The 55,617-nt window shown below is 66.9% G+C and carries 54 protein-coding genes, 5 pseudogenes and 1 riboswitch (1 of these 60 only partly in view); of the genes and pseudogenes, 25 read left to right on the forward strand and 34 right to left on the reverse strand.

Annotated elements, in window-relative coordinates; all coding sequences use genetic code 11:
- Positions 1-44: 44 nt before the first annotated feature.
- Positions 45-620, reverse strand: coding sequence for a hypothetical protein (locus tag BWR19_16680; GenBank protein ID APX94441.1), 576 nt, complete (start codon positions 618-620; stop codon positions 45-47).
- A gap of 127 nt (positions 621-747) precedes the next feature.
- On the reverse strand, positions 748-2,580 hold the full coding sequence (locus BWR19_16685) for a PQQ-dependent dehydrogenase, methanol/ethanol family (GenBank protein APX94442.1): 1,833 nt from the start codon (positions 2,578-2,580) through the stop codon (positions 748-750).
- Positions 2,581-2,967: 387 nt separating this feature from the next.
- On the opposite strand from BWR19_16685, the gene BWR19_16690 reads away from it, so the two are divergent.
- From BWR19_16690 to BWR19_16725, 8 genes are all read left to right on the forward strand, one after another.
- A complete protein-coding gene (locus BWR19_16690) occupies positions 2,968-3,039 on the forward strand; it encodes a coenzyme PQQ precursor peptide PqqA (protein ID APX95080.1) in 72 nt (23 codons plus the stop codon).
- 161 nt (positions 3,040-3,200) lie between these two features.
- Complete coding sequence (locus BWR19_16695) at positions 3,201-4,130, forward strand: pyrroloquinoline quinone biosynthesis protein PqqB (GenBank protein ID APX94443.1); 930 nt, start codon at positions 3,201-3,203, stop codon at positions 4,128-4,130.
- 63 nt (positions 4,131-4,193) lie between these two features.
- Positions 4,194-4,973, forward strand: a complete 780-nt coding sequence (locus BWR19_16700) for a pyrroloquinoline quinone biosynthesis protein C (GenBank protein ID APX94444.1) — start codon at positions 4,194-4,196, stop codon at positions 4,971-4,973.
- Complete coding sequence (locus BWR19_16705; protein ID APX94445.1) at positions 4,970-5,257, forward strand: pyrroloquinoline quinone biosynthesis protein PqqD; 288 nt, start codon at positions 4,970-4,972, stop codon at positions 5,255-5,257. Before BWR19_16700 ends, BWR19_16705 begins: the two co-directional genes overlap by 4 nt.
- Positions 5,250-6,401, forward strand: a complete 1,152-nt coding sequence (locus BWR19_16710) for a pyrroloquinoline quinone biosynthesis protein PqqE (protein ID APX94446.1) — start codon at positions 5,250-5,252, stop codon at positions 6,399-6,401. Before BWR19_16705 ends, BWR19_16710 begins: the two co-directional genes overlap by 8 nt.
- Before the next feature lie 16 nt (positions 6,402-6,417).
- Positions 6,418-8,889: a hypothetical protein gene (locus BWR19_16715; GenBank protein APX94447.1), complete on the forward strand. Its 2,472-nt coding sequence runs from the start codon at positions 6,418-6,420 to the stop codon at positions 8,887-8,889.
- Between the two features lie 193 nt (positions 8,890-9,082).
- Positions 9,083-10,192 carry an S-(hydroxymethyl)glutathione dehydrogenase/class III alcohol dehydrogenase gene (locus BWR19_16720; protein ID APX94448.1) on the forward strand — a complete coding sequence of 370 codons (1,110 nt, stop codon included), beginning with the start codon at positions 9,083-9,085 and terminating at the stop codon, positions 10,190-10,192.
- Between the two features lie 236 nt (positions 10,193-10,428).
- Entirely contained in the window at positions 10,429-10,983 is a 555-nt protein-coding gene (locus tag BWR19_16725) for an S-(hydroxymethyl)glutathione synthase (GenBank protein APX95081.1), read from the forward strand.
- A gap of 69 nt (positions 10,984-11,052) precedes the next feature.
- Here the strand turns inward: BWR19_16725 and BWR19_16730 are convergent, their stop codons facing one another.
- The 4 genes from BWR19_16730 to BWR19_16745 all read right to left on the reverse strand — a co-directional run bounded on the left by BWR19_16730 (position 11,053) and on the right by BWR19_16745 (position 15,268).
- Positions 11,053-12,354 carry a peptidase M20 gene (locus BWR19_16730; protein ID APX94449.1) on the reverse strand — a complete coding sequence of 434 codons (1,302 nt, stop codon included), beginning with the start codon at positions 12,352-12,354 and terminating at the stop codon, positions 11,053-11,055.
- A gap of 16 nt (positions 12,355-12,370) precedes the next feature.
- Positions 12,371-13,828, reverse strand: coding sequence for a sodium:solute symporter (locus BWR19_16735; GenBank protein APX94450.1), 1,458 nt, complete (start codon positions 13,826-13,828; stop codon positions 12,371-12,373).
- Entirely contained in the window at positions 13,821-14,033 is a 213-nt protein-coding gene (locus BWR19_16740; protein ID APX94451.1) for a hypothetical protein, read from the reverse strand. The genes BWR19_16735 and BWR19_16740 overlap by 8 nt, the downstream gene beginning before the upstream one ends.
- 227 nt (positions 14,034-14,260) lie before the next feature.
- A complete protein-coding gene (locus BWR19_16745) occupies positions 14,261-15,268 on the reverse strand; it encodes a D-amino acid dehydrogenase (protein APX94452.1) in 1,008 nt (335 codons plus the stop codon).
- A gap of 160 nt (positions 15,269-15,428) precedes the next feature.
- Positions 15,429-15,525, reverse strand: a riboswitch (glycine riboswitch).
- A gap of 88 nt (positions 15,526-15,613) precedes the next feature.
- Here BWR19_16745 and BWR19_16750 point away from each other — a divergent pair.
- Entirely contained in the window at positions 15,614-16,525 is a 912-nt protein-coding gene (locus BWR19_16750) for a LysR family transcriptional regulator (GenBank protein APX94453.1), read from the forward strand.
- A gap of 4 nt (positions 16,526-16,529) precedes the next feature.
- On the opposite strand, the gene BWR19_16755 is transcribed toward BWR19_16750, so the two are convergent.
- Both BWR19_16755 and BWR19_16760 read right to left on the reverse strand, forming a co-directional pair.
- A complete protein-coding gene (locus BWR19_16755) occupies positions 16,530-18,242 on the reverse strand; it encodes a hypothetical protein (GenBank protein ID APX94454.1) in 1,713 nt (570 codons plus the stop codon).
- 175 nt (positions 18,243-18,417) lie between these two features.
- Positions 18,418-19,410 (reverse strand): annotated as a pseudogene (locus tag BWR19_16760) (benzoate transporter).
- Between BWR19_16760 and BWR19_16765 the strand changes: the two are divergent.
- A pseudogene (locus BWR19_16765) lies at positions 19,403-20,025 on the forward strand (LysR family transcriptional regulator). The pseudogenes BWR19_16760 and BWR19_16765 overlap by 8 nt on opposite strands.
- Here the strand turns inward: BWR19_16765 and BWR19_16770 are convergent.
- Complete coding sequence (locus BWR19_16770; GenBank protein APX94455.1) at positions 20,016-20,768, reverse strand: hypothetical protein; 753 nt, start codon at positions 20,766-20,768, stop codon at positions 20,016-20,018. The pseudogene BWR19_16765 and the gene BWR19_16770 sit on opposite strands and share 10 nt — an antisense overlap.
- Positions 20,769-21,113: 345 nt before the next feature.
- Between BWR19_16770 and BWR19_16775 the strand changes: the two genes are divergently transcribed.
- On the forward strand, positions 21,114-21,440 hold the full coding sequence (locus BWR19_16775; protein APX94456.1) for a hypothetical protein: 327 nt from the start codon (positions 21,114-21,116) through the stop codon (positions 21,438-21,440).
- Positions 21,441-21,487: 47 nt separating this feature from the next.
- Positions 21,488-22,273: a 3-hydroxyacyl-CoA dehydrogenase gene (locus tag BWR19_16780; protein APX94457.1), complete on the forward strand. Its 786-nt coding sequence runs from the start codon at positions 21,488-21,490 to the stop codon at positions 22,271-22,273.
- A gap of 53 nt (positions 22,274-22,326) precedes the next feature.
- On the opposite strand, the pseudogene BWR19_16785 reads toward BWR19_16780, so the two are convergent.
- Positions 22,327-22,812 (reverse strand): annotated as a pseudogene (locus BWR19_16785) (NAD-dependent dehydratase).
- Here BWR19_16785 and BWR19_16790 point away from each other — a divergent pair.
- A pseudogene (locus BWR19_16790) lies at positions 22,748-23,421 on the forward strand (hypothetical protein). The pseudogenes BWR19_16785 and BWR19_16790 overlap by 65 nt on opposite strands.
- 33 nt (positions 23,422-23,454) lie before the next feature.
- Here the strand turns inward: BWR19_16790 and BWR19_16795 are convergent.
- The 4 genes and pseudogenes from BWR19_16795 to BWR19_16810 form a co-directional block, all read right to left on the reverse strand.
- Entirely contained in the window at positions 23,455-24,678 is a 1,224-nt protein-coding gene (locus BWR19_16795) for a diaminopropionate ammonia-lyase (GenBank protein ID APX94458.1), read from the reverse strand.
- 257 nt (positions 24,679-24,935) lie between these two features.
- A complete protein-coding gene (locus BWR19_16800; protein ID APX94459.1) occupies positions 24,936-26,792 on the reverse strand; it encodes a PAS domain S-box protein in 1,857 nt (618 codons plus the stop codon).
- Positions 26,793-26,959: 167 nt separating this feature from the next.
- Complete coding sequence (locus BWR19_16805) at positions 26,960-27,373, reverse strand: phasin family protein (protein APX94460.1); 414 nt, start codon at positions 27,371-27,373, stop codon at positions 26,960-26,962.
- 156 nt (positions 27,374-27,529) lie between these two features.
- Positions 27,530-27,679: pseudogene (locus BWR19_16810) on the reverse strand (hypothetical protein).
- Between the two features lie 71 nt (positions 27,680-27,750).
- Between BWR19_16810 and BWR19_16815 the strand changes: the two are divergent.
- On the forward strand, positions 27,751-28,641 hold the full coding sequence (locus BWR19_16815; protein APX94461.1) for an S-adenosylmethionine uptake transporter: 891 nt from the start codon (positions 27,751-27,753) through the stop codon (positions 28,639-28,641).
- 7 nt (positions 28,642-28,648) lie between these two features.
- Here BWR19_16815 and BWR19_16820 read toward each other — a convergent pair whose 3' ends face one another.
- The 12 genes from BWR19_16820 to BWR19_16875 all read right to left on the reverse strand — a co-directional run bounded on the left by BWR19_16820 (position 28,649) and on the right by BWR19_16875 (position 40,161).
- Complete coding sequence (locus BWR19_16820) at positions 28,649-29,332, reverse strand: cytochrome C (GenBank protein APX94462.1); 684 nt, start codon at positions 29,330-29,332, stop codon at positions 28,649-28,651.
- The gene (locus tag BWR19_16825; protein ID APX94463.1) at positions 29,329-29,817 is read right to left on the reverse strand and encodes a cytochrome C; all 489 of its coding nucleotides are present in this window, start codon (positions 29,815-29,817) and stop codon (positions 29,329-29,331) included. Before BWR19_16825 ends, BWR19_16820 begins: the two co-directional genes overlap by 4 nt.
- Before the next feature lie 23 nt (positions 29,818-29,840).
- Positions 29,841-32,345: a nitrate reductase catalytic subunit gene (locus BWR19_16830; GenBank protein APX94464.1), complete on the reverse strand. Its 2,505-nt coding sequence runs from the start codon at positions 32,343-32,345 to the stop codon at positions 29,841-29,843.
- Positions 32,342-32,623 (reverse strand): hypothetical protein, encoded by a 282-nt coding sequence (locus tag BWR19_16835; GenBank protein ID APX94465.1) that lies wholly within the window; start codon positions 32,621-32,623, stop codon positions 32,342-32,344. Before BWR19_16835 ends, BWR19_16830 begins: the two co-directional genes overlap by 4 nt.
- Positions 32,620-33,138: a ferredoxin-type protein NapF gene (locus BWR19_16840; GenBank protein APX94466.1), complete on the reverse strand. Its 519-nt coding sequence runs from the start codon at positions 33,136-33,138 to the stop codon at positions 32,620-32,622. Before BWR19_16840 ends, BWR19_16835 begins: the two co-directional genes overlap by 4 nt.
- Positions 33,139-33,150: 12 nt before the next feature.
- The gene (locus tag BWR19_16845; GenBank protein APX94467.1) at positions 33,151-33,324 is read right to left on the reverse strand and encodes a periplasmic nitrate reductase, NapE protein; all 174 of its coding nucleotides are present in this window, start codon (positions 33,322-33,324) and stop codon (positions 33,151-33,153) included.
- Positions 33,325-33,508: 184 nt separating this feature from the next.
- Positions 33,509-33,949 (reverse strand): type II 3-dehydroquinate dehydratase, encoded by a 441-nt coding sequence (locus tag BWR19_16850; protein ID APX94468.1) that lies wholly within the window; start codon positions 33,947-33,949, stop codon positions 33,509-33,511.
- Positions 33,950-34,001: 52 nt separating this feature from the next.
- On the reverse strand, positions 34,002-36,980 hold the full coding sequence (locus BWR19_16855) for a bifunctional glutamine synthetase adenylyltransferase/deadenyltransferase (GenBank protein APX94469.1): 2,979 nt from the start codon (positions 36,978-36,980) through the stop codon (positions 34,002-34,004).
- 116 nt (positions 36,981-37,096) lie between these two features.
- Positions 37,097-37,468: a diacylglycerol kinase gene (locus BWR19_16860; protein APX94470.1), complete on the reverse strand. Its 372-nt coding sequence runs from the start codon at positions 37,466-37,468 to the stop codon at positions 37,097-37,099.
- Positions 37,469-37,564: 96 nt separating this feature from the next.
- Positions 37,565-39,025 (reverse strand): D-alanyl-D-alanine carboxypeptidase/D-alanyl-D-alanine-endopeptidase, encoded by a 1,461-nt coding sequence (locus tag BWR19_16865; GenBank protein APX94471.1) that lies wholly within the window; start codon positions 39,023-39,025, stop codon positions 37,565-37,567.
- Positions 39,026-39,059: 34 nt separating this feature from the next.
- Positions 39,060-39,389, reverse strand: a complete 330-nt coding sequence (locus BWR19_16870) for a QacE family quaternary ammonium compound efflux SMR transporter (GenBank protein APX94472.1) — start codon at positions 39,387-39,389, stop codon at positions 39,060-39,062.
- A 67-nt stretch (positions 39,390-39,456) separates the two neighbouring features.
- The gene (locus BWR19_16875; GenBank protein ID APX94473.1) at positions 39,457-40,161 is read right to left on the reverse strand and encodes an SAM-dependent methyltransferase; all 705 of its coding nucleotides are present in this window, start codon (positions 40,159-40,161) and stop codon (positions 39,457-39,459) included.
- A gap of 325 nt (positions 40,162-40,486) precedes the next feature.
- Here BWR19_16875 and BWR19_16880 point away from each other — a divergent pair, with 325 nt between their 5' ends.
- From BWR19_16880 to BWR19_16910, 7 genes are all read left to right on the forward strand, one after another.
- Complete coding sequence (locus BWR19_16880; GenBank protein ID APX94474.1) at positions 40,487-42,367, forward strand: beta-ketoacyl synthase; 1,881 nt, start codon at positions 40,487-40,489, stop codon at positions 42,365-42,367.
- Positions 42,368-42,404: 37 nt separating this feature from the next.
- Positions 42,405-42,884 carry a pantetheine-phosphate adenylyltransferase gene (locus BWR19_16885; protein APX94475.1) on the forward strand — a complete coding sequence of 160 codons (480 nt, stop codon included), beginning with the start codon at positions 42,405-42,407 and terminating at the stop codon, positions 42,882-42,884.
- Positions 42,885-42,928: 44 nt separating this feature from the next.
- Complete coding sequence (locus BWR19_16890) at positions 42,929-43,177, forward strand: ferredoxin (GenBank protein ID APX94476.1); 249 nt, start codon at positions 42,929-42,931, stop codon at positions 43,175-43,177.
- 37 nt (positions 43,178-43,214) lie between these two features.
- Positions 43,215-44,570 (forward strand): MATE family efflux transporter, encoded by a 1,356-nt coding sequence (locus BWR19_16895; protein ID APX94477.1) that lies wholly within the window; start codon positions 43,215-43,217, stop codon positions 44,568-44,570.
- 44 nt (positions 44,571-44,614) lie between these two features.
- Positions 44,615-45,925 carry a short-chain fatty acid transporter gene (locus tag BWR19_16900; GenBank protein APX94478.1) on the forward strand — a complete coding sequence of 437 codons (1,311 nt, stop codon included), beginning with the start codon at positions 44,615-44,617 and terminating at the stop codon, positions 45,923-45,925.
- A 91-nt stretch (positions 45,926-46,016) separates the two neighbouring features.
- Entirely contained in the window at positions 46,017-46,544 is a 528-nt protein-coding gene (locus tag BWR19_16905; protein ID APX94479.1) for an acyl-CoA thioesterase, read from the forward strand.
- A gap of 34 nt (positions 46,545-46,578) precedes the next feature.
- Positions 46,579-47,574: a preprotein translocase subunit SecA gene (locus BWR19_16910; GenBank protein APX94480.1), complete on the forward strand. Its 996-nt coding sequence runs from the start codon at positions 46,579-46,581 to the stop codon at positions 47,572-47,574.
- 11 nt (positions 47,575-47,585) lie between these two features.
- Here BWR19_16910 and BWR19_16915 read toward each other — a convergent pair whose 3' ends face one another.
- Positions 47,586-48,974 carry a GntR family transcriptional regulator gene (locus tag BWR19_16915; GenBank protein APX94481.1) on the reverse strand — a complete coding sequence of 463 codons (1,389 nt, stop codon included), beginning with the start codon at positions 48,972-48,974 and terminating at the stop codon, positions 47,586-47,588.
- Positions 48,975-49,069: 95 nt separating this feature from the next.
- On the opposite strand from BWR19_16915, the gene BWR19_16920 reads away from it, so the two are divergent.
- Positions 49,070-49,675 (forward strand): lysine transporter LysE, encoded by a 606-nt coding sequence (locus BWR19_16920; GenBank protein ID APX94482.1) that lies wholly within the window; start codon positions 49,070-49,072, stop codon positions 49,673-49,675.
- 4 nt (positions 49,676-49,679) lie between these two features.
- Here the strand turns inward: BWR19_16920 and BWR19_16925 are convergent, their stop codons facing one another.
- The 3 genes from BWR19_16925 to BWR19_16935 form a co-directional block, all read right to left on the reverse strand.
- Entirely contained in the window at positions 49,680-50,006 is a 327-nt protein-coding gene (locus BWR19_16925) for a hypothetical protein (GenBank protein APX94483.1), read from the reverse strand.
- Between the two features lie 92 nt (positions 50,007-50,098).
- Positions 50,099-50,230 carry an entericidin gene (locus BWR19_16930; protein ID APX94484.1) on the reverse strand — a complete coding sequence of 44 codons (132 nt, stop codon included), beginning with the start codon at positions 50,228-50,230 and terminating at the stop codon, positions 50,099-50,101.
- A 127-nt stretch (positions 50,231-50,357) separates the two neighbouring features.
- Entirely contained in the window at positions 50,358-50,489 is a 132-nt protein-coding gene (locus tag BWR19_16935) for an entericidin (GenBank protein ID APX95082.1), read from the reverse strand.
- Between the two features lie 105 nt (positions 50,490-50,594).
- On the opposite strand from BWR19_16935, the gene BWR19_16940 reads away from it, so the two are divergent.
- A complete protein-coding gene (locus BWR19_16940; protein ID APX94485.1) occupies positions 50,595-51,020 on the forward strand; it encodes a histidine triad protein in 426 nt (141 codons plus the stop codon).
- Here the strand turns inward: BWR19_16940 and BWR19_16945 are convergent.
- From BWR19_16945 to BWR19_16960, 4 genes are read right to left on the reverse strand one after another with little or no spacing between them, the layout of a single operon-like run.
- Positions 51,017-52,066, reverse strand: coding sequence for a sodium:proton antiporter (locus BWR19_16945; GenBank protein ID APX94486.1), 1,050 nt, complete (start codon positions 52,064-52,066; stop codon positions 51,017-51,019). The two genes, BWR19_16940 and BWR19_16945, sit on opposite strands and share 4 nt — an antisense overlap.
- Positions 52,054-52,731: a hypothetical protein gene (locus BWR19_16950; GenBank protein APX95083.1), complete on the reverse strand. Its 678-nt coding sequence runs from the start codon at positions 52,729-52,731 to the stop codon at positions 52,054-52,056. The genes BWR19_16945 and BWR19_16950 overlap by 13 nt, the downstream gene beginning before the upstream one ends.
- A gap of 50 nt (positions 52,732-52,781) precedes the next feature.
- Positions 52,782-53,153: a hypothetical protein gene (locus BWR19_16955; GenBank protein APX94487.1), complete on the reverse strand. Its 372-nt coding sequence runs from the start codon at positions 53,151-53,153 to the stop codon at positions 52,782-52,784.
- Complete coding sequence (locus BWR19_16960) at positions 53,150-53,740, reverse strand: hypothetical protein (protein APX94488.1); 591 nt, start codon at positions 53,738-53,740, stop codon at positions 53,150-53,152. The genes BWR19_16955 and BWR19_16960 overlap by 4 nt, the downstream gene beginning before the upstream one ends.
- A 130-nt stretch (positions 53,741-53,870) precedes the next feature.
- On the opposite strand from BWR19_16960, the gene BWR19_16965 reads away from it, so the two are divergent.
- On the forward strand, positions 53,871-55,007 hold the full coding sequence (locus BWR19_16965; GenBank protein ID APX94489.1) for a glycerate kinase: 1,137 nt from the start codon (positions 53,871-53,873) through the stop codon (positions 55,005-55,007).
- 155 nt (positions 55,008-55,162) lie between these two features.
- A protein-coding gene (locus BWR19_16970) for a DNA starvation/stationary phase protection protein (protein APX94490.1) crosses the window boundary here: on the forward strand, positions 55,163-55,617 show its 5' portion. The gene runs 19 nt beyond the window's last position; the window shows 455 of its 474 coding nt (coding positions 1-455); the start codon lies at positions 55,163-55,165; its stop codon lies beyond the right edge, outside the window.

A 55,617-nucleotide genomic window follows, 5' to 3' on the forward strand; every position in this document is an offset into this window, starting at 1 on the left:
TGCTGGGTATTGCCTACGGATGGCGGGCCATGGGCCCGCCCGCGTCAAGAAGCCTCGTCCTCCAGCTCCTCTTCGGCCTCCAGGGTCTCGTCGCTGATCTCCTCCTCGAGACGTTCGATGACCTGCGGGCGCCCGCGGCCGATATCGCCGGCCGCGCGACCGCGCATGTAGCTGTAGATGTTCTCGAGATTGCCGAGCACGTAGGGGTCGTCGGCAAACGCCGGCATTACCTGACCCGGCTGCACTTCCCGGCCGCCGGCAATGGTGCGTGCGAACTCGGCGAAATCGCGCCGCTCCGAGGCGCGCACCAGGTTGGGGGCAAACGAAGAGCCCAGCCCGTCGGGCCCGTGGCAGGCCTGGCAGGAGCGGGTATAGGCGATATAGCCGTCGTAGGTATCGGGGTCGACCTTGCCGTCCTCGACCAGATATTCTCCGGCGGCGCTGGTATCGACCGCGTCACCGTTCTCATCGTCGTTACTGCTGCTGGCCAGAACCAGCGCAGACATGCTCAAACCGGCCGCCATCAGGGCGGCGACCAGTGCGGTAGTGGCAAAGCGGGACGTCTGGCGTGACGTGAAGACTCTAATCATGTGCGTGCCCTTATCGTCGAGCGCTGCCACGAGACTCGCGGCAGGGATCGCGGTGTCGCCGGGCCATGCCCGGCGCCGTTTGTCATTGTGTTGCTATCAGGGACTTGCCGCGCCTTGCAGGCGCCATGACGTCGCAGCGTCATGGCGCCCGGCCGACTCAGGAGTCCGGCAGTTCGAACACGGTCAGCACGCCGCCCAGTTCGGTATAGTCCGACAGGGCAGAGAACACGCCAACCGCACCCAGACCTTCCTCGGGATCCTCGAGACCCGCCGCCAGGCCAATACCGGCCCAGCCACCAACCCCGGAGAGCACGGCGATATACTGCTTGCCCTCATGGCGGAAGGTGTTGACGTTGCCGATGATTCCGGACGGGGTCTTGAAGCGCCACAGCTCCTCACCGTTCTCGATATCCACTGCCTTCACGTAGCCCTCGAGGGTACCGTAGAAGGCCAGGTCACCGGCGGTGGTCAGCGCGCCGCTCCACACCGCGAAGCGCTCGTCGACTTCCCATACCACTTCCCCGGCGACCGGGTCCCAGGCAATGAAGCTGCCCATGCGACCTTCCATGCCGCCGTTCTCCACCGGCGCCGGCATCATGGTCAGGGTCGCGCCCACATAGGGCTGGCCCGCCACGTAGTCGGTCTCGAAGGGCTCATAGTTCATGCAGATGCGGTTGATACCCGCATACATCAGCCCGGTCTCCGGCGAGAACGAACTCGGCTGCATGTTCTTGGCACCCATCGCAGTGGGGCAGATATCGGTGGTATTGACGTCCACGCCCTGGGTGAAGGGACTGAACTCTGCGTCGACGACCGGACGCCCGGTCTCCATGTCGTAGTGGGTGGCCCAGTTGGTCTCCGGGGCGAATTTCTCGACGGTGATCAGCTCACCGTTCTCGCGATCCATCAGGAAGCCGAAGCCGGTACGGTCGAGGATCGCCAGGCCCTTGCGCTGCTCGCCGTCGACCTCGACGTCGATCAGCAGGTTCTCGTTGACGCCGTCATAGTCCCACTCGTCGAACGGCACCTTCTGATAGACCCACTTGGTCTCGCCGGTGTTGGGATCGCGGGCGAATACCGTGATGCCCCACTTGTTATCCGCCGGCTCACCGTCGATGGCGCGCTGATCGGGGTTCCAGGTGCCCGGGTTACCGGTGCCGTAGTAGATCAGGTCGAGCTCGGGGTCGTAGGTCACCCAGCCCCAGGGCGCGCCGCCGCCGCGTTCCCACTCGCCGTCGGGCCAGGTGGTCACGCCGAGGTCGGCCTCGCCGATCGGCTCGCCCATCATCAGGGTGGTCTCGGGATCGATCAGCACCTCGGAGTCGGGACCCTGGGAGTAGCCGCGCCAGGCCATCTCGCCGGTCTCGATGTCGTAGGCGGTGAGGTGGCCGCGGATGCCGTACTCGCCGCCGCTGACCCCGACGATGACCTTGTCATGCACCACCAGCGGCGACATGGTCATGGTCTCGCCCTGGGTGTGGTCGCCGTTGCTGACCTCCCACAGCACCTCGCCGTCTTCGGCGTTGAGTGCCACCACGGTGTTGTCGGCCTGGTTGAGGAAGATCTTGCCGTCGGCGTAGGCCACGCCGCGGTTGACGGTATCGCAGCACATCACCGGAATGACGCGGGAGTCCTGATCCGGCTCGTAGGACCAGATCACCCGGCCGTCCTCTTCCAGGTCGAGGGCGAATACCTTGTTAGGGAAGGGAGTATGAATGTAGAGCCGCCCGTCGCCGACGTACAGCGGCCCGCCTTCATGGCCGCGCAGCACGCCGGTGGAGAACTGCCAGGCAGGACGCAGGTTGCTGACGTTGTCGCGGTTGATATCACTTAGCTTGCTGTAGCGGTGGCCTTGGTAGTTACCGAGCTGGGTGGCCCAGAGGTCATCATTTTCGAGTAGTTCCATCAGGCTGTCGTTGGCGTGGGTAGTCGCCGCTGTGACAGCCAGAAGCCCCGCAGCTGCGAGTGCGCAGCTCATCTTGAGATGCATGGCGTTGTCTCCTAGCACTGAAGGTGCATCCCCTCGCCCGGGAGTGGGCCACGGATGCATCTTTCATTGTTATGGTTTTCCTAACAGCACACTGAAGGTCTAGCACAAGAACTCGCCTTGCACCGGTGCTGACGGGTGGGTTTTCACCACACAAAATGGTCAAAAGACTTTTGCTGTGGCGGCATAATCGACGCAAAGCGTCCCGTCTCACCGAAAAAACATCGTAATGCATTGCTTTATAAGCGATACCGGGATAGCACACCACGTCTAACACCCGTCAGCGGAGGCCGCGATCGCCGCATGCGACTTAGGTAGCAAGGCGCGGAACCCACGACATGCTTTACTGGTCATTGGAAGTACCCATCCATCGCCAACAGGAGTGTTCCTATGTGGACCAAGCCGACCTATCAAGATCTGCGCCTAGGCTTCGAAGTCACGCTCTACATCGCCAATCGCTGATCAACACCTACTGGTAAGACGCCCCGACATTCGGGGCGTCTTGCTTTTGAGCGGTTGCCAACGCATTGACGAGAGCGTTCTTTAATATCCTTCGCCGGTGGTTCATATTACGTTCATATACAAACCGGGCCGAGGGCCAGGCGATACGTACAGGAGATGGCATGCAGATACTGGTACTCGGGGCGGCGGCGGGCGGTGGCTTCCCGCAGTGGAACTGCAACTGCCGGATGTGCCACGGCGTGCGCGACGGCAGCATCGTGGCCACGCCGCGCACCCAGTCATCGATCGCCATCAGCAGCGACGGCGAGCACTGGCTGCTGTGTAACGCCTCGCCGGATATCCGCGCCCAGCTGGCCGCCAACCCCGAGCTGCACCCCAAGCGCATCCCCCGCGACAGCGGCATCTCCGGGGTGGTGCTGATGGATGCCCAGATCGATCACGCCACCGGTCTGCTGTCGCTGCGCGAGGGCTGCCCCTTCGAGGTGTGGTGCACCCCCAATGTCCACCAGGACCTGAGCACCGGCTTTCCGCTGTTCCGCATGCTCGAGCACTGGCAGGGTGGACTCGAGTGGCAGCGCATCGGCATCGACGACGGCCACTGGGAGGCCGAGTTCAAGGTGCCGGCCTGCCCGGGGCTGACCTTTACCGCCGTGGCCTTGACCAGCAATGCCCCGCCCTACTCGCCGCGCCGCGGTGCGCCGACGCCGGGCGACAATATCGGCCTGATGGTCGAGGACGCCAGTCGCGGCACGCGGCTGTTCTATGCGCCGGGCCTGGGCGAACTCGACGAGCGCACCCGCGGCTACCTGCAGCAGGCCGACTGCATCATGGTCGACGGCACCCTGTGGCAGGACGACGAGCTGATCGAGGCCGGCGTGGGTCGAGCCACCGGCCGCGACATGGGCCATCTGGCGCTGTCCGGCGAGCACGGCCTGCTTAGCGAGCTCGAGGCCCTGCCCGATTCCACCCGCCGCGTGCTGATACATATCAACAACACCAACCCGATTCTCGACGAGCGCTCCGAGCAGCGCGCAACGCTGACCGCGCGGGGGATCGAGGTGGCCTACGACGGCATGCGCCTGGAGGTGTGAACCCTCAGCCTCAATGCCGCGTCACAGATAACAATATCGCTGTTGTCAGTAGGGAGCTCTCATATGACCGCCATCGCATCGCCGCTCTCCCCCTCCGCGGGAGAGGCCCTGAGCCCCGACGCCTTTCGCCAGGCGCTGCTGGCCAAGGGCGACTACTACCATATCCATCACCCCTATCAGGTCGATATGGCGGCGGGACGCGCCACGCCGGAGCAGCTGCGCGGCTGGGTCGCCAATCGCTTCTACTACCAGATCAATATCCCCCAGAAGGACGCCGCGCTGCTGGCCAACTGCCCGGATGCCGCAACCCGGCGGCGCTGGATACAGCGGCTGCTCGATCACGACGGCCACGACGATGACGGCGGCGGCATCGAGGCCTGGCTGACCCTCGGCGAAGCCGTGGGCCTGAGCCGCGACGAGCTGTGGTCCCAGGAGCACGTACTGCCCGGGGTGCGCTTCGCGGTGGACGCCTACGTCAACTTCGTGCGCCGCGCCGACTGGCGCGAGGCGGCGATCTCATCGCTCACCGAACTGTTCGCGCCAGAGGCCCACAAGAGCCGCCTGGATACCTGGCCGACCCACTATCCGTGGATCGACGAGGCCGGCTACGGCTATTTCCGCAAGCGTCTCAAGGAGGCACGCCGCGACGTCGACCATGGCCTGGAGGTGGCCCTCGCCGTCTGCACCACCCGCGCCGCCCAGGAGCGTGCGCTGGAGATCCTGCAGTTCAAGCTCGACGTGCTGTGGAGCATGCTCGACGCCATGACCCTGGCCTACCAGCTCGAGCGGCCGCCCTACCACAGCGTCACCGACCAGCGCGTCTATCACCGGGGGCTGTCATGAGCCAGACCGTTATCGACACACACGTCTATCGCTTGCGTCCCGGCTGGCGACTACAGTGGGAAGAGGCCCAGCAGCGCCACGTGCTGCTCTACCCCGAAGGCATGGTCAAACTCAACGACAGCGCCGGGGCGATTCTCGGCCAGCTCGACGGCCAGCGCGACGTCGCCACGTTGGTCGAGCGGCTGCAGGCGCAGTTCCCCGAGGCCCCCGACGGCGCCATCGCCGAGGACGTGCACGCCTTCCTCGTCGACGCCCAACAACAGGGCTGGATCCAGCATGACTGATCACACCGATACCGCCACCGCCAACGGTGAAACCGGCGCGCCGCTGTGGCTGCTCGCAGAACTCACCTACCGCTGCCCGCTGCAGTGCTCCTACTGCTCGAATCCCCTCGACTTCGCCGCGGTCAAGCAGGAGCTGACCACCGCGGAGTGGATCGACGTGCTGACCCAGGCCCGCGCCATGGGCGCGGTGCAGCTGGGCTTCTCCGGCGGCGAGCCGCTGGTACGCAAGGACCTCGAGACGCTGGTCGCCGAGGCGCGCCGGCTGGGCTTCTATACCAATCTGATCACCTCGGCGCTGGGCCTCGACGAGGCGCGTATTCACGCCCTGCGCGATGCCGGCCTCGATCATATCCAGATCAGCCTGCAGGCCTCCGACCCCGACGTCGCCGCCGCGGTGGCCGGCTCGGCCAAGGCCCATGCCAAGAAGCTGGCCATGGCGCGGGCGGTCAAGGACGCAGGCTATCCGATGGTGCTCAACGTGGTGCTGCATCGTCACAACATCGACCAGCTCGATACCATCATCGCCCTATGCGACGACCTCGGCGCCGACGCCGTGGAGCTGGCCAACTGCCAGCTCTACGGCTGGGCGCACCTCAACCGTGCCGGGCTGCTGCCCAGCCAGGCCCAGCTCGAAGCCGCCGAGGCCACCACCCAGCGCTGGCGCCAGCGCCTCGCCGAGCGCGGCCGCGACATGCGCCTGCTGTTCGTGGTGCCCGACTACTACGCCGACCGGCCCAAGGCGTGCATGGGCGGCTGGGGCTCGATCTTCATGACCGTGGCGCCGGACGGCGCGGTGCTGCCCTGCCACAGCGCGCGGATGCTGCCGATGGACTTCCCCAATGCCCGCGAGCGCCCACTGCAGGAGATCTGGTACGACAGTGCCGCCTTCAACCGCTACCGCGGCGACGACTGGATGCAGGAGCCCTGCCGCAGCTGCGACGAGCGCCACAAGGACGTCGGCGGCTGCCGCTGCCAGGCGTATATGCTGACCGGCGATCCGGCGGCCACCGACCCGGTCTGCGACCTGTCGCCGGACCACCACCTGATCGAAGCGGCGCGCCGCGAGGCCGCCGACGACGGCCGCTCGGCGCAAGCGCTGACGCTGCGCAACGCCCGCGAATCGCAGGTCTTCTGTCGCGCCTAGGCGAGGACGCATCGGCATGCCGCCAAACGACAGCGACCTGGGCCGGGGCCTGCCAGCGGCTAGCCTCTGCGCGGCGCGGCGCAGCCCCAGCGGGCTATGGCTGGTCGCGGCCGAGGTGCCCGGCGCCCATCTGACCCGGCTGGCCGGCGCCGTCGATCTCGGCTACCTCGACGAGCCCGCTGCGCGCCCGGGGCTCGCCCACCTGCTCGAACACGCCCTGTTCCTCGGCGGCCGTCGCTGGCCCGAGAGCGATGCCCTGAGCCGCTGGGTCGGCGAGCAGGGCGGGCGCTACAACGCCTATACCGGCGACACCGCCACCGACGTTCACCTGCAGCTGCCACCCGCGGCGGCCGAAGCGGGTCTCGAGCGGCTCTGCGAGCTGCTGGCCAGGCCCTGCTTCGATCCGGCGCTGGTCGAGCGCGAAGTGGCGGTGCTCGACGCCGAGTTCCGCGCCCGGCTTGCCGACCCCGATCTGCACCGGCTCGCCGCTCTCGGCCAGCTGTGTCATGCGGGGCATGCTGCGCAGGTCTGCCACGCCGGCCACGCTGCTAGCCTGGCCGGCAGCGGCGAGGCGCTGGCCGCCGAACTGCGCGCGCTGCACCGCCACTACCGCCCTTCGCGCATGGCGCTGGCGATGCTCGGGCCGCAGCCACTCGAGGAGCAGCTCGCGCTGCTTTCACGCCACGCCGCCGCACTGGTATCCGACGAGAGGCCGGCTGAACCAGCGCCCTCGCGCACCTGGCGCTGGGCCGAGCCCGGCGGCGTGGCCTGGCAGTTACCCTACACAGCGGCCGACTCAGCCCACGACGCCAGCCACTGCGTGGAGCTGCTGTGGCCGCTGCCCGCCGATCTGGCCAACGCCTACCGACCCTATCTCGACGGTGTGGCGGCACGCCTCGCCGACGGCGCCCTGGCCGCGACCCTTGGCCAGGCAGCAACGCTAAGCGATATGCAGGCCACCAGCGAGCCGGCCGGCAGCGGCTCGGGACTCTCGCTGCGTCTTGATTTCGCGTCTCCCCCTCCGCCCCTGAGCGAACTGCTGGCCTGCCTCAACCCGGCCCTGGGCGAGGCCCTGCAGGATCCGCTGACACCTCCCATTGGCCTTGCCGGTAACAGCACCGCAGCCCTCGACCAGTGGCCGCGACGCCAGGCCCGAAGCCTCGCCGGGCAGGCCGCCAAGCCACCGGCCTCAGCGTCCAGCAACGGCCAGGCAGCCCTGGCCGCCTGGTTGGCAGCGGATCAGTGTAGGCTGCTCTGGCAGCAGCCGGCCGCAGCACGGCAAGCGTCCGACTGGCGCCTTCTCGACGAGACCGCTACGCGGGTGCAACGCATCGCGCTACCGGCGGCTAGTCCGCCGCATGCCCCAGCGCCGTGCCCGGCACCGCGACTCGACACGCCCTCGACGGGCGCCCCTGCGACCTCGGATAAGCGTCGACGCTGGCTCGGGCGGCCGCCCTGGCCCGCGGCCGAGCAAGAGGCCGAATCCGTCAGCCACTGCGCCCTGGGCTGGCCGGCGCCAGACAGCGCTGGCGCCCGGCTATACCACTGGCGCCAGCGCTGCCTGGCGCTGCGTCAAGCGGCGCAGGCTCAGGGCGCCGGACTGCTGCTCGGCGGCGACCGCCTGGGCGACTGGCTGATCGCCAGCGGTACGCCGGCCCAGGTGCGCGCCCTCGCCGAGCAGGCTCTGGCGGCCTGGCCGGCTGACGGGCATGCCCACCCCGCCGCCTCACCCGCCGTCGGACTGGTCGCCCAGCGCCTGCTCGGCCGACTGGAGAGCGCGCCGCCACCGGTCACTACCGAAGCCTCCCCCGCCCCTTTGTGCTGGGCCAGTGATGCCGCCAGCGCCGCCAGCCTGCTGGCGAGGTGTCCGGCAGTGCCGGACACGCCAGCGCCGCCCGTGAATTCAACCGACACCGTCTGGCTCGCTCCCCAGGCCGCGGACCACGCGGTGATGCTCGAGGTGATGGGCGCGGACGCCAGCCCGCGCAGCCGCTGGCTGCTGCGCCTGCTCGGCCAGTGCCACGATGCGGCCTTCCAGCAGGCGCTGCGCCAGCGCCAGGGCCTCGGCTACGCCGCCGCGGTGCGCTACCGCGAGGCGGCGGGCTGGCCGCGACTCGGCTATGTGGTGCAGTCGCCGCATGCCGATGTCGATACCCTGCGCCAGGCCATCGAGGCCTTTATCGCCTCCGAGGCGGTGCCGCTCGCGCACCTTCCACCTGCGGCACTGGACGCCCAGCGCCGCGGGCTGCTGGCCCGCCACGGCCCACCGGAGACCTATCCGGCGGCCCTCGCGCGGGTCTGGCAGGCGCTGCGCCAGGCACCGCGCCCGGCCGGCGAGTCGGCTCTGCCAGGGCACTTGGCCAGCCCCTGGCAGCAAGACACGCAAAGCCTCGCCGGCTTGACGCCCACGGCGCTGCTCGGTGCCGCCGAAGCCCTGTGTGCCGGTGCGCTGCCGCGGCGCTGGTGGTGTCACTGCCCGGCTGACTGATCCCGACCAGCACTGCTGACCCACCGCCACTGTTGCCGCTCAGCAATATTGTCCATCGGCAACGCAGTTATGCCACTGCCGCACAATCCCCCCTCCGAAGCTCACCTAGACTGTGATCAGCGCTCACTGCTGCATCAGCCACTTTATCTGGGCCGCTCATCACCCCTTGCATAACAACAACAGGAGTCTGCCAATGAAGTCACGCGCCGCAGTCGCACTTGAAGCCGGCAAGCCGCTGGAGGTCACCGAGGTCGACGTCGAAGGACCCAAGGCCGGCGAAGTGCTGGTGCGCATCAAGGCCACCAGCGTCTGCCACACCGACGCCTACACCCTGTCCGGCGCCGACCCCGAGGGCAACTTCCCGGCGGTGCTCGGCCACGAGGGTGCCGGCGTCGTCGAGGAGGTCGGCGAAGGCGTCACCTCGCTGGCCGTCGGCGACCACGTCATTCCGCTCTATACCGCCGAGTGCGGCAAGTGCAAGTTCTGCCTCTCGGGCAAGACCAACCTGTGCGGCAGCGTGCGCGCCACCCAGGGCAAGGGGCTGATGCCCGACGGCACCAGCCGCTTCTCGCTGGACGGCAAGATGCTGCACCACTACATGGGCTGCTCGACCTTCTCGGAGTACACCGTGCTGCCCGAGGTGTCGCTGGCCAAGGTCTCCAAGCAGGCGCCGCTGGACAAGATCTGCCTGCTCGGCTGCGGCGTGACCACCGGCATCGGCGCGGTGCTCAACACCGCCAAGGTCGAGCCGGGCGCCACCGTCGCGGTGTTCGGCCTGGGCGCCATCGGCCTGGCGGTGATCCAGGGCGCGCAGATGGCCAAGGCCAGCCGCATCATCGCCATCGACGTCAATCCCGACAAGTTCACGCTGGCCGAGCAGTTCGGCGCCACCGAGTTCGTCAATCCCAAGGACTACTCGGACCCGATCCAGCAGGTGATCGTCGACCTCACCGACGGCGGCGTCGACTACTCCTTCGAGTGCATCGGCAACGTCAACGTGATGCGCTCGGCGCTGGAGTGCTGCCACAAGGGCTGGGGCGAATCGATCATCATCGGCGTGGCGGGGGCCGGCGAGGAGATCGCCACGCGGCCGTTCCAGCTGGTTACCGGGCGGGTCTGGAAGGGCTCGGCGTTCGGCGGGGTCAAGGGTCGCACGGAGCTGCCGGGCTACGTGGATCGCTACATGAACGGCGAGCTGAAGATCGACGAGTTCGTCACCCACGACATGCCGTTCGAGCAGATCAACGAGGCCTTCGAGCTGCTGCATGCCGGCAAGAGCATTCGTACTGTTTTGCACTTTTAAGACGCGCCTGAATAAGGGCCACGAGGTACCAACAACAAGACCACAAGAGGTGAACTGCCATGCTGACACGAATGAGCCTGAACCCGGAGCGCAAGCCTATGAGCCTGATGGATACCCTGAAACGCTGGTTCGGCGGCCAGAGCGCCACGCCCGCCGCCAGCAGCCATCGCCCTGAGGCCAAGGCTGCGCCCAGCGCCGCGGCGGCGACCCAGGCCCCACCTACCAGCAATACCAAGATCCATCCAGCGGTAGACGGCGGGGTAAAGGCCGGCAGCGATGCCTTTAATGGCGGCACCCTGCACTGCCGCTGCGACAGCAACAAGGTCGAGGTGACGGTCAAGGCGCAGTGCGCCCACAACCACGTGTGCGGCTGCACCAAGTGCTGGAAGCCCAACGGCGCGACCTTTTCGATGGTCGCGGTGGTGCCCCGCGACAGCCTCAGCGTCACCGCCAACGAGGACAAGCTCGAGGTGGTCGATGCCACGGCGGCGATCCAGCGCCACGCCTGCAAGGGCTGCGGCGTGCACATGTACGGGCGCATCGAGAACACCGACCACCCCTTCCACGGCCTGGACTTCATCCACACCGAGCTCTCCAACGACAGCGGCTGGGCCGGCCCGGAGTTCGCCGCCTTCGTCTCCTCGATCATCGAGGGGGGCACCCACCCGGACACCATGGACGACGTGCGCGGCCGCCTCAAGCAGCTGGGCCTCGAGCCCTACGACTGCCTGTCGCCGCCATTGATGGACGCCATCGCCACGCACACCGCCAAGGCCAAGGGCGTGCTCTGACACTGCCTGGCAACAACGCCAACGGGCCACCTCGAGGGTGGCCCGTTGGCGTTTCTGGCCGTGTGACGCTTAGCCCAGGTAGGCCAGCGCCCCCGCTGCCATGGCCTCGATGCCAGTGCGCAGGGTCACGTCGTTGCCGGGAAAATAGTACGGCGAATGCGGCATCTCCAGATGACGCATCTTCCCCGATACGCTCTTACCCGGCGTCGCTTCCCAGCGCTCCGCCGGCGTGGCGCCGATAAACCAGTAGACGTAGGGGATATCCTCGCCGCCGAAGCCGCCGGCAGCGGCGTTGCCGAACAGCGGGAAGTCCTCACTGCCGTTGAGCCGCGGCATGTCATAGAGGCTGGCTGTACCAAAGTGCTCGGCGTGTGCCCGGCGCACATGCTCAACCGCAGTGGGGTCGTTGTGCAGGGCGATGGTCTGGTTGAGCACCCGGATGTCGGGCGGCGTCAGTGAGCGGCCCGCCTCGCACTCGGCGCGCACGATGCGCTCGATGGACGCCACCACCTGGCGGTGCAGGGCATCGTCGAAGCTACGCACGTTGATCTCGAGCTCGGCCGAATGCGGGATGATGTTGGCCTGAGTACCGGCGTGCAGCTTGCCAACGGTGACCACCACGGTCTCCTCCGGCGGCACCTCGCGGGAGACGATGCTCTGCAGGCGGGTCACCACGTGGGCGGCGATCACCACCGGGTCCACCGTCTGGGCGGGCATCGAGCCGTGGCCGCCGGCACCGTGAATCGTCACCGCCAGGTTGCTGCAGGCGGCCATGGTGCCGCCGGGTCTATGCCCCACGCTGCCCGCCAGGGCCGGCATATTGTGCTGGCCGAGGATCACGTCCGGCCGCGGGAAGCGTGCGTAGAGGCCATCGTCGAGCATCGCCTGGGCACCGCCGAAGATCTCCTCGGCGGGCTGGCAGATCAGCATCAGGGTGCCTTGCCAGTGCTCGCGCAGCGCGGCCATCACGCTGGCGGCACCGACCACACAGCTGCTGTGCAGGTCATGGCCGCAGGCGTGCATCAGCGGTACCTCATTGCCATCCTCGGCGACGCCGATCTCGCGGCTGGCGAAGTCGAGACCAGTGGCTTCCTTGATCGGCAGGGCGTCCATGTCGCCGCGCAGCATCACCGTGGGCCCCTCGCCGTTGCGCAGCAGGGCCACCACGCCGGTGCCGCCCACGCCGCGGGTCACCGCGTAACCGAGCCCCTCCAGGGCCTCGGCGAGTCGCGCGCTGGTGTTGTGCTCCTGGAAGGGCAGCTCGGGGGTCTGATGCAGCTGGCGGTAGAGCGACTGGATATCGCTGAATGCCGCCTCTACCTGGGCGCTGATGGCGTCCTTGAAATCGAATCGCTCGGTCTGGGTGGTCATGCTGATCTCCAGCTGCTCAGTGGGTTTCTTGAGGCGTCGGTGCCGCCAGGGCCGGCTTGACCAATCCCTGCCAGGCCGCCACCACGCCGACGTTGAGGAGCATCCCCCAGACACCGGCGTGCCAGCCCAGCGGCGAGCTCCAGGCAAACTCCATCAGCAGGTAAGCCAGGCTGCCGACCAGTGCGCCGGCCATGACGCTGGCACGACGTAGCCGCGGCAGGAACAGCGCGCCGAGCACCATCGGGAACAGCTGCACGATCAGGCCGTAGGCGCCGAGCAGCAGCAGTACCAGCGAGGCGGGGTTGGCCAGCGCGAACAGGTAGGCGATCAGCGACAGGCCGAGCACGCTCCAGCGCGTCACGCTCACCGAGGCCTTCTCGCTGGCGCCCTTCATCAGCGTGGGGCCGACCACGTCGCGGACCAGCACGATGGCGGCGGTATGCGCCAGGTTGGCGCCGGTGGACATGGCCGCCGCCAGCGCGCCGGAGAGCATCAGGCCGATCACCCAGGGCGAGAAGTTGGCGACGTCCATGACCATGCGCAGCAGCACGGTATCGGCACGCACCAGCGGGTCGTCGGCAAACACCAGCACCCCGGCGAAACCGATGAACAGCAGCGGCACCAGCAGGTAGGCGTAGAGCGGATAGAAGACGCTGACCTTGCGCAGGGTCTTGCCGCTGTCGGCGGAGTAGAACTTCATGAACAGGTGCGGCCACATGGCCCCACCGAAGGCGCTGACCAGCACCGCGGTGCTGAAGTAGCCCCAGTTCATGCCAGTGGCCCCGGGCATGGTCAGGTACTCGGGCATGGTCAGTTGGATCTGGCTGAACATCTCGCCGACCCCGCCGTAGAGGCGCTCGGAGATCGACAGGCCGAGGAACCAGGCGATGGCGATCATCATGATGCCCTGCACCAGGTTGGTCCAGCCGATGCCGTTGAGGCCGCTGCAGAACACGTAGGCAGCGACCACCACGAAGGCCAGCAGCGCCCCCAGCCAGAAGGGAATCAGTCCATCGGTGGCGGCCTGGAACAGCAGCCCGGCACCGGCGATCTGGATGGTCAGGTAGGGCACCAGGGCCAGCACGCCGATCACCCCGGCCAGGATGCCCAACGCTTTGCTCTGGTAGTGGTCGGCGATCATGTCGCCCTGGGTCAGGTAGCCCTTCTGGCGCCCCAACTCGGCGACCCGCGGGCCCATGGCCCAGATGGTGATCGGCACCAGCGACAGGTAGGCGAGGATGTAGAAGGCCGGCGCGCCGTGCTGATAGCTCCAGCCCGGCGCCCCCAGGAAGGCGAAGGCGGAGAAGATCTCGGCGCCGAGGATGAAGAACAGGATCACCACGCCGACGTGGCGCCCGCCGGCCACGTAGCCCTCGAGGCTCGAACTCTGCTGCCCCCGGGCGCGCAGCCCCACCCACAGCACCAGGGCGAGATAGGTCAGGGTGATACCGACGACGATCAGCGAATCATTCATGGCGGCCACCTCCGTGACGAATCACGTAGGCCAGCCACATGCCGATGAACAGCACCAGCATCCACAGGATGTACCAGAAGAACAGAAACGGCAGGCCCATGACGGTGGGCTCGATGCGATTGGCGATCAGGGCCCCCGGCCAGATCATGGCCAGGGTGCACAGCGCGAAGTGCAGCCCCGTCAGCAGGTGGTAGGTCTTGGTCATGGCAGTCGTCCAGCTCGCCGATGGCGAGTCTTGTTATGGGTTGTGCCTTGACTATGGCGCACGCCTTTCGATAGCAAAAATATGGCTTTTAGATATCAGCCATACTGTTACGGCATGGGCATGCCCCATGGAAAAGGCTCCCGACGCGTGCGCCGGGAGCCGATGGGAGGGGAAGAACCCATAAAGCAAAGTGGAGGGTGTAGGCTGCAGCGTGAAGAGAGGAGCGCCTAGCGGGCCGGGCTGAGCCGAGCGTCAGCGGGGCGCGCCATCGTTACCGAGTCGGCCACCATCTCGGCAGTGATCGCCGACAGGGTCCAGCCCAGGTGGCCGTGACCGGTGTTGTAGAAGACGCTGGGCAGTCGCCCTCTTCCCACCCGCGGCAGCATGTTGGGCAGCATTGGACGCAGCCCCGCCCAGGGCACCACCCGTCGGGTACTGACGCCCGGGAAGCACTGCTCGACCCAGTCGATCAGCGGACGGATGCGATCGTCACGGATATCGCGATTGAAGCCGTTGAACTCGGCGGTGCCGGCGATGCGGAAGCGATCCTTGCCGAGGCGACTGGTGACCAGCTTGGCCTCGTCGTCGAGCAGGCTGATCATCGGCGCCGCTTGCTGAGAGGCGGCCTCGTCGAGATGCACGGTGATCGAGTAACCCTTGACCGGGTAGACGTTGAGGCGGTCGCCGAGCTTGGCCGCCATCCCGCGACTCCCGACGCCGGCGCAGACCACCACGCCATCGTAGGCTTCACGCCCTTCTGCGGTGGTCACCCAGGCGCCGCTGCCATCGGCCTCCAGGTCGCACACGTCATGCCCGTAGCGTGTCGTGACGCCGCGCCGCTCCAGATCGAAGTCGATGCCCTCCTCCCTTGCCCACTGGTAGAGGTGGTCGCGGGCGGCGATCGCCAGGCGCGTGGTCTCGGTGGTGTTGTCGGCATAGCGGGGAATGGCGGCCATGAACTCGGCGAACCAGCTCAGCTTGTGCCAGGCGGGCTTGGGATTGACCAGCAGCGGCGCATCGGCGCGCAGCATCCAGCGTAGCCCCTTGAGCACCGTGGGCCAGTGATTCCAGACCTCGGCGTTGGAGGCCGACAGCTGGCCGCCGTTGGCGAAAGAGGTCTCCATGGCCGCATAGCGGTGGCGTTCGTAGAGCGTGACGTCCAGGCCACGCTTGAGCAGGGCATAGGCGGTGGTGACACCGGTGATGCCCCCGCCGATAACGGCAATACGTTGCATCGTCGTTCTCCAGACGCGTCGGGTTGACCCCGCTGCCATTGGCTGGCGAGGACCCCTTCCGTCATGGAACCTGAGAGATTCGCAACGCATCGTCGCCGATGCCCGCTTGCTCCTTCGGTGTGCCGACGGACGCTGTCGCCGGCCGCTCTTCGGAATTGGTGACGCGACGGCGGTCCGGTGGCCTGAGAGTTTCCGGGGCAGTTGCTCCTTCGGCGCCGGTACGTGGTTCACGAACCGGACTCTCCCGCTGTCGCGATGTCAGTACCTACACTATCCGCCCATGGACGCCATAGCAAAAATACCGATAATAGATATTACCTATACCGTTAGAGCATTGCTCAATCCATGGAATTCCGCCAGCTCAGCTATTTCGTCGCCGTGGTCGAGACCGGCTCCATCTCCGCCGCCAGCCGGCGCGTGCATATTGCCCAGCCGGCCCTCACTCGCCAGATCCGGCTGCTGGAAGAAGACCTCGACACGCGGCTGTTCGACCGCCACGCCCGCGGCATGCGGCTGACGGTAGCGGGCAAGGCGCTGTTTGAAGAGGCCCAGCAGTTGCTCGATGCGCGCACCCAGATCCGCGCGCGCCTGACGGCGCTGGGCAGCGGCCTGACCGGCAAGGTCAGCCTGGGGGTGACGGTGACCCACCTCTGGGTGCCGGACGTCGCGGGCCTGCTGAGCCGCTATCGCGACCGCTATCCGCAGGTCGCCTTCGAGGTCTTCCCGCTGCTCTCGGGCCCGCAGCTTGAGCGGCTGCGAGAAGGCAGCCTGGATGCCGGCGTGCTCTACCTCGACGAGACCGGCTACCCGGGGCTCGAGGCCCGCCAACTGCAGAATGACCATCTGCTGCTCGCCGTGCCCGAGCGCTCCGCCTGGGCCCAGACCCCGCCACAGCGCCTCGCCGAGCTGGCCGGCGCCGACTTCGTATGGGGCTTTCGCAGCGCTTCCCCGATCTACTTCGACCGCATGCAGGCCCACTTCCAGCGCCTCGACTTCCACCCCCGCGTGGTGCAGTACGGCGCCGACAATATCGCCATCCTGAGCATGGTGGCGGCTGGGCTGGGCATCGCCATCCTGCCCGCCGCCAGCAGCTGCCACCCGATGCCGGGCATTCGCTTCCTGCGCCTGCCGGAGCTCGACGCCTGCAGCATGCCGCTGTGGTTCGCCTGGCGCCCGGACAACGACTCACCGGCGCTGCACAACCTGATCGCGCTGGTCGAGAGTCTGGCTACGCCCACCGGTGCTGCCGACAGATGAGCCCTCATTCGCCCTCTGGCACTCCCAGCACGGCAAACACCTCCGCCAACTCAGGGTCAACCCGCTTGGCGCAGAGCAGCGAGCCGTCCTCCACGGCAAAACGCCCCGAGGTGGCGCGCAGATACACCTTTGCGGTGGCCGCATCGACGAAGCATACGTCAGGCACCTTGGCGAGGCACTGCTTGAGGAAGGTGCAGTTGCTGGCAGCCGCCAGGGTATCGGCAGCGGGATACACCTCTTGCGGGCATGTCGCCGCGGTATTGATCTTCTTGAAGCGCTCGAGATTGACCAGGCCCAGGGGGTCGAGAATATGCAGCGTATCCTGGGTGCCGTGGGCGATGACCGCCGGTGGCGAATGCTTAGGCCCACTGTTGTCGAAAAAAACGTACTTGAATCGCGGCTGCGGGCTGTCCAACCACTTGAAGAACATCCTGGGCATGCCGTCGTAGGTCTCCACGCAGTGCCCGAGAAAGTCCGATACCGCCTTGTAGCGCCCCCGCTCCAACCCCCGCAGCCAGCCCCGCTCCACCGTGGCCTCCGGTGGAGTGATGATGAAGTACATATGCATGGTGGAGACGTACTTCGCATAGGTGGCGTCCAGCAGCCGCGGCACCGTTTCCGACGAAAAGCTGTCGAAGCGAAAGCGGTCGATCAGCAGATTGGGAATGGTGCGGTCTCGCCGTGCCTTGTCGCGGATATAGCGGTCCAGCTTGGCATCGATCAGCTTGACCTCCTTGCCCGCCAGGCGCCCAGCATACTTGTAGGCCTCGCCCAACGCCTCATAGTCGATCAGCAGGCGACGCCAGATGTCAGGGGTGATAGTCCCGTACTGCCCAGGCGGAATGCCCAGGTCCTGCCGGGTATGTCTCAGCAGATGCCGCAGGGAGCTCTTGCCAGACGCCGAGGCCCCCTTGAGACTGATCAGGATCGGCTCGTCGGCAAGCGGAACCCGGCCATAGCCTTCATGCTCGATGGCTCGCTCGACGTGGGGTGCCAACAGGCGGCCGAGCATGCGGCTGCCGTAGTCGTTGCAGGCGTGGCGTGTGATCAACCTCGCCAGCACCTGGCGATCCAACCCGATATGGCCCTGGGTGGAGGCAATCGAGCTCAGCACTCGATAGGCACTCTTGTAGATGGCCTGCTCCTGCTCGTCTCGGGCGGCCAAGCCCTGCTGCTTGATGCTTTGAATCGCACCGTGGTGCCGCTCCTCCAGGGTACGGCGCTCCACCTGTCGTGGCGGGTCAGGATGCTTGCCCAGCCATCTGGCCAGGAAAGAAACAGGCGCTGGATCGGGTTCCACCGACTCGGGGGCAAAGGCCGTTGCCAGGATCTCCCCCACTCGGTTCTCTATCACCCCGAACAGCCTCTCGAACGCCTGCTGCAATGCCGGAAGCTGGGGAGCGAGATAATCGTGCAGGATCTTGCGCGTCATGCGGCGAAACTCTCGTCCCAGCAGCGCCTCCTCTTCCCCTTCGGCCACGAGGACGTCGGCGGTCACTCGCACGATAAGCTCATGCAGCACCAGGCGCTCGGCACGAAACGCGATCAGCTCTTCCTCCTCGAGGCCGGTAAGGGCTTTCAGCTCGGGAATCTCGGCCAGAAGAGAAAAGACGTTCTCGGGACGATGAATGGTTTCCAGGGGCTGGTAGCGCCTGGGCAAGTCGGCTTCGAGGCCGGGATTCCACGCCGAGTACTCGGGAGTCTCTCGATCAGACATGGGGGCCACGCTCACACTGAGGTTACAGGCGGCATCCAGCGCCAATGACCTGACATTGGCGGAATTCCCAACGGTGAGCAACGTCCGCATGGCGCAAGATGACAGAAAAAAAGCCCGCAGCGGCGAACCGAGCAAGGGCCAAGGAGGAGGAGGCTAGTGGGCTAGGGGCGCCGGGTTACGCCGCCGCCGGTTTGCCCTTGGCGAACTCGAAGTCCTGGGTCTCGAAGATCATCGAGACGAGCACCCCCAGCACCAGCGCCCAGAAGGTGGCGCCGATCTCGAGGATCTGGATCCCCGAGGCGGCGATCAGGAAGGCGAACAGCGCCCCCATCTCATGCTTCTTGCCGGAGAAGGCGATGGCCATCGACGAGGTGATCACCCGCATCAGCGCCAGGCCGGCGATGATGGTGATGAAGTAGTTGGGCGTCGCCTCGAGCAGGCTCACCACATAGCCGTAGAAGGGGGCCGCGACCACGAAGATGGCCCCGGCGATCACCGCCGCCACCCAGCGCTTGTCGTGCTCGCCGGCCTCCGGCGAGGAGCAGATGCCGGTCATCGGCGCGGCGATACAGGTGCTGTGCAGGTTGAAGAAGGCCGAGACCATGGTGCCGACGCCGCCCACCGCGGTGATGCCGTTGGCCGGCACCTGCTTGTAGCCCATGCCCTTGACCAGACCAACCCCGGCCGGGGTTTCCATGCCCACCAGGATGATCGCCAGGGGCAGACCGTAGGCCAGGAAGGCGCCCAGGGTGAACTCGGGCACGATGAATTCGGGGAAGCGCACCGTGGCCTCGATGCCGGAGAGATCTACGCCGGTGGCGATCAGATAGCCGATGCCGGCGAGCATGGCCACCACCAGCGGCGGTACCTTGCGGAACAGTCGCGCCGAGACGAAGAATGCCAGGATCATGATCGTCGCCGGCACGATGGCGTTTTCCAGCGGCTTGACCATATTGAGGCCGAAGCTCAACAGCATCCCGGCCACCATGCCCATCACGATGGGCATCGGGATCAGCCGCATCACGATCCCCATCACCCCGGTCAGGCCCGCCACCAGCGAGATGGCCCCGGCGATCAGGGTCGCCCCCAGCGCCGCTTCCAGGCCCACCACCGGAATCACCGCGGCAAACATCAGCGCGCCGGGAATCGAGTTGGCCATCGGCAGCGGCTTCGTGCCCTCGGTGTTCTACGGCCAGCTGCCGCTATTGGTGCCTGATTTACGACAAAAGGATGATATCGAGCTGACCCTCGCCGAGCTAACCACCGTGCAGCAGATCCAGGCGCTCAAGGCCGGGCGCATCGACATCGGCTTAGGGCGGCTGCGCATCGACGACCCAGACGTGGAGCAGGAGGTGCTGCTCGACGAGCCGCTGATGGTGGCGCTGCCCGCCGATCATCCGCTGGCCCATACCCGCCCGACCCTGGCCCAGCTCGCCGACTCCCGCTGGTGCTGTTTCCGGCCAAGCCGCGCCCCAGCCTGGCCGACATCACCCTGGGGCTATTCCGCCGCCAGGGGCTCAAGGTCAGCGTCGCCCAGGAAGCCAACGAGCTGCAGACCGCCCTGAGCCTGGTGGCCTCGGAAATCGGCATCACCCTGGTGCCGGAGCAGGTCAAGCGCGTGCAACGCGACGGTATCGTGTTCGTCTATCTCGACGACCGCACCATCACCTCGCCGGTGATCTGCAGCCGCTGCAAGGGCGAGCACCCCTCCGACATCATGTTGCAGGCCAACGCCATCCTCGAGGTGCTGGTGGAGAACCGCCTGACCGGGCGCTATCCGTGAAGCCTGTTGAAGAAGCCATCGATCGCCGCCTGAGCCTCGGGCGAGCGACAGCGTTCCAGCAGCTGCTGTTCTTCGCGATCGAAGGCGTGGCTGATCGCCTCGGCGTCGCCTGCCCTTAGCAGCGCCTTGGTGGCCAGCAGCGCATCGAAGGACTTGGCGATCAGGCGGCTGGCACAGGAGAACGCCTGCTCCAGCGCCATCCCATCCGGGGTGGTATCGGTCAGCAAGCCCAGCTCACAGGCGCGGGCAGCGGAAAAAGTATTGCCCAGCATGAGCATATCGCTGGCCGCCTTGTTGCCGGCCAGCTTGGGCAGCAGGTAGGTGGTGGCCCCCAGTGGCGTCAGGGCAAAATTGACGAAGGGCAGGTAGAAGGTGGTCGAGCTTCCCGCGTAGGCGAAATCGCAGTGCATCAGGATCGATGAGCCAAGCCCCAGGGCGAGGCCCTCCGCGGCGGCGATGACCGGTTTGGGAAAGGCGTGCAGACGGCGCAGGAAGGTGATGGCCGGCACTTCCGTCGCCTCCGCCAACGCCTTGTAGTTGGCCAGGTCGTTGCCTGCGGTAAAGCAGTTCTCACTGCCGGTGATGATCAGGACCTTGACCTCGTCGTCTGCCTCGGCAGCGGCAAGCGCCTCGATCAACTGCGCGTAGTTCGCCTCATCCAGGATGTTGCGTCGTTCGGGGCCGCTGATCTTCAGCAGCGTGATGCCATCCGCCCGGCGGGACGTCGTGATTCGAGTCGCCATGCGCTACCTCCATTGCAGACACAGAACCTGTTCCTAGCATAAGTATGTTTTGATGGACATGCTAATTTTTCTTCGGTGGAGTCTGGCAGTATCTCGGCAGAGACAAACTCTCGAGCAACGCTTAGGTAGACCGAGGTAATTCTCGGCGATGGGGTGAGGCCGTTGCCGATGATCACCACCTGAATCTTCATGACCAGTGCCTCTATCGCGTCGTCTTAGTCGCTGGATTCGATAGTGGTATTGTTCGGTGATAGCAACCGCGATTTAAGGCACTGTTTATCCATAAAGCAGGACAAACTGCATATATTGACTAGACGTTAGTCGACGTCATGGAAGGATCTCCGCATGCCTGACCGAAGCCACGACACCGTGCCGATGTTCATGCGCTATGCCGAGACCCGCCACTTGCCGCCCCCGGACCTGCTGCACTGCGAGACCATCGAAGAGCACAGCTGGCTCAGCAACTGGCATATCAAGAGCCATCGCCATGCCAACCTGTCACACCTGCTGTATATCGCCACCGTGGATATAGTTCTCCACGACCTAAACCTGGCGCTGACGACGCGGAGCACCTACGCAGCCTCGCAGCGCCCTGTAGCTACTCCACGAGCGCTAGATGCTCGGAACCAAGCACCGGCTCACCAACACGACTATCAGAGAAGTCGCCGATAGCTTCGGCTTGTCGGAGCCAACCTATAAATACAGCGAAGGAGATATTGATGAAGTTTCAGGACAACACCTTTATCGTCAGCGGCGGAGCCTCGGGCCTCGGTGAAGCCACGGTGTGCGCCCTGCACGGCGCCGGCGGCAAGGTCGTAATCGCCGACCTCAACGCCGAACGCGGCGAGGCGCTGGCCGCCGAGCTGAATGCCCAGGGCACGGATGAGCGCGTGCGCTTCCAGCGTACCGACGTCACCAGCGAGGCTGATGCCCAAGCTGCAGTGGATCTGGCAGTGGCGAACTTCGGCGGCCTGCATGGGCTGATTAACTGCGCCGGGGTCGGCGAACCCGCCAAGGTGGTCAACCGCGACGGCGAGCCGCTGCCTCTCGAGGCCTTCTCGCGCATCGTCAATATCAACCTGCTGGGCAGCTTCAACATGCTGCGCCTAGCCGCCGCGGCCATTGCCAAGGGCGAGCCCCAGGCCGACGGCGAGCGCGGGGTGATCATCAACACCGCCTCGGTGGCCGCCTTCGATGGACAGATCGGCCAGCCGGCCTACGCGGCCTCCAAGGGCGGTATCGTCGCCATGACCCTTCCTATAGCCCGCGAAATGGCCCGCCACGGCATCCGTGTGATGACGATCGCCCCGGGGCTGTTCAAGACCCCGCTGATGGAGTCGCTGCCGGAAGATGCCCAGCAGTCGCTGGCCGCGTCCATCCCCTTCCCCAGCCGCCTCGGCGAGCCACATGAGTTCGCGCGCCTGGCCTGCCATATCGTCGACAACTCTATGCTCAACGGCGAGACCATTCGCCTGGATGGGGCGATTCGCATGGCACCGCGTTAAATCAGGTAGTGGCGCTGGAGATCACGAGGCGTTACGCCGAGCACCGATGCCTGTCAGGGGATGAGCTTCTCGGCGCGCAGGCGATCGAACAGGTCGCAAGAGGCGCCGCGTGTCTCACGGAAATGGTCGAAGCCGAAGTCGCGGGACTTGGTGGTGTCGTTGACGCACTCCTGATCGCGGCCCAGGTCGGCATCGGTGTGCCACCAGGACGCCAGCTTGCCGACGTCCGGCTCGACCAGGTCGTGCTTGCGGGCCAGCTCGCGCCAGGCCGCTGCCGCATCGGCCATCTGCGTCTCCAGCGGCTGCGGCGTCTCCGGGCACTCCGCCACCTCGAGGCCAAAGTAGTCGCCGATCTCGCGCCACATGCGGCGCCAGCGGAAGACGTCGCCGTTGACGGTGTTAAAGGCCTGATTGGCCGCGCCCGGCGTGGTCGCCGCCCACTCCATCTGCCGCGCCAGCACCAGCGCATCGGTCATGTCGGTCAAGGCGTTCCACTGCACCTGTGACCCCGGGATCAACGCCTTGCGCGTGTTCGAACGTGTCGCCGCAACCGGCAGCTTCACCGCCGCCGCGCACCACTTCCACCGCGCGGTATCGTCGGTGTCGCGACAGATTCGCGGGTTGGAGGAGTCGTTGGGACAGCCGCTGTTCTACCGCCACACCCGGGCCGTCATCCTGACCGAGTCAGGCTGGCGCCGATGAACTACATCGTCGCCGCCTCCCCTGACTACCTGGCACGACAGGGCGCGCCGCAAACCCCCGAGGACCTCAGCGAACACGACTGCCTGACCTACCAGGGCGAGCTGGGCCGCCAGCGCTGGTATTTTCAGCACGGCGAAGCGCCGAAGGAAGTCGCCTACGAGGTCGACGGCAGCCTGGCCAGCAACGACGCCGAGAGCCTGGTGAGGGCGGCCCTGCTTGGCCAGGGGCTGGTGATGTTCCCCACCTGGCTGATCGCCGAAGAACTGGCCCAGGGCAGCCTAGTGGCACTGCTCGAGTCATGGCGCGGCGAAGTGATGCCCGGCCACCGCGAGCTCTACGTACTGACGCGCGAGCGCCAACTCAGACCCCCCAAGATGCGCGCCTTCATGGAGTATCTGTTCGAGGCGATGTCGCCCTGCCCGCCCTGGGATCGCTGGCGGAAATGACACCCCGTGAATGCGTCGATGCCTGGCGAGCACTTATTGAGCGTTGAGCTTTAACCAGTTCGCCTGGCGAGCCAGTACTGTGGCCCCACTCTCACCCACCAGCTCGCGGTACACCCCCGGTGCGGTGTCGCCTTCAGTATTGATCAACAGGATGCGCGATTCAGCGTTCAGCCCGACCTGCATAGAGTCGCTGGCCAACCGAGAAAGTCCCGCTAATCCTGCTGCCCCGGACTCGCCTGAGACGACCGGCACATCCTGCTCGCTACCGCCTGCCAGCGCACGCATGGCGGTGACAGCTTCGTCATCGTGGATCGTCATGAAGAAATCCACGCACGGCTGCAGAAATTTCCAGGCCAGCCGCGATGTTTCACCGCAGGCGAGCCCTGCCATGACCGAATCCACGGAGCCGGTGGCCCTAGCGGCCTTGCCGGCACTGGCACTCTGATACAGGCAATCGGCCTGCTCCGGCTCGACCACAACAATGGTCGGGCGCTGCGCACCATGGAGCTCCCAGAGATAGCTGGCGATGCCTGCCGCAAATCCACCAACCCCTCCCTGCAGAAAGACGTGGGTAAATGCAGGCCCAGCGCGATGTTGCAGCCCCTCTACCTCCATGATCTCGGCAGCGATAGTGCTGTACCCCTGCATGACATCCCGCGGGATTTCCTCGTAGCCCTCATAGGAAGTATCGGAAACCACCAGCCAGCCGTTTTTCTCTGCAAGCTCGGCGGCTGTCTCCACCGACGCATCATAATTGCCACTAATCCGCACGATCTCTGCGCCATTGGCGGCGATGGGCGCTTCTCGCTCGGTGCTGACATTGGCATGCAGCACAATGATGCAGCGGCAGCCGACGCTGCGGGCAGCCGCCGCCAAGGCGCGACCATGGTTGCCGTCGGTCGCACTTACCACGGTAAAACCCGCCAATGCCGAGCTGTGTTCGCCTGCCAGTAGGTCTCGCGCATCGAAGCAATGCTCCGGGAATTGGCGAAGAATCAGACGCACGAGAGCAATAGGTGCCCCAAGGGCCTTGAAGCTGCCTAAGGCAGAGCGCTTAGATTCATCCTTCAACAGGATCTCTGCCACACCCAACTTGGCCGCTAGGCCGGGCAGAGAATAGAGGGGAGTTGCATTACTGTTCAGCTGCGACCAGCCCGCAAGCCAGGCTCGGCTCTCATTAGCCTTCTGGATACTCATGATGCTTTTCAGATCATCAGGATAGGGCTCGTATTTTGCGTTGGGATTCGCGATCAGCATCAGTCGCTCCATCAGAGGGCAGAGAGGCACAGCAAGTCAGCACCCATGTTCATGGCTAGGTGAGGTGCTGTAAATGACCGCTTAGGGCGATATCAGACCTTTACACTAGCGCCGCCTAGCCGTCTCAATTCGGCCATGAGCGGACTCTCGCGTCGCCGTCCTAAGCCACCGCTTTGGACTGATGTGGTCCCCGAAATTCGCACCCAGCGCTAAGCTCTGATCAGACCGACCAAGAGGCCTGGTGACGACTGAGACCCTCATCCGGTCACCCATCGATTTCGCCCCAATGCCTTGGCCTCGTAGAGGCGTTTATCCCCAATACGCATGAGCGAATCGATGTCCTCGCCGTCCCGGCCGATCTGGGCGCAGCCCACGCTGACGGTGATTTTCAGCACTTTGTCGTTCAGCCTGATCTCCAGATCATAAAGGGTCGAGCGGATACGCTCGGCGATCTCGCCCGCCTGCTCGATATCGGTATCCGGGAGCAGGATCTGGAATTCCTCACCTCCCACCCGAGCCAGCAGGTCGGAGGGCCTCAGATTCTCTTCCATGGTGGAGGCCACCTGCTTGAGCACCTGGTCTCCGACCTGGTGCCCATGGACGTCGTTGACCGTCTTGAAGTGATCGAGATCCAGGCACAAGAGTGACAGGGGCGTGCCGTTGCGCTGCGCACGGGCAAGTTCCCGCCTGGCTTGTCTCATCAACTGGCGTCGATTGGCCGCGCCGGTGAGCCAGTCGGTAGCGGCCTGCTGGGTCAAGCGAGCGTTGGCCTTCTGCAGCGCTTCCGTTCGTTCGGCCACACGGCGTTCCAGTTCTTCTTCCGAGCGCTTGAGTTCGGTCAGGTCATGCTGCACGCCCACGAAGTGGGTAACCCGGCCATGGGAATCGGATACCGGGGCCAGACTCATCTGAATCCACAGCGGCTGGCCGTCGCGTCGGTAGTTGCGCACCAAGGTCTGTACCGGCTGCTTGCAGCGTAAGGCGTCGTGGACTTCCCTTACGCCTTCCTGATCCTCTTCGCCGTGCTGCAGGAAGCGGCAATTCCGGCCAATAACCTCGTCGCGCGAATATCCGAACAGGGTTTCGAAGGTATCGTTGACCCAGATGATAGGGTCGTCGAGGCGACGCGCATCGGTAATGATGACCGCATCGTAGATGGATTCCATCGTGCGTTCGAATAACCGCAGCCGCATGCGCTGGGCCTCGATCTCGTCCATCAGAAGGCCGACGCCGATCCCCACAGTCGCCGTGACCGCAAGAAATTGCTGCAGGGCGAGGATGGCGCCTTCCGGGTCCTCGTCATGTAGCGCCCAGGATCCATGCACGGTCCAGGCAATGGAAGTGGTAGCCACCAGCGCCACCAGTGCCACCGCACCGGGTACGCCAAAGCGCGCCGCTGCCCACAGCACCGGCGGTAGCAACAACACCAGCGACAGCGGATGGCTGCTATCCTTCTCCCCCATCGTTACCATGAGCACCGTGCCCATGACACCAAGCAGGAGAAGCAACGCACCCAGCTCGAGCAGACGCTTGCGGGTCCAGGTCTGGAGCAATACCTGGTACTGGTGAGCGAAGATGACCAGCAGCGGCGTGAGCAGAACTAGTCCCAGGGCATCGCCGAACCACCACATCTGCCAGCGGGCAAGATATTCGCCCCCCTCTCCGGCCAGCCCATGATACACCCCGGCTCCGAATAGCGCGGCGGTTCCGGCCGCCAACAGCGGGCCGAACAGCACGAAATAACCTCCGCGGGAGAGGCTGTCAAAATTGAAAAGTGGACCGGTGAACCAGCGGATCAGCGAAGCTGCGAGGAAGACCTCGAACAGGTTGATCAAGCCGAAGGATACTGCCGCCCACAACGGAAAGGCGGGGATGTCGGCGATGATCTCCGCGGCCATCACTGCCGGAATAATCCACGCCCAGCGGTGCACTGGCAGCAGTAACAGTGCCGCCAGCGCCACGGCATTGGGAGGCCAGATGATGGCCTTGCCGTCGGGCGAGATGGTCTGGGTCACACCCAGCCAGGCCCCGGCGAAATAGCCCAGCCCGACCACGGCCATGATGGCCAGGCCGGTCAGCCATCCCGGTTGTTGTATTTGCGGCCTACTGTGCATGAGTTTCCTGCTGGGATGCCCGGTCGATGCCTACTCGCCCACCTCTATCCCTAAGGCACGACAAACCCCTTTTGTCACCGACAGTCGCGCATACAAAAGGCCGCTGATTATATATCGGCGGCCTTCAGCGAAACTTTAAGCCGGCGCAGGCCGGTAGGGGAGGCGTATCAGGAAGCCTTAGCAGCCTTGGGAACCGCTTCCTTGAAAGCCTTGGTGGCAGTCTCGGTGCTTTCCTTGACGACTTCCTGAGCTTTCTGGACATTCTCTTCGGTCAGCTTCTGGCTGTCCTTGGCGAAGTCCTGCTGCAGGGCGACGACCTTATCGGCGTCTGCCTTGAGGCGCTCGGTGAATTCCGTAGCGACATTCTGCTGGCCTTCCATGTAGCTCTTAAGGCCTTCGGCATCCTTGACTTCCATCAGGCTGCGCAGCTGCGCCACGCCGGTGTCGGTATAAGCCTTGGCGGCCTCGAGCTGTGCGTTAACCAGCTTCTCGGTGAAGTCGACGGACAGGGCCGCGAAGGCACGCGCCGGGCCGAACATCATGGTCTCGAACTGCTTGGTGTCAAAGTTAAAGTTGCTCATCTGAAGAACCTCCGGGTTCTAAACGAACGGGAGATCCCCGCTCTGATGACATACACAGTAGCAGTAAAATTTGTGCAGTGCAACATAACCCTCCGTAGCGGCCTCGCTACAGAGGGCCGGTCAATGGCCTTACAGCCTCCGTTATAGGTCCATCTAACCGGCCTTTATGGCGCGGAAGGCGGTTCCCACCGCGTCCATACCAGAGCCACACAGGCGATTCATGGTGGTGCCAGGAATCGACGTCGGCATGCCCGCCAACAGCAGCGACATTCGCAACACGCTGCGGTTGTCTTCACTGGCCTGACTGGGCTCATCAGATGTCCCGCATTCTTTGTTAGCCTGCTAGGCTAAAGCCTTGTCTCTTGACCGGGAGTCCCATGGCGACACCCCCCAGCCTCATCGCGCCGCTGCCCGGCGACCGCCCGCTACGCGGCATCGGCTTCATGCTCGCCGCCGGGCTGCTGTTCGTACTGCTCGATACCGGCGTCAAGCTGCTCGGCCAGGACTACTCGCCTATCCAGGTGGTGTGGGCGCGCTACGCCGGGCACATGCTGGTGCTGGGCGGCTATCTGGCCTGGCTGGGCTGGCCGCGCTGCCGCGCGCTGATGCATACCGAGTCACTGCTGGGGCAGGTGCTACGCGGCCTGCTGCTGTTCGGCGCCAGCACCTTCGCCTACCTGGCGCTGCGCGACCTGCCGCTGCTGCAGGTCTACGTGATCAATTTCAGCTCGCCGCTGCTGGTCACCCTGCTGGCGATTCCGCTGCTCAAGGAGCGTGTCACCCCGGCACGGGGGGCGGCGGTGGCGGTGGGCTTCGTCGGCGTGATCATCGCCGTGGGACCGGTCGACTGGCGCGCCCAGCCGGCGGCGCTGTTGCCGTTCGGCATGGCGCTGTGCTTCGCGCTCTACCAGCTGACCACGCGGCGCTTCGGCCGTCACGATCACCCGCTGACCTCGCTGTTCTACGCCGGGCTGGCCGGCGCCCTGGTCAGCAGCGCCGTGGTGCCGCTGTTCTGGACGCCCATCGCGCTGGGCGACCTGCCGCCGTTCCTGATGGTCGGGCTGCTTGGCGCGGTCAGCCAGCTGGCGCTGATCCTGGCCATGCGCTGCGCGCCGGCCTCGCTGGTCTCGCCGTTCCTCTATACCCAGATCGTATGGGCCTCGCTGTTCGGCTACCTGGTGTTCGGCGACGTGCCGCTGCTGCAGGTCTACCTCGGCGCCGTGCTGATCATCGGCGCCGGGATATTTCTCGCTACGCGGCGGACTTGAGCGCAGCCTAAGGCGCTGTCAGTTGACTGGGCACGGCCGCCTCGGCGCGGCCCAGGTGCGTCACCCAGGAGACGACATCGGGAATGCCCGCTTCCAGGGCGGCCGCCTCGTAGCCGCCGTGATGCCCGGCGGGCAGGTCGTGGGCGATGCCCTTGTGGCAGTCGATGCAGGTCGCCTCGCCGCTGGCCAATGAGGTGGAGTGAGCGCGAGCCGCGCGGCTGCTCTGGGCGGTGAAGTCCATGGAGTCGAATTCATGGCAGTTGCGGCACTCCAGCGAGTCGTTGGCCTCGAGCCGCGCCCACTCGCGCTGGGCCAGCTCCAGGCGTTTCTCCTCGAACTGCTCCTCGGTGCGGATGGTACCGAACACCCAGCCCCACACCTCCTTGGAGGCCTCCATCTTGCGCGCAACCTTGTGGGTCCAGCCGTGGGGCACATGGCAGTCGGCACACTGCGCCCTGACCCCGGAGCGGTTGGTGTAGTGGACGGTGTCCTGCATCTCGCGCAGCGGGTTGCGCTCCATCTCGTGGCACGCGACGCAGAACTGCTGGGTATTGGTGGCTTCCATGGCGGTGTTGAAGCCGCCCCAGAAGATGATCCCGGCGATGAAGCCGCCCAGGGTCAGGAACCCCAGGCTGAAGTGCACGCTGGGGCGGGTGAGCAGCCGCCAGTAGCGGCCCAGCCAGCGCTTCATGGCTCACCTCCCTGCTGCTCGCGCAGCATCTCGCCGAGCACCTGGTCGACGGTCTGGAAGCGGTTTTCTACTATCGGCGTGGCATCGGTCTGGGGCACGTGGCACTGGGTGCAGAAGTAGCGGTCGGGGGAGACCGCCGCCAGCACCTGCTTGTGGCGATCCATGAAGTGGGTGACGCTGACCATCGGCGCCCCGGCGCGCACCGCGTTCTCGCGGCTGTGGCAGGTCAGGCACTGGTTGTGGCGCAGGTCGACCTGGTAGTCGCGGATCGAGTGCGGCACCACCGGCGGCTGCTCGGGGTAGTTGAGCACCTCGCGCCCCGACTCGCGGGACTCGCCGGCCATGGGTGGCGCCGGCAGGGTCTCGGCCACGGTGCCGCCCTGGCGCAGGCCGTCCGGCGCCGAGGGCCGATAGTGCTCCTCGGCGAGTGTCACGCCAGCCCAGGCCAAGGTGGCGGAGAGGCATAGAGCGGTAAGCCTTTTCATCGCATTTCTCCTTGCTGGCGGCCTCAGGCCAGGTTGAGCAGCTCCAGGCGCACCGCACACTTCTTGAAGTCGGTCTGCTTGGAGATCGGGTCGGTGGCGTCCAACACCAGCTTGTTGATCAGCCGGTTGGCGTCGAAGAACGGTACATAGACCAGCCCCTGGGGCGGCCGCACCCGGCCGCGGGTCTCGACCCGCAGGCGGATCTCGCCGCGCCGACTGGTGACCTTGACCTCGCTGCCGCGTCGCACGCCCTCGGCGCGGGCGTCATCGGGATGCATGTAGAGCAGCGCCTCGGGCACCGCGCGGTGAAGCTCCGGCACCCGGCGGGTCATCGAGCCGGTGTGCCAGTGCTCCAGCACGCGTCCGGTGCACAGCCAGTAGGGGAAGTCGTCGTCGGGGCGCTCCGGGGCCGGCTCGTCGGGCACCGCGAAGATCAGCGCGCGGTCGTCGGGCTTGGCGTAGAACTGCACGCCGCGGCCCTCCTCGACGTAGGGGTCGTAGCCCTCGCGGTAGCGCCACAGGGTCTCCTGGCCGCCCACCACCGGCCAGCGCTTGCCACGGGTCTGGTGGTAGACGTCGAAGTCGTCGAGGTCCTTGCCCTTGCCGCGACCGAAACGGGCATACTCCTCGAACAGCCCCTTCTGGACGTAGAACCCCAGCTCCTCGGCCTCCTGGTTGGCGTAGCCCTCCTCCATGTCGGAAAGCGGGTAGCGGTCGACCTGACCGTTGGCGTAGAGCAGCTCGAACAGTGTCTTGTCGCGCAGCTCGGGGGCCGCCTCGAGCAGCTCCTCGGGCCACACCTCGTCGACGCGGATGCGCTTGGCCAGCGCCAGGGTCTGCCACAGGTCGGAGCGCGCCTCGCCGGGGGCGTTGACCAGTTGGTGGAAGAACTGGGTGCGCCGTTCGGAGTTGCCGAAGGCGCCCTCCTTCTCGACCCAGCTGGCAGCCGGCAGGATCAGGTCGGCGGACTGCGCCGAGGCGGTGGGATAGATGTCCGAGACGATCACGAAGGCCTCGGGGTTGCGCCAGCCGGGCAGGATCTCCTCCATGGTGTTGGGGCCGGCGTGCATGTTGTTGCACACCTGGGTCCAGTAGACCTTGATCTCGCCGTCCTTGAGCTTGCGGCTCTGCTCCACGGCGTGAAAGCCGACCCGCTCGGGAACGGTGCCCTCGGGCAGCAGCCAGATCTCCTCGGCGTCGCGGCGATGCTCGGGGTTGGTGACCACGCGGTCGGCGGGCAGGCGGTGGGCGAAGGTGCCCACCTCGCGGGCGGTGCCGCAGGCCGAGGGCTGGCCGGTGAGCGAGAAGGGGCTGTTGCCGGGCTCGGAGATCTTGCCGGTGAGCAGGTGCAGGTTGTAGATCAGGTTGTTCACCCACACCCCGCGGGTGTGCTGGTTGACGCCCATGGTCCAGAAGGTCATGACCTTGGTGTCGGGGTCGGCGTAGAGCTCGGCGAGCTGCTCGAGGCGATTCTCCGACACGCCGGACTCCCGCGCGGCGCGCTCGAGGGTGTAGTCGGCGACGTAGTCGGCGAACTCGTCGAAGCTCATCTCCGACCAGGAGTTGGCGTCGTCGGCGTTGGCCGCGGCCTGCTGCAGCGGATGCTCGTCGCGCAGGCCGTAGCCGATGTCGTCCACCCCCCGGGCGAAGCCGACATGGCTATCGACGAAGTCGCGATCGACGTTGCCGCTCTGGATGATGTGGTTGGCGATGTAGTTGAGGATCACGATGTCGGCGTTGGGCGTCATCACCATGGGGATGTCGGCCAGGTCGAAGCTGCGATGCTCGTAGGTCGAGAGCACCGCGACTTGGGTGTCCGGGTAGGAGAGCCGGCGGTCGGTGACCCGGGTCCACAGCACCGGGTGCATTTCGGCCATGTTCGAGCCCCACAGCACGAAGGCGTCGGCATGCTCGATATCGTCGTAGACGCCCATCGGCTCGTCGGAGCCGAAGCTGCGCATGAAGCCGAACACCGCCGAGGCCATGCAGTGGCGGGCGTTGGGGTCGATGTTGTTGGAGCGGAAACCGGCCTTGAACAGCTTGCTGGCGGCGTAGCCCTCCCAGATCGTCCACTGCCCGGAGCCGAACATCGCCACGCTCTCGGGGCCGTGCTCGCGGATCGCCTGCTTGAACTTGTCGGCCATCAGGTCGAGCGCCTCGTCCCAGGACACCGGCTCGAAGTCGCCGTCCTTGGCATAGGCGCCGTTGCGCTTGCGCAGCAGCGGCTGGGTCAGGCGGTCCTCGCCGTAGAGGATCTTCGACAGGAAGTAGCCCTTGACGCAGTTCAGCCCGCGGTTGACCTCGGAGTGGATATCGCCGTGGGTGGCGACGATGCGGTCGTTCTGGGTGGCGACCATCACGCTGCAGCCGACCCCGCAGAAGCGGCACGGCGCCTTGTTCCAGTTGAGCCGGGTCAGCTCGGCGTTGGTGATCAGGTTGGTGGCCCCGGCGGGGATCGCGATCCCCGCGCTGGCGGCGGCCACAGCGGCCGCATTGGCCTTGACGAATTCGCGGCGTGTCAGTTTCATTGTGCCCCCTCATGCGGTTCATCGGCGCTGGCCGGGTCGAGCAGCTGGTGGTAGACCAGCGCCGCACCGAGCACGCCGGGCCGTGTCTGTACGGCATCGATCAGGTCGAGCGCACGGCTCTCCTTAAAGCTCTCCACCACCGCCACCAGCTTGCCCGCGGCGTCCTCGCCGCGGACCTCGCAGCCGCCGGCGGCATTCAGCCAGGCGGCCACCTCCGCCAGCCGCGGCGGCCGGACATGGACGATAAAGCTGGCGATATGCAGCGTCTCTTGGCTCATCGGCGCGCTCCGGGTTGCACTGGGCCGTTGTCGGCCAGGGTGATGGCATCAGTGGGGCATACCGCCAGGCAGGCCCCGCAGCCGCGGCAGGCCTGGCTGTCGATATGCGGCTGCGGCGGGCGGCCCAGCGCCGGTGGAAAGCGGATGGCGCGCCACTCGCAGGCGTCCTGGCAGGCCTGGCAGTGGATCTGCGCCAGCGCCAGGCAGTTGGCCTCGAGCCGCGCGTGCCAGGCAAACGCCTGGCGTTGGGTATCGAAGACGTCCGCCTCGCACACCGCAGCGCAGTCGCCGCATAGCGAGCAGCCGTCGGTATCGAAGCGGATCTCGGGGAAGCCGCCGCCGCCGCGCACCAGCACGCCTTCCGGGCAGGCGTCGATGCAGGCATCGCAGCCGGTGCAGCGCTGAGTCAGGTCAGCGGCGGTCCACGGCGGTCGCCGCAGCGGCGGGCGGCCGCTCAAGGCGCGGAAGAACTGGCGGCGATCCGAATGGCGGTGAGTCTTGTTGTTATGGGTCATGGCGTCACCGACTCAACCGGGAGGACCGGGCGGGCCGGCAATCATCTGGTAGATCCACACCGCGAAGCCGTAGCTGCCGACCACCGCCACGGCGAGGATCGGAAACAGCAGCACGCAGATGAACAGAAACAGCTTCAGCTCTTGTCGCTTGCGCACCGACGGCGCAACGCTGTCGGGGTCGCTCATGGCACGCTCCTCGCTGGGTGTGGGCCTGGCCGGGTGTGACAAACCACCGCATACCCCTGTCAGCCTAGCGAATTAAGCCCCCTATGCCAGTTGACGCAGATCAAGGTTTTGCGAAGCAAGCCTGAAACGCCGCGAGCCCGCCAGGGGGCGGGCTCGCGGTTGGGCAGGATGGTAGCGTTGAGAATCAGGCGTCGGCGGCCTTGATCAGCGCGTCCAGCGCGGCCAGGTAGCCCTGGCTGCCGAGGCCGGCGATCACCCCGTCGGCGCGCAGCGAGACGTAGGAGTGGTGACGGAAGCTCTCGCGCTTGTGGACGTTGGAGAGATGCACCTCGATGACCTTGCCGTCGAAGGCATTGAGGGCGTCGAGGATCGCCACCGAGGTGTGGGTGAAGGCGGCGGGGTTGATGATGATCGCCGCGGTGCCGTCGAGCCTGGCGGCGTGGATGGCGTCGATCAACGCGCCCTCGTGGTTGCTCTGCAGCGCCTTGGCCTCCCAGCCGTTGAAGGCGGCCTTCTCGTAGAGGCTGTTGTTGATATCGTCGAGGGTCTCGTGGCCGTAGATATCCGGCTCGCGAGTGCCCAGCAGGTTGAGGTTGGGGCCGTGCAGCACCAGTAGCTTATGCATCGTCTTTGGGTTCCCATCAATGGTGATCAAATCTGCCTAGAGGACCTCAGCGCTAGTCTTCCGCTTCGCCCATCCAGCGCTGCCAGACGCGCCGCACCAGCTCGCGGTGCGCCGCCACCTCATCGGCCTCGACCACGCGCTCGGCCTTGGTCAGCGCGGCGCGGTGGGTGGCGTGGCGGTAGGCCAGATAGGCGTCACGTAGTCCCTGGGCCTCTTCGGCGGGCAGCCGCTGGCAGGCCTCGAGGGTCTCGAGCAGGCGCATGTTGTCGCTCCAGCGCAGCAGCTCGGGGGCATCGGCGCTCATCGCCAGCACCGCGAACTGGCACAGGAACTCGATATCGACCATGCCCCCGGCGTCCTGCTTGAGGTCGAAGCGCCCGGCCTGGCGCGCGCTGGCCTTGCTGCCCAGGTGCTCGCGCATCTTGTGACGCATCTTGACCACCTCCTCGCGCAGCGAGGCGAGGTCGCGCCGCGCGCCGAGGATCTCGCTGCGCACGGCCTCGAAGCGTTCACCGAGATGGCTGTCGCCGGCCACTACCCGGGCGCGCACCAGCGCCTGGTGCTCCCAGGTCCAGGCCTGGTGGCGCTGGTAGTCGGCGAAAGCCTCCAGCGGCGTGACCAGCAGCCCGGCGTTGCCGGATGGCCGCAGCCGCATGTCGACCTCGTAGAGCGCACCGGCCGGGGTCACCGCGGTGAGCAGGTGGATGATGCGCTGGCCGAGGCGGGTGAAGAACACCGGGTTGTCGATCGGCCGCGGGCCGTCGGTGGTGCCCTGGGAGGCGGCGTCGTGGATGAAAACCAGGTCGAGGTCCGAGCCGTAGCCAAGCTCGATGCCGCCCAGCTTGCCGTAGCCGACGATGACGAAGTCGGTGTCGCCGGGCACGCCGTCGCGCCGCGCCGGCCGACCGTGCTTGCGGGTCAGGTGCTTCCAGGCCATCGCCAGCACCTGCTCGAGGACCACCTCGGCGATGTAGGTGAGGAAGTCGCTGACCTTCATCAGCGCGCGGGCGCCGGCGATGTCCGAGGCCGCCACGTGCAGCACCTGGGCGTGCTTGAACACCCGCAGCGCCTCGAGCTGGGCCTCTTCGTCGTCTTCCGGGATGCGCCCCAGCGCCTGGCGCAGCTCGTCGGCGAGATGCTGCTTGTCGGCCGGGGTGTAGAGGGTGGCCGGGGTCAGCAGCTCGTCGAGCAGGATCGGATGGCGGGCGAGCTGCTCGGCGATCCACGGGCTGGCCGCGCACAGCCGCATCAGGTGGCTGAGGGCCTGGGGATTCTCGCGCAGCAGCGCCAGGTAGGCGGTACGCCGCAGCACCGCCTCGAGCAGCGGCAGCACCCGCTCGAGCACCAGGTCCGGGGCCTCGCTGTCGGCCATCGCCGCGAGCAGCATCGGCATCAGCGCATCGAGGCGCTCGTAGCCGATGCGCTGCATGCTCTTCACCGCCCGCGACTCGCGCAGCGCCGACAAGCGTTTGGCGGCTGTCGCGGCATCGGCAAAGCCCGCCCCGCTGAGCAGCGCCTGGATATCGTCGTCATCCATGACCCCGCGCCACAGGCCGCGCCACTCGTCCAGGTCGGGTTCATCGTCGCCTTCGGCGGCGTCTTCCACTTCCTCTTCGGGGTCGGCGATCACCGCATCGAAGTGGCCGCGGATGCGCTCGCGCACCTCGTCGAGACGCGCAATCAGTGCCGGCCAGCCCTCCATGTCCAGCGCCAGGGCGACCCGCTCACGCTCCTCGTCGGCCTCCGGCAGGGCCTGGGTCTGGCGATCCTCCAGCGCCTGGATGGCGTGCTCCAGGTCGCGCAGGAAGGCGTAGTCGGGCTCGAGCTCGTCGACCACCTCCTGGGGCAGCAGGCCCAGCGCCGGCAGGATCTGCATCGCCTGGCGCAGCGAGGTGATTTGCAGCTCGGTGTCGCGGCCGCCGCGGATCAGTTGGAAGGCCTGGACCACGAACTCGACCTCGCGGATACCGCCGCGACCGAGCTTGATGTTGTCGTCCATGCCCTTGCGGCGCACCTGGCGGTTGATCATGCCCTTCATTTCGCGCAGCGACTCGATGGCGCCGAAGTCGAGGTAGCGGCGGTAGACGAACGGCCTGAGGCTTGCCAGCAGCTCGTCGCCGGCCTGGCGGTCGCCGGCCACCGGGCGCGCCTTGAGCATGGCGTAGCGCTCCCACTCGCGGCCCTGGTCCTGGTAGTAGCTGGCAAGCGACGAGAAGCTGCCGACCAGCGGGCCGCCATCGCCCAGCGGGCGCAGCCGCATGTCGACGCGAAAGGCGAAGCCGTCGGCGGTCACCGCGTCCAGCGCACCGATCAGCTTCTGGCCGAGCTTGGTGAAGTACTCCTGATGGTCGAGTTCGCGCTTGCCGCCCTGGGTGGTGCCCTTGTCGGGAAAGGCGAAGATCAGGTCGATATCCGACGACAGGTTGAGCTCGCCGGCGCCGAGCTTGCCCATGCCCAGCACCACCATGCGCTGCGGCTCGCCGTCGCGCTCGGCCGGCAGCCCCCAGCGCTCGGCGTGGTGTGCCTCGAGCCAGCCCAGCGCGCCCTCGAGGCAGACCTCGGCGAGGCGCGAGACGCTGGCCGCGGTGGCCCACATGTCGATGCCCGGCGGGCGGGTCAGGTCGCGCCACACGATGCCCAGCATGCGCGCCCGGCGAAAGCGCCGGATCACCCGCTGCATGGCCGCTTCGTCGTTGGCATTCTGGAGCAGTTCGTCGAGCCAGGCGGTCTGGTCGTCGGCGCTGGGCGCCGCGTCGAGCTCATCGGCGGCGTCCAGCTGCATCAGCCAGTCGGGGTAGCGGGTCAGGGTGTCGGTGGCAAAGTCGGAGATACACAGCACCCGTGCCAGCTGGCAACGGCGCGATTCGGACAGCGCCGCCCAGCTGGCCCCGGGCCCCTCCTGCTGCTGCATCTCGGCCAGGTTGTCGGCCTGGCTCAAGGCCTCGTCGAGGCGCTGGCTCAGCTGGTCGCGGCGCGCGTGCAGCGCCTTGGGCAGGTCGTCGCGGGGCAGGAAGTCATCGGGCAGCGCCATGGGGCTCTCGCAGTCAGCGGCAAAGTGCCTTCAGCATAGCGAAGCCCGGCGCCGAGGGTCACCCAATAACATCGCTGGGGACTAATCCGCGTCGAGACAGCTGCACGTACCTGGGCTTACCCCATCAGGCGCTGGATGATCAGCAGCCCCCAGGTCAGGCCGGCGAACAGCAGCGCCAGCATCACCGCCGCCGAGCTGATGTCCTTGGCCCGGCCGGAGAGTTCGTGGTGCTCGGTGCCGATCCGGTCGACCACGTTCTCGATGGCGCTGTTGAGCAGCTCGACGATCAGCACCAGCAGGCAGCTGCCGATCAGCAGGATCCACTCCAGCGGCGTGCGCCCGATCCAGATCGCCAGCGGCAGCAGCACCACACACAGCGCCACCTCCTGGCGAAACGCCGCCTCGTTGCGAAAGGCGGCCTTGAGGCCCTTGAGTGAATAGCGGGTCGAGTGCACCAGATGGCGCCAGCCGGTATGCCCAGGTTTCATCGCTTCGCTCTTGCTAGGGAATCGACGCCGCCGCAGCGGCAAGAGTGGCGATAGTAGCAAATCACACGCGCTCTCGGCGTGGGTCGCCAACGCGCCTCAGTGGGCGCGAATCATGGCATCGAGATCGTCGGCCAGCGGGTCGAGCACCTGGGTCCAGTTCAGCCAGGGGGTGGTCGAGGTGCCGTTGACCAGCGCGGTGAAGACGCCCCAGCGGCCGCTGTCGGTGCGAAAATAGCCGCCCACCGAGCGCACCGCGAAAGGCTGATTGAGGGTGCCGGTCTTGAGCATCACGTTGTTCTGGAAGCGCTCGCTGCCGCGGCGGATGAAGCGCGACGGGCCGTTGGTCGGGGTCTGCATGCTGGCCACTAGGTGCGGAAACAGCGTTGGCCGATGGTAGGCATATTCGAGCAGCGCATTGACGCCCGCCGCCGAGGTGCGGTTGGTAGTGGTCAGGCCGCTGCCACTGTGCAGGATGACCGGCCCATGGCCGGGAATCGCCGCGGCGTAGGCCTCGAGCGCCTGGGCGGCCTCTTCCAGCGAGGTCTGCGGCGTCGGCACCAGCCCCAGGTTGAGCACGTCGGCCATGAAGTTGTTGGAGTAGTTCATGGTCCGCAGCACAAGCTCCTGCAGCGGTTTGCCGTCTACCGCCGCGAGCCGACGCGCGGCGCCGTTGGGCTCCACCGTGGAGGTCACGTAGGGTACGCCGGCCGCGTCTCCCGCGACCTCGACGCCGGCCTGGGTGAGCAGCGCCAGCAGCGTCTGGGCGGTCTGCCCGGCCGGGTCGGAGCTGGCCCGGTAGACTTCACGCGGCGAGGCGTTGGCGGCGATCTGGCCGCGCAGGATCATGGTATCGCCGCCGGCATCGGTGACGCGCTCGGCGTTGAGCTCGGTGGCGTTGCCGGCGGCCACGGTGGTGACCTGATTGTTGACGCCAATCACCGGCTCCACGGTATCGCAGCTCACCACCCTGGCCGAGTCACCGACGCTGGCACCGGGATGCACGTTCATGCACCAGCTGCCGTAGTTGACCCCCGCCGAGCTGAGCAGCGCGCTGTAGGTGTTGGCCGAGCGCTCGACGGTATCGCAGCGGTCACGCGTGACGCATGCCACCGGGCCGAAGCGCCACTGACTGACCACCAGCTGACCGTTGATGCCTCGCACGCCGCGTTGGCGTAGCAGCTGCACCAGCTTCCACAGCTCTTCGGAGACCAGCGCCGGGTCGCCGCCGCCCTCGAAAATCAGGTCGCCCTGCAGGATGCCGTCGGCGTCGATCTCGGCGGTACTCTTCAACTCGCTGGTGAAGCGGTGCTGCGGCCCCCAGCGCTCCAGTGCCGCCGCCGCCAGGTAGATCTTCGACACCGAGGCCGGTGACAGCTGACGCTGCGGCTCGATCGCGCCCAGCAGCTCGCCGCCGCCGTCCAGCAGCCGCGCCTCGGCGCTGATCAGGAAGCCCTGTTCGGTCATCCGTTCGAGGTTGGCAAACCCCGCCGCCTGAGCGAGCGATGGCAGCAGGCAAAGAGTCAACGGCAACAGCAGCCTGGCTAGCGGACGACACATAATGGCACCGTATAGTGGTTACAAAGGGTAGCGCTCAGTGAGCGGACGTAGTGGAGAGCAGCTGGATGATGACCACGCCGGCCACGATCAGGCCGATGCCCACCACCGCCGGCAGATCGGGGCGCTGGCCATAGACGACCAGCCCCACCAATGCCACCAGCACGATGCCCAATCCCGCCCAGATGGCGTAGGCGATGCCCACCGGTATGGTGCGCAGCACCAGCGACAGCATGTAGAACGCCACGCCGTAGCCGGCGACCACCAACAGACTTGGCCATAGCCGGGTAAAGCCCTCGGTGGCCTTGAGCGCGCTGGTCGCCACGACTTCGGCGAGAATCGCCACCGCCAGGTAAACATACACCATGAGCACTCCTCGAAATCACTGAATTGGCGCGGGCTAGCTCGGGCCAAAAAAGCCCATCAGTATACGCTCAGCCACTCGACCTGTCCTGCGCGACCAGCTCGGGACGCCAGGCCAGCGACGCCCGCAGCCGCCACAGCGTCTGGCCGCTGGCGTGGTACTTGCGCTCGAACGGGGTGAGGTACTCGCGACCGGGGTCGAAGGCGTCGATCGATGCCGTCACGCCGGTGACCTGATGCAGCGCCAGGCCGAACTCCTCGACATAGATCGCCCAATTCGAGCGCAGTTCCAGCTCGCCGCCCAGCGCCAGCAGATGCGGCAGCACCGGGTGCCCCTGCCAGCGCAGCTTGAGATGCACCGACTTGGGGTAGGGGTTGGGATAGAGCAGATAGTGGTACTCGGGCTGCCAGCCCGCAGCCAGCGCCAGCCGCCAGAAATCGACCAGGTCGGCGCGCACCAGATGGGCATTCTCCGGCAGCGGCCCGTGATCCCGCGACAACCGATCGGCGCTGCGGTCGATACCCAGCACCGCGTGGTCGGCGTGGCGCTCGGCCAGTCGCCGGGTCGAGAGCCCCACTCCACAGCCGGCATCCAGCACCAGCGGCCTGCCCTGCTCGGCCAGCCAGGCCGCAGCAGCGTCGAAAGCAACCCGGGTATGATCGGCGATCGGCTTGCGCCAGGGGTGGTCGAGGGCACGCTGCACGCGGCGCGACAGGTCATCATGGGGCCCGGTCTGGCGGGACACAATGCGGCGGGACGGTATTGGGGCGGGCATGGGCGGCGGCAGGAAGTCGTGGAATCAGCGGCCATGGTAGCAGCCCGCTGCGTCGGGTACAGGCCATCCACCGCGCAAAAAAACGGCGCCTCCCGAAGGACGCGCCAACTACCAACTCGTATGACTCAAACAGCCGTTTCATAGTAGCGCCGTTTCACGACGTTTTCAAACATTTGTTTTACCGCTGGCCGGAGCTAGCCCTCGGCGGCGGCATGACGCCACGCCGACCCCGGTGCTATCATCGCGGCATTCGATAAGAACGACTCGTAGACACCAACAGCACAACGAGGAACGCGGCTTGTCACAGTTACCGGTGATTGTCGGCATGGGCGGGGTCAACGCCGCCGGCAGAACCTCGGGTCATCAGGCCTACCGTCGCACGGTGCTTGCGGCCCTGCATCAGGATGACCAGCTTCAGACACTGCTAGGCCTGGCCGCCATGATGCGCCTGGCTCAGCCGAGCGATGGCGATACCTGGCAGGACGCCAGCGGTGAGCCGCTGGACGCCGCGGCGCTGGTCGACCGCTATCGCCAACAGGTGCTCGACCACACCCTGATACGGCGCATCGAAGACCCGCGCTTCAATGCAGACGGCATTCCGGCCAACCGCCAGGCCCAGCTGGCCATCGATGCGCCGCTGACCTTCCGCGTGCGCCGCCGCCAGCTGCCCGATGCCCTGCCCGAGACCTGGCAGGTGCGTGAGATCGACCGCCACCAGCTCGAGGTCAGCGTCCCCGCCGGCAACCTCGACGTGATGCTGCCCGAGCGGCGCCCGGCCCAGGTGCGCGCCGCCGGCCAGCTGCCCAGCGGCTTCGAACCGAGCCGCTTCTACCGCAGCGTGCACCACCCCCGCGGGCTGTCGATGAGCATCTTCGGCGCCTCCGACTGCCTCGGCCAGAGCGGCCTCGACTGGCAGTCGCTGCAGGACCGCCTGGATCCCGACGACATCGCGGTCTATGCCGGCAACTCCATCGGCCAGCTCGACGACCAGGGCTGGGGCGGGCTGCTCAAGAGCTTCGTCTCCGGCAACCGTGCCACGTCCAAGCAGATGCCGCTGGGTTACGGTCAGATGCCGGCCGACTTTCTCAACGCCTATGTGCTGGGCAGCGTCGGTGCCACCGGCGCCGCTCAGGGTGCCTGCGCGAGCTTCCTCTACAACCTGCGGCTGGGCGTCGACGACATTGCCAGCGGCCGCCGCCGAGTGGTGATGGTGGGTACCGCAGACGCACCGATCACTCCCGAGATCATCGAGGGCTTTCGCGCCATGGGCGCGCTGGCCGATGACGACAGTCTCAAGGCCCTCGATGCCCTGGCGCTGCTGACCGACGCCGACTACCAGCGCGCCTGCCGGCCGTTCGCCCGCAACTGCGGCTTTACCATCGCCGAGGCCAGCCAGTTCGTGCTGCTGATGGACGACGCCCTGGCGCTGGAGATCGGCGCCCAGATCCTCGGCGCGGTCCCCGGCGTGTTCGTCAACGCCGACGGCTGGAAACGCTCGATTTCAGCGCCGGGTATCGGCAACTACGTGACCCTGGGCAAGGCAGTGGCGCTGGCCAACGCCATCCTCGGCGAGCAGGCGGTGCGCGAGCGTAGCTTCCTGCACGCCCACGGCACCAGCACGCCCAAGAACCGAGTGACCGAGTCGCACGTGTTCGACCGCATCGCCGCGGCCAACGCCATCGATGACTGGCCGGTGGTCGCGGTCAAGGCGTTTGTCGGCCACTCCCAGGGCAGCGCCGCCGGCGACCAGTTGGCCAGCGCCCTGGGCAGCTTCGCCCACGGCTGGCTGCCAGGCATCCCCACCCTGGATGCGGTGGCCGATGACGTCCACGCCGAGCGGCTGCGCTTCTCCCGTGAGCCCCAGGCCTTCGACGCCGACGCCTGTTTCGTCAACGCCAAGGGCTTCGGCGGCAACAACGCCACCGGCCTGGTGCTGTCGCCGGTCGCCACCGAGCGGCTGCTGGTCAAGCGCCACGGCGCCGCTGCGCTGGACGCCTGGCGTACCCGTCGCGAGGCGACCCTGGCGATCAGTGCCACCTATGAGCGACTCGCCGACCGCGGCCACTTCCAGGCGCTGTATCGCTTCGGCGAGGGCGTGCTGGAGGGGCCGGAGCTGACCATCAGCGCCGACGAGATCGAGATCCCCGGCTATGCACGTCCGGTGTCGCTTGCCGTCGACAACCCCTTCGGCTCGCTCGACGACTGAGCGCCTCCATTCACCTACCCAGGGAAACAGCGCTGGCATGAATATCGTGGTCTACCCCGGCACCTTCGACCCCATCACCAACGGCCACTTCGACCTGATCGAGCGCGCCGCCAAGATGTTCGACAAGGTGGTCATCGCCGTGGCCTCGAGTCCCGGCAAGCAGCCCGCCCTGGATCTCGACATCCGCGTGGCGCTGGCCCGCGAGGTAGTCAAGCCGCTGCCCAACGTCGAGGTCACCGGCTTCGCCTGCCTGCTCACCGAACTGCTCGAGCAGCAGGGTGCGCGGATCATCCTGCGCGGCCTGCGCGCAGTGTCCGACTTCGAATACGAGCTGCAGCTGGCCAACATGAATCGCGCCCAGTCGCCCGGCGTGGAGAGCGTGTTCCTCACCCCGGCGGTGGAGAACTCCTATATCTCCTCGACCATCGTGCGCGAGATCGCCCGCCTGGGCGGCGACATTTCCCAGCATGTGCATCCGGCGGTCGTCGAAGCGCTCGACAGGCATTACAATACCTGAGTAATGTACTATGACTTTTGCTCAGGCAATCCCGAGGTAGCCCCATGGCCCTGATGATCACCGACGAGTGCATCAACTGCGACGTCTGCGAACCCGAATGCCCCAACGGCGCCATCTCGCAGGGCGAGGAGATCTACGTCATCGACCCCGGCCTGTGCACCGAGTGCGTCGGCCACTTCGACGAACCGCAGTGCCAGCAGGTGTGCCCGGTGGACTGCATTCCCCTCGACCCGGAGCGCGAGGAGAGCCGCGACGCGCTGATGGAGAAGTACCAGCGCATCACCGCCGCCTGAACCGCCAGGCGACTCGCCTACCTCCGCAGGGACGCCGATGAGCTCCACCCCGACGGCCAGCGCCGACCGCCGTATCTGGCTGTTGGCCTGGCCGATCATCCTCTCCAATATCACCGTGCCGCTGCTCGGCCTGGTGGATACCGCCGTGGTCGGCCACCTGCCCGACTCACGCTACCTGGCCGCAGTGACCCTCGGCGCCACGCTGTTCAGCTTCCTCTACTGGGGCTTCGGCTTCCTGCGCATGGGCACCACCGGCCTGACCTCACAGGCGGCGGGCCGTGAAAACGACAGCGAGGTGCGCAACCTGCTCGGCCAGTCGCTGCTGATGGCCGGCGGCATCGGCGTGGCGTTGATCGTGTTTTCGACGCCGCTGATCGAGCTCGGCCTGTGGCTGCTCGACGGTAGCGAAGTGGCCACCGAGCTGGCCCGGGAGTATGCCCAGATTCGCATTCTTTCGGCCCCGGCGGTGCTCGCCAACTACGCCATCCTCGGCTGGTTCCTGGGCCAGCAGAACGCTCGGGTAACGCTGGCCATCCTGGTACTCACCAACAGCGTCAACATCGTGCTCGACCTGGTGTTCGTGATCGGCCTGGGCATGACCAGCGACGGCGTGGCCTGGGCCACGGTGATCGCCGACTATACCGCGCTGGCCTTCGGCGGCTGGCTGGTGCTGCGCCAGCTGCGCCTGCTGGAGGGGCGTTTCCTGCGCCAGCGGCTGCTCAAGCTCGTCGCCTACCGCGAGCTGTTCCAGGTCAACGGCCACCTGTTCGTGCGCACCCTGGGACTGCTGTTCGCGATGGCCTTCTTCACCGCCCAGGGTGCCAGCCAGGGCGACACCGTGCTCGCCGCCAACGCCGTGCTGCTGCAGTTCATCATGCTCACCTCCTACGCCCTGGACGGCTTCGCGCATGCCGCCGAGGCGCTGGTCGGCCGCTCGGTGGGGCGCCGCCGCTGGGACGAGTTCGCCACCGCAGTGCGCGCCGCGGCGCGCTTCTCGCTGTTCGCCGCCGGCGCGGCGTCGCTGGCCTTCCTGCTCGGCGGCCAGGCGCTGATCGCGCTGCTCACCGACCTCCCCGAGGTGCGCGCCACGGCGGCGCAGTACCTGCCGTGGATGATCATCATGCCGCTGCTGGCGGTGTGGAGCTACCTGCTCGACGGGGTGTTCATCGGCGCCACCGCCAGTCGCGAAATGCGCAACAGCATCTTCATCGGCCTGGCCGTCTACCTGCCGCTGTGGTGGCTGACCCAGGGCCTCGGCAACCATGGCCTGTGGCTGGCCTTCACCGCCTTCACCCTGGTGCGTTCGGCGACCCTCGGCGGTTACTACCTGCACTACCGGCGCCAGCGTTGGCGAGCCAGCGTTGACCCGGCCCTGGCGGCCAAGTCAGGCTGAATGCGCTAGCTTGGACCTACCCAACCAATAAAAGCGACCACGCCATGCTCAAGTTCCTGTCACGCCCCGCCGTCCGACTGGTGGAGCGCTACCTGCCCGATCCCTATATCTTCGTGCTGCTGCTGACCCTGATCGCCGCTACCGCCGCCATCGCCGTGGAGCGCCAGACGCCGCTGGCGGTGATGCGCTTCTGGGGCGACGGCTTCTGGGGGCTGCTGGCGTTCTCGATGCAGATGCTGCTGGTGCTGGTGACCGGCTTCATGCTGGCCAGCTCGCCGCCGGTCAAGCGCCTGCTCGAGCGGCTGGCCGGCAAGGCCAATAACGCCGGCGGCGCGATCCTGCTGGTCACCGTGGTGTCGCTGGCCGCCAGTTGGATCAACTGGGGCTTCGGGCTGGTGGTCGGGGCGCTGTTCGCCAAGGAGCTGGCGCGCCAGATCCGCGTCGACTATCGGCTGCTGGTCGCCAGCGCCTACTCGGGGTTCGTGGTCTGGCACGGCGGCCTGGCCGGCTCGATCCCGCTGACCATCGCCACCGACGGCCACTTCACTGTCGAGCAGATCGGCGTGGTCGGTACCGGCAGTACCATCTTCGCCTTCTTCAACCTGGCGATCGTGGTCTGCCTGTTCATCGCCGTGCCGCTGGTCAACCGCATGATGCTGCCCGATGAAAAGGACAGCGTGTACATCGATCCCGCCCAGCTCGACGATACACCGCCCGTCCGCAGCCGCGTCACGCGCCCCGCCGAGCGGCTCGAGAACAGCCAGGCGCTGGCCTGGCTGGTAGGGATTCCCGGGCTGATCTTCCTCGCCGATCACTTCCTGCTGCGCGGCGGCAGCCTCAACCTCAACATCGTCAACTTCCTGTTCCTGTTCCTGGCCATCGTCCTGCACCGCACCCCGCGGCGCCTGCTCGACTGCCTGCACGAGGCGATCAAGGGCGGCGCCGGGATCGTCATCCAGTTCCCCTTCTACGCCGGCATCATGGCGATCATGGTCGAGTCGGGGCTAGCCCAGAGCATGTCCGAGGGGCTGGTGTCGTTTGCCACCGAGACCTCGCTGCCGTTCTGGTCGTTCATCAGCGCCGGCATCGTCAACCTGTTCGTGCCCTCCGGCGGCGGCCAGTGGGCGGTCCAGGCACCGGTGATGCTGCCCGCCGCCGAGGCGCTCGGCGCCGACGTCTCGCGGGTCGCCATGGCAGTGGCCTGGGGCGATGCCTGGACCAACCTGCTGCAGCCGTTCTGGGCGCTGCCGGTGCTGGCCATCGCCGGGCTCAAGGCCAAGGACATCATGGGCTTCTGCCTGATCCAGCTGTTCGTCACCGGGGCGATCATTTCGGTGGGGCTGACCTGGTTCTAGGCCGGTAGCCCATCCGCTAGCAACGAAACGCCTTGTCCCCGGCCGGGGGCAAGGCGCTATGCTGTCAACACCGCTCATAAGGACACACTCGATGGACGAACACGCCCTCTCCGGTCAGCATGAACTCTCGATGACCGTGCTGATGACCCCGGACATGGCCAACTTCAGCGGCAAGGTCCACGGCGGGGCGATCCTCAAGAAGCTCGACGAGGTGGCCTACGCCTGTGCCAGCCGCTACTCCGGCAGCTACGTGGTGACGCTGTCGGTGGACCAGGTGCTGTTCAAGCAGCCGATCCACGTCGGCGAGCTGGTCACCTTCCTGGCCATGGTCAATCACGTCGGCCGCTCGTCGATGGAGATCGGCATCAAGGTGGTGGCCGAGAACATCCGCGACAAGGTGATCCGCCACACCAACAGCTGCTACCTGACCATGGTCGCGGTGGACGAGGACGGCACGCCGGCGCTGGTACCGCCGCTCAGGCTCGACACGCCGCTGCAGAAGCTGCGCTTCGACAAGGCCGCGCTGCGCAAGAAGCTGCGCAAGCAGGCCGAAGAGGAGGCCCGGCGCACCCATGCGCACCACTATGCGACCCAGCCGGCGGGCGATACGCCGGGCTGATGCCCGCGCGTGCCCCCCAGGCGAAGGAGACGCCATGCCCGCACGACACGCCCTGAGTCCCGCCCTGGAGCGCCTGCACCTGGTGTGGGATGTGCTGATCATGCTGCTGGTGATCGCCAACCTGAGCCTGCTGCTGATCGACGGGCTGTTCCTGCTCGACCCGCTGAATGCGGCCTTCGAGCGCCTGGCGCCGGGGCTTCACCAGGCCTACGACCAGCGTATCCACGCCAACTTCATCGCCATCGACCTGATGTTCGTGGCGGTGTTCGTCGCCGATGTTCTGCTCGGCTGGGCAGTGGCGATCATCGAGCGCCGCTATCACCGCTGGTTCTTCTACCCCTTCGTGCACTGGTACGACGTGCTCGGCTGCATCCCGGTGGGCGGCTTCCGGCTGCTGCGCGTGCTGCGGGTGATCTCGCTGGTCCAGCGCCTGCACCGGCTGGGGCTGATCGATGTGCGCCAGTGGCAGCTCTACGCCTTCGTCGCCAAGTACTACGACATCCTGCTCGAGGAGCTTTCCGACCGCATTGCGCTGCGCCTGCTGGGCAATATCCAGCAGCAGGTGCAGGCCAGCGACTCGCTGTCAGGGCGCGTGATCGAGGAGGTGGTGATGCCGCGCAAGCAGGCGCTGGTCCATGAGATCACCCGCCGGCTGGAGGACATGGCCGGCAGCGCCTACCGACACAACCGCGGCGACCTGATGCGCTACGTCAGCGCGCTGGTCGGCCGCACCCTGGAGAACAGCCCCGAGATCCAGCGCCTGCGGCGCCTGCCGATGGGCCGCCAGCTGAGTGCAGCGCTCGACGACACCCTCAGCGATATCGCCTGCCGGCTGGTGGAAGAGGCCGCCAACGGGCTGCGCTCACCGGAGTTCGAGCAGCTGCTGGAGCGGGTTGCCGACAGCAGCCTGGAGGCCTGGCTCAAGGTCGACAGCCACAGCGATGCGGTGACCGAGAAGGTGCTGGTGGATATGCTCGAGGTACTCAAGGAGCAGGTGCGGAGGCAGCGCTGGAAGGACCGCTACGACTAGGTAGATTTTCTCTATAACGTGGCCGGCGCCAGCGGCGGCGCGTCGAGCACCTCGAGCAGAGTCTGCAACGCCTGCTCGAGGGCCCCGCGCGAGGCCGCCGCGCTGAGGCAGAGGCGAATCGCCTGGGGTGCGGGTTCGCTGCCCACGCAGAACGGCTCGGCGCTGGTGACGCGCACGCCGCGGCTCGCCAGGGCCTCGACCAGCGCCGCGCTACGCATGCCGCTAGGCAGCGTCAGCCACAGGTTGGCCCCCAGCGGCTGGCCGCTGACCTCGAAGCCGGCCAACTGGCGCCGGGCCAGCGCCTGGCGTGCCGCCAGCTCGTCGCACTGCCATGCCAGCAGCGTCTCGGCGTCACCGCTGGCCAGCCACTGACAGACCGCCTCGATCATCAGCGGCGGCACCATCCAGCTCTGCGCCCTGAGACTAGCCGCCAGCCGCTCGCGCAGCCGCTCAGGCGCGCGTAGCACGCCTATCCGCAGCCCCCCGGCCAGCACCTTGGCGGTGCTGAACACGAACAGCGTACGCTCCGGCGCCAGCCGATAGAGCGGCGTGCCTCGCGCCTCGGCGGGCAGATACTGCACGCCGTCCTCGAGCAGCCAGATATCGTATTCGCGGGCCAGCGCCACCAGCCGCCGCCGGCGCGCCTCGCTGAGGCTGGCCCCGGTAGGGTTGTTCTGATCCGGGGTGACGTAGACCAGCCGCGGCGGCTGGCGCATGCACAGCCGTGCCAGCGCCTCGACGTCCATGCCGTCGGCGTCCATGGCGATGCCGTCGACCTTGAGATGCGCCTGCTGGGCGGCACCGATCAGCCCCGGGTAGGTCAGCGCATCGGCGGCCAGCCGCTCGCCGGGGCGCAGCAGCGTGGTCAGCGCAAGGCTGATGCCGTGCTGCCCGCCCTGAGTGATTAGCAGCTCCTCGGCGGGCAGCGCCATGCCCAGCGTGGCCAGCCAGTCGGCCAGCACCCGGCGCTGCTCGAGCAGGCCCTCGGCGGCCTGGTACTCCACCGCCGCCTGCAGCAGCCGCGGCTGTTGCGCCATACCACTCAGCGCCCTGCCCAGCGCCTCGGCGCGCAGCGGATGCGGCGGCGGCAGGCTGAGGCTGAGATCGATCAGGCCGGCCTCGCCCTCGGCGCCCGGGGTAGGAAAGGCCGGCGCCGCCGCAGCGTCGCGCACATAGGTGCCGCTACCTACCCTGGCCACCAGCCAGCCCTGGCGCTCGGCCTCGGCATAGCCGCGGGTCACGGTGCCCACCGTGACGCCCAGCGCATCGGCCAGGCGACGCTGGGGCGGCAGGCGGTCGCCGGCGGCGAGCTCGCCGCCCTCGATGGCCGCAACAATGGCCTCACTAAGCGCCCGGTAGCGCGGGCCGTGGGGAGAGAGCGGGGGCACCCAGATTGTCATGGTGACAATAAATCCATTGACGTTAATTACTGCAAGATTATGCTGACAAAAGCGACACAATCAAGCAGAAAAACTCAAATTGAATGGATACAATCATGCTGGAAGGATTGGCCTTTCTCGGCCCGGCGGCGCTCTACATGATGTCGATGACCATCACCCCGGGGCCCAACAACGTGATGCTCACCGCCTCCGGGGCCAACTACGGATTCTGGCGCACCATGCCCCACATGCTGGGCATTCTCGGCGGCTGCTTCGCGCTGTTTGCCGGCATCGCCCTGGGCCTGGGTCTGCTGTTCGAGCGCTACCCGCTGGTGCAGACCACGCTGCGCCTGGTGGGCAGCGGCTATCTCCTCTACCTGGCCTGGAAGATCGCTACCGCCCCGCCGCCGGACCTGCGCCTGCGTGGCGAGGGCCGGCCGCTGACCTTCTGGCAGGCCGCCGCCTTCCAGTTCGCCAACCCCAAGGCGTGGGTGATGGGCCTGGCGCTGATGGCCGGTTTCCTGCCTCAGGGCGGCGACACGGTGCTCAATGCGCTGCTGCTGGCCGCCTTCGCCGAGCTGGTGGCGCTGCCCTGCATCGCCCTGTGGGCCGGCTTTGGCACCGCCATCGGCCGCGTCCTCAAGACGCCCCGCGCCTGGCGGCTGTTCAATGCCAGCATGGGCGCCATGACCGCCGCCTGCGTGATCCTGATTCTACGCTGAGCGCCTAGCCGCAGGTGATCTGCTCGATACGGTCGTCGTCGAGGCGGATATTGAGGCGGTCGGGGCGATGATCCATGGTTGCCGCATCGCCGGGACGCAGCACCCGTACCGTTGCGGCACCGCTCTCCGCCTCGATGGACCCGCGCAGCGCCTCGTCGAAGTCGCGGCCGACGCGGTCCTGCACCGTGCGGGCGCCGCAGGTATCACCGCGCTGGGTCACGCTGGGTGGCTCCGGGGCCGGCTCGCGCGGCACGCTGGGGCCGGCACTGGTACAGGCGGCCAGTGCCAGGCTTGCCGCCAGCGCCGGCAGGTAACGTGGAAGGGTAAGCATGCTGACTCCTTGTCATCATGGATAAGGCCATACGTAAAGCGGGCGAGCCAACCGGCCCGCCCGCAACAGCTTATCTGACACACGCAGAATGCTTAGTTGGCTGCATCCTGCACCGCTTCACCACCGCGCTCGACGTCCTGGCCGGCGCCGTCCATGGTGTTGCAGCCCGCCAGGGCGCCAGCGGCCATGAGCAGGGCAAAACTGAGGGCAATCGCTTTTTTCATCTGTGTTCTCCTTAACACTGGTATGTAGCAAACAACGGTTTGGGATCCGTGTCGTCCATTCCTTCCTTGAAGTAATGGCCTTAGTCAGCCTAACAGCCATACCCTGACTTTGCACAATCGGGCTGGCTCAATCCGCCGAGCGCTGAATGGCCTCTCCACCCGCCTCGATATCCTCGCCTGCACCGCGCATGGTGTTACAGCCGCTGAGCAGCGACAGGGTGAACAGCGAGAGTAGAATAGCAGCTGATAACCGTTTCATGGTCATATCCTCGTTCCTTGACTGGTCTGGCGGAAAGGTCCGCGCTGCTATCAATCTAGCAGCTGTACAGATCGGCGTTATGACTATTCGGCCCGAGGAGGCACCATGCACGAACTCACCCTTGACCCGCGGCTCGAGGCCGACACCTATCCCGTCACCGAGCTACCGCTATCGCGGGTACTGCTGATGAACGATGCACGCTTCGCCTGGCTGGTGCTGGTGCCGCGGCGCAACGGCGCCTGCGAGGTCAGCGACCTCAGCGAGGCGGACCAGGCCCAGCTGTGGCGGGAAGCCACCCGCTTGGGCAGCGAGCTCAAGAGTGCGCTGGGTGGCGACAAGCTGAATATTGCTGCCCTCGGCAACGTCGTCTCCCAGCTGCACGTCCACGTGATCGTGCGCCACCGCGACGATGCCGCCTGGCCGGCGCCGGTATGGGGCCACGGCGAGGCCCAACCCTATGACCTGGATGGCCAGGCCGAACGCCGCGACCTGGTGCTGGCGCTGGTCGAGGGCATGCGCTTCGAGCACTAGCCGAAAGGCGAGGAGCGCGGCGCCGGAGCCGCGTCGTCCTGGGTCTGGCCGCCGCGTTCGGTCCCCGGCGTCAGCAGCGGATCACGACTCGGCGAGCTGACGCCGGCCACCGACAGCGACACGCCGAGCAGCACGATGGTCAGCCCGCCCGCCAGGGCGGCCCAACCCACCATGCGCTGTACGCGGCTGGCGCTGGCCTGCCGCGCCAAGCGCCGCTCGGCCCAGCCACGCGCCATGACGCTGGCCAAGGCCAGCGCCGACACCGCCAGCGCCGTGCCCACCGCCATCACCAGCACCGCACTGACCCCGACCCAGAACTGCCCGAGCAGCGATGCCGCGCCGAGCAGCAGCACCCCACCGCTGCACGGGCGCATGCCGATCGCCACTACCGTCGCCAACGCGGTACGCCAGTCCGCCGCCTGCTGAGGGTCGACATGGTGGGCACTGCCGCAGCCGCAGTGCTCATGATGATGGTGGTGAAGGTCGCCGCCCGCCGTGTCTCGATGGGTCGCTGCGGCGCCGACGCTGGCCGACGCCGGCGAGTGCCGCAGCTGACGCACGGCGCGCCAGCACAGCCATAGGCCGAGCAGAGTGACCATGGCGAAGCTGGCCTGCTCGACCCATACCACCGAGCCCATCGCCTGGCGGGTCAGCCAGCCCAGGCCATAGACCAGCACGGCCACCAGCGAAATGGCCACCAGCGCCTGCAGCAACGAGGCGGCACACGACAGCGCCAGGGCGCGACGCAGGGCACCGCCCTGGGAGAGCAGGTAGGTGGTCAACACCGCCTTGCCGTGACCGGGCCCGGCGGCGTGGAAGACCCCGTAGCCGAAGCTGATGCCCAGCAGGGTTGCCCAGGCCGCCGGCGACGGCGTGCCCGACAGCTCGGTGATCGCCAGCGTCAGCGCACGGTGCAGGTCGCGCTGCCAGGCCACCACCTGCAGACTGATCGCCTGGGCCCCGCCCTGGAACAGCCAGATCAACCCGGCCACGGCCAGGATGCCGAGCAGGCCACCCAGCCACACCGCGCCGCTCATACGTCGCATTGGATCTCTCCCGTTTCCGCGAAGTAGCGGCCCAGGCCGTCCGGTGCCTCGTCGGTGATATCCAGCCGCGCCGCCTGTGCTACCCGTGCCGGATCGGGATCGGCCGGAATGATGCGGGTTTGGCAGCGCTGGTCGGCACCGGCCATTACCAGTGCCGCATCACTGGGGCCGTCGCCCTCCTCTTCGTGCAGCACCTCGATGTAATAGGTGGGGTCGTAGACGCGATAGGCCAGCGGTTCGCCGTTCAGGGCCAGCGGCGCTTCCAGCGGCAGCAGAAAGACGAACTCGACGCGCCCGTCACGCTCCATCACCGTGTACTCCTCCACGTCGCCCAGCGCCACCGTGTCGTCGGCGTGTCGCAGCTCGGTGAAGTAGCCCTGGGGCGCCAGAGTGTCGCGGATCTCCATGCCCAGCAGGTCGAGGCGCTCTTCGAGGCTCTCCTCGCCCTGGGCGCGGCCGAGTTCCTCGAGCAGTACCAGGCTGTAGAAGGGATCCATCCGCCAGCGCTGGTGCAGCGCCTCGACGCGCCCCTCGTCATCGAGGATCACGCGCATGCTCATGTCGATCCAGCCGTGGGGGTGCGCCCAGGCCAGGCACGGCAGCAGCGTCAACGCCACGCCGAGTGCCAGTCGCCGCCAACAGAAATATCCTGTGCTTGCTGTCATGCGTTTCACTTTTCGCTCGAACATCTAGGTTGGAGATCCTGTCATGGGGCTCATGGTGCCAGCCCCAACGCGGCCTGCAAGTCCACCAGCAGGGGGTCGAGACTCTCGGGGGCCAACGGCTGATTGCCGCGCTGCCCGCTGAGCGAGATCAAGGCGCCGTGGGGGCTCTCCTCGACCTCGAGGCGCAGTCGATAGCCAGGCCAGACCGCCGAGACGGCGTCGGCACGGCCCAACTCGGCATCGGCGTGGCGAATCACGTAGCCGCGCTCGGCCAACACTTCTATCCCCGCCGCCAGCGCCGCCTGGCGCTCCACCGGCAGCACGAAGGCGCGCGGTTCCGGGGCCATCGGCGCGGCGGCGCAGGCGCCGAGCAGCGCCAGCAGTGCGAGGATCAGCAGCCGTCGAGCAAGATCGCGAGTCATGGCGCCCCCCGTTCGGCTGCCACGGCTTGTTCAATTGCCCGACACAAGCTGGCATCGCCGCTGCGCGATTCACGTACCGCGCCTTCGGCATCAATCACCCGACTATCCTGGGAGACCAGCACCTGCTCGCGGGGCACGACCAGCGACACGCGCTCGATGCGCGTGGCGTCGGCCGGGAAGCCGCCGCCATAGCCGGCACGACCGCCGCCAACGCCAATGCCGAAGCCGACCCCGGAACCCACCGATACCTGGCCGCCGCTGCCGACACCGCCGCCGATGCTGCCGAATACGCCGCTGCCGCGCGACCAGCGGTCGTCGTAGCGGGCGCCATAGCCGGGCAGCACGCGGCTACGCTCGGCGCTGACGATGCCCATCGAGGCCTCGGTGTGGGTGATGCGGTAACCCTCGCGCTCCAGCACGTCCACGGCGGCACGTGTCACCGCGCCGCGCTCGTCGTCGCCCAGCGCCCAGCGGCACTCTGCCGGCGCCCCACCCCGGTGCTCCGGCAGCGTCGCCGGACCGGCAGCACAGCCCGCCAGCGTCACCAGCGGCAGCCACCAAAAATAGCGCCATCGTCCTTGCTGCATTGGCTCTCCTCCGCGTCGCTGCAGGCAGTCTACGTCGAAAACGCTGCCCTTGCAGTGCCCCACTCTCTGCTGCTATGACCACAGCAGGCTAGGATAAGCTCAGTTATCTCCATTCGCCGACGAGACGCCCATGCATATACTGATTGCCCCCGATAGTTACAAGGATGCACTCCCCGCCAGCGACGCCGCGCGCGCCATTGCCCACGGCATCCAGCGCGTCCTGCCCGATGCCACGCTGACGCGCTGCCCGATGGGCGACGGCGGCGAGGGCACCCTCGATGCGCTGCTCGACGCCACCGGCGCCGAGCGCCGCGTGCAAACCGTTCAGGACGCCCTCGGCCGCCCGTGCCAGGCGGCCTGGGGCTGGCACGCCGAGACCCGCCGTGCGTTTATCGAGCTGGCCGAAGCCAGCGGCCTGCAGCAGATCCCCCGCGAGCAGCGCAGCGCCCTGCACAGCACCACCCATGGCGTCGGCGAATTGATCCTGGCGGCGCTGGATGCCGGCGCCGAGACGCTGCTGCTGACCCTCGGCGGCAGCGCCACCAACGACGCCGGGGCCGGCATGCTGGAGGCGCTTGGCGCACGGCTGCTGGATGCCGAGGGCAAGCCATTGGCGCCCGGCGGCGCCGCGCTGGCCGAGCTGCAGACCCTCGACCTGAGCGGCCTCGACCCGCGCCTCGCCGAGCTTCAGGTGGAGACCGCCGTGGACGTCGATAACCCGCTGCTCGGCGAGCGCGGCGCCAGCGCCATCTTCGGGCCCCAGAAAGGCGCCAGCGAGGCCGACGTGGCGACCCTCGATGCGGCACTGGCGCACTTCGCCGACAGCACCGCCGCGGCGCTCGGCAACGATCACCGCGACCTCCCCGGGGCGGGTGCCGCCGGCGGCATGGGCTTCGCCGCCCGCGCCTTCTTCGGCGCCGAACTACGGCCGGGTATCGAGCTGGTCATGCAGCAGGTCGGCTTCGAGGCGCTGCTGGCCGAGGCCGACCTGGTGATTACCGGGGAAGGCCAGCTCGACGGCCAGAGCCTGTCGGGCAAGACCCCGGTGGGCATCTCGCGGCGCGCCGCGGCCAACGGCGTGCCCTGCGTGGCACTGGTGGGGCGTCTCGGCGAGGGCTGGCAGGCCTGCCATGACCAAGGCATCAGTGCCGCCTTCGCACTGGCCGACGGCCCGATGGCCCTCGACGAGGCGCTGACACGCTGCGCCGAGCTGCTCAGCGAGCGCGCCGAAGGCGTGGCGCGGCTGTTCAATGCAGGTCGCGGTTGAAAAACGCCTCAAGGAGCGGCATCACCTATGCACAGGCGCCGTGATGGCGCCATTGCCTGGCGCTATGGCGATCATGGCGACAATTCGCTAACCGCCACGCGCCACGCCCAGTAGACTCATGGGCATTCATCATCAGGGATCGAGGAGGCAACCGCATGTCCGATACCAACGCCATTGGCCTGCACCCGGCCAGCGCCAGCCAGCTGGCCGACAAGCTCAACGCGCTGCTGGCCAACTACCAGGTCTTCTATATGAACGTGCGCGGCTACCACTGGAACATCAAGGGGCCGGAGTTCTTCGAGCTGCACGCCAAGTTCGAGGAGTATTACACCGACCTGCTGACCAAGATCGACGAGGTCGCCGAGCGCATCCTGACCCTCGGCCACCAGCCGATCCACGCCTACAGCGACTACGTGGCCACCGCCAGTATCCAGGAAGAGAAGAACGTTCATGACGGCGCGACCTGCGTGCGCGGGGTGCTCACCGGCTACCAGACGCTGATCGAGCTGCAGCGCGAGATCCTCTCGCTGGCCTCGGATGCCGACGACGAGGGCACCGCCGCCCAGGTCGGCGACTATATCCGCGAGCAGGAGAAGAGTGTGTGGATGCT

Origin of the sequence: Halomonas sp. 1513 (assembly GCA_001971685.1) — a bacterium.
Lineage (GTDB): Bacteria > Pseudomonadota > Gammaproteobacteria > Pseudomonadales > Halomonadaceae > Franzmannia.

What these genes read in the sequence shown, in the direction of transcription:
- BWR19_16685 (APX94442.1), bottom strand. Translation starts at nt 2,580, where the DNA reads ATGCATCTCAAGATGAGCTGCGCACTCGCAGCTGCGGGGCTTCTGGCT.
- BWR19_16695 (APX94443.1), top strand. Translation starts at nt 3,201, where the DNA reads ATGCAGATACTGGTACTCGGGGCGGCGGCGGGCGGTGGCTTCCCGCAG.
- BWR19_16700 (APX94444.1), top strand. Translation starts at nt 4,194, where the DNA reads ATGACCGCCATCGCATCGCCGCTCTCCCCCTCCGCGGGAGAGGCCCTG.
- BWR19_16705 (APX94445.1), top strand. Translation starts at nt 4,970, where the DNA reads ATGAGCCAGACCGTTATCGACACACACGTCTATCGCTTGCGTCCCGGC.
- BWR19_16710 (APX94446.1), top strand. Translation starts at nt 5,250, where the DNA reads ATGACTGATCACACCGATACCGCCACCGCCAACGGTGAAACCGGCGCG.
- BWR19_16715 (APX94447.1), top strand. Translation starts at nt 6,418, where the DNA reads ATGCCGCCAAACGACAGCGACCTGGGCCGGGGCCTGCCAGCGGCTAGC.
- BWR19_16720 (APX94448.1), top strand. Translation starts at nt 9,083, where the DNA reads ATGAAGTCACGCGCCGCAGTCGCACTTGAAGCCGGCAAGCCGCTGGAG.
- BWR19_16730 (APX94449.1), bottom strand. Translation starts at nt 12,354, where the DNA reads ATGACCACCCAGACCGAGCGATTCGATTTCAAGGACGCCATCAGCGCC.
- BWR19_16735 (APX94450.1), bottom strand. Translation starts at nt 13,828, where the DNA reads ATGAATGATTCGCTGATCGTCGTCGGTATCACCCTGACCTATCTCGCC.
- BWR19_16740 (APX94451.1), bottom strand. Translation starts at nt 14,033, where the DNA reads ATGACCAAGACCTACCACCTGCTGACGGGGCTGCACTTCGCGCTGTGC.
- BWR19_16745 (APX94452.1), bottom strand. Translation starts at nt 15,268, where the DNA reads ATGCAACGTATTGCCGTTATCGGCGGGGGCATCACCGGTGTCACCACC.
- BWR19_16750 (APX94453.1), top strand. Translation starts at nt 15,614, where the DNA reads ATGGAATTCCGCCAGCTCAGCTATTTCGTCGCCGTGGTCGAGACCGGC.
- BWR19_16755 (APX94454.1), bottom strand. Translation starts at nt 18,242, where the DNA reads ATGTCTGATCGAGAGACTCCCGAGTACTCGGCGTGGAATCCCGGCCTC.
- BWR19_16770 (APX94455.1), bottom strand. Translation starts at nt 20,768, where the DNA reads ATGGCGACTCGAATCACGACGTCCCGCCGGGCGGATGGCATCACGCTG.
- BWR19_16775 (APX94456.1), top strand. Translation starts at nt 21,114, where the DNA reads ATGCCTGACCGAAGCCACGACACCGTGCCGATGTTCATGCGCTATGCC.
- BWR19_16780 (APX94457.1), top strand. Translation starts at nt 21,488, where the DNA reads ATGAAGTTTCAGGACAACACCTTTATCGTCAGCGGCGGAGCCTCGGGC.
- BWR19_16795 (APX94458.1), bottom strand. Translation starts at nt 24,678, where the DNA reads ATGCTGATCGCGAATCCCAACGCAAAATACGAGCCCTATCCTGATGAT.
- BWR19_16800 (APX94459.1), bottom strand. Translation starts at nt 26,792, where the DNA reads ATGCACAGTAGGCCGCAAATACAACAACCGGGATGGCTGACCGGCCTG.
- BWR19_16805 (APX94460.1), bottom strand. Translation starts at nt 27,373, where the DNA reads ATGAGCAACTTTAACTTTGACACCAAGCAGTTCGAGACCATGATGTTC.
- BWR19_16815 (APX94461.1), top strand. Translation starts at nt 27,751, where the DNA reads ATGGCGACACCCCCCAGCCTCATCGCGCCGCTGCCCGGCGACCGCCCG.
- BWR19_16820 (APX94462.1), bottom strand. Translation starts at nt 29,332, where the DNA reads ATGAAGCGCTGGCTGGGCCGCTACTGGCGGCTGCTCACCCGCCCCAGC.
- BWR19_16825 (APX94463.1), bottom strand. Translation starts at nt 29,817, where the DNA reads ATGAAAAGGCTTACCGCTCTATGCCTCTCCGCCACCTTGGCCTGGGCT.
- BWR19_16830 (APX94464.1), bottom strand. Translation starts at nt 32,345, where the DNA reads ATGAAACTGACACGCCGCGAATTCGTCAAGGCCAATGCGGCCGCTGTG.
- BWR19_16835 (APX94465.1), bottom strand. Translation starts at nt 32,623, where the DNA reads ATGAGCCAAGAGACGCTGCATATCGCCAGCTTTATCGTCCATGTCCGG.
- BWR19_16840 (APX94466.1), bottom strand. Translation starts at nt 33,138, where the DNA reads ATGACCCATAACAACAAGACTCACCGCCATTCGGATCGCCGCCAGTTC.
- BWR19_16845 (APX94467.1), bottom strand. Translation starts at nt 33,324, where the DNA reads ATGAGCGACCCCGACAGCGTTGCGCCGTCGGTGCGCAAGCGACAAGAG.
- BWR19_16850 (APX94468.1), bottom strand. Translation starts at nt 33,949, where the DNA reads ATGCATAAGCTACTGGTGCTGCACGGCCCCAACCTCAACCTGCTGGGC.
- BWR19_16855 (APX94469.1), bottom strand. Translation starts at nt 36,980, where the DNA reads ATGGCGCTGCCCGATGACTTCCTGCCCCGCGACGACCTGCCCAAGGCG.
- BWR19_16860 (APX94470.1), bottom strand. Translation starts at nt 37,468, where the DNA reads ATGAAACCTGGGCATACCGGCTGGCGCCATCTGGTGCACTCGACCCGC.
- BWR19_16865 (APX94471.1), bottom strand. Translation starts at nt 39,025, where the DNA reads ATGTGTCGTCCGCTAGCCAGGCTGCTGTTGCCGTTGACTCTTTGCCTG.
- BWR19_16870 (APX94472.1), bottom strand. Translation starts at nt 39,389, where the DNA reads ATGGTGTATGTTTACCTGGCGGTGGCGATTCTCGCCGAAGTCGTGGCG.
- BWR19_16875 (APX94473.1), bottom strand. Translation starts at nt 40,161, where the DNA reads ATGCCCGCCCCAATACCGTCCCGCCGCATTGTGTCCCGCCAGACCGGG.
- BWR19_16880 (APX94474.1), top strand. Translation starts at nt 40,487, where the DNA reads ATGGGCGGGGTCAACGCCGCCGGCAGAACCTCGGGTCATCAGGCCTAC.
- BWR19_16885 (APX94475.1), top strand. Translation starts at nt 42,405, where the DNA reads ATGAATATCGTGGTCTACCCCGGCACCTTCGACCCCATCACCAACGGC.
- BWR19_16890 (APX94476.1), top strand. Translation starts at nt 42,929, where the DNA reads ATGGCCCTGATGATCACCGACGAGTGCATCAACTGCGACGTCTGCGAA.
- BWR19_16895 (APX94477.1), top strand. Translation starts at nt 43,215, where the DNA reads ATGAGCTCCACCCCGACGGCCAGCGCCGACCGCCGTATCTGGCTGTTG.
- BWR19_16900 (APX94478.1), top strand. Translation starts at nt 44,615, where the DNA reads ATGCTCAAGTTCCTGTCACGCCCCGCCGTCCGACTGGTGGAGCGCTAC.
- BWR19_16905 (APX94479.1), top strand. Translation starts at nt 46,017, where the DNA reads ATGGACGAACACGCCCTCTCCGGTCAGCATGAACTCTCGATGACCGTG.
- BWR19_16910 (APX94480.1), top strand. Translation starts at nt 46,579, where the DNA reads ATGCCCGCACGACACGCCCTGAGTCCCGCCCTGGAGCGCCTGCACCTG.
- BWR19_16915 (APX94481.1), bottom strand. Translation starts at nt 48,974, where the DNA reads ATGACAATCTGGGTGCCCCCGCTCTCTCCCCACGGCCCGCGCTACCGG.
- BWR19_16920 (APX94482.1), top strand. Translation starts at nt 49,070, where the DNA reads ATGCTGGAAGGATTGGCCTTTCTCGGCCCGGCGGCGCTCTACATGATG.
- BWR19_16925 (APX94483.1), bottom strand. Translation starts at nt 50,006, where the DNA reads ATGCTTACCCTTCCACGTTACCTGCCGGCGCTGGCGGCAAGCCTGGCA.
- BWR19_16930 (APX94484.1), bottom strand. Translation starts at nt 50,230, where the DNA reads ATGAAAAAAGCGATTGCCCTCAGTTTTGCCCTGCTCATGGCCGCTGGC.
- BWR19_16935 (APX95082.1), bottom strand. Translation starts at nt 50,489, where the DNA reads ATGAAACGGTTATCAGCTGCTATTCTACTCTCGCTGTTCACCCTGTCG.
- BWR19_16940 (APX94485.1), top strand. Translation starts at nt 50,595, where the DNA reads ATGCACGAACTCACCCTTGACCCGCGGCTCGAGGCCGACACCTATCCC.
- BWR19_16945 (APX94486.1), bottom strand. Translation starts at nt 52,066, where the DNA reads ATGCGACGTATGAGCGGCGCGGTGTGGCTGGGTGGCCTGCTCGGCATC.
- BWR19_16950 (APX95083.1), bottom strand. Translation starts at nt 52,731, where the DNA reads ATGACAGCAAGCACAGGATATTTCTGTTGGCGGCGACTGGCACTCGGC.
- BWR19_16955 (APX94487.1), bottom strand. Translation starts at nt 53,153, where the DNA reads ATGACTCGCGATCTTGCTCGACGGCTGCTGATCCTCGCACTGCTGGCG.
- BWR19_16960 (APX94488.1), bottom strand. Translation starts at nt 53,740, where the DNA reads ATGCAGCAAGGACGATGGCGCTATTTTTGGTGGCTGCCGCTGGTGACG.
- BWR19_16965 (APX94489.1), top strand. Translation starts at nt 53,871, where the DNA reads ATGCATATACTGATTGCCCCCGATAGTTACAAGGATGCACTCCCCGCC.